The following is a 56735-nucleotide window of genomic DNA, read 5'->3' on the forward strand; positions in this document are numbered from 1 at the left end:
ACCGGGGCGATGCGCTCGGCCGCGATCCGCTCCGCCGCGCTGATCCCGTCCAGCTTCGGCATCTTCACGTCCATCACCACGAGGTCGGGCCGGAGCTCTGTTGCCAGCTCGACAGCCCGCTCGCCGTCGCCGGCCTCACCGACGACCTCGTATCCCTCTTCGGCGAGCATCTCAACCAGGTCGACGCGGATCAGCACCTCGTCCTCGGCCACGAGCACGCGGATGGGTCGTACGTCTGCTTCGTTATTCTCGTTCGTCACAAAGCCACTCTAACGGTGTTGTGTTACATCGAAAGTTCAATGCCCGGCCGACCTCAGGCATCGGCGCGGCAGTGACCAGACGAGCGGGGCGAAGGTCTCCGACCGTTGTGGCACAATGATCCGGACCCACCGCGCAGCACCCGGGCGCAGACGGTCGACAGCAGCCCCGGCCGGGGTGGCGGAATGGTATACGCGGACGGCTCAAACCCGTCTGTCCGAAAGGACATAGGGGTTCGACTCCCCTTCCCGGCACAGTAGCGACGCCGATGCTCCGCCTCGTGCGGTCGCCGTCCTCCCCCGACGACTCCACCGTCCTCAGCTCGCCGATCGGGCCAGCGGCAAATTAATTTGGACTCAGTCCATAATTCGAGACACGTCATCAACCGGACGCAGAACGGCCGGGCATCCCGAAGGGATACCCGGCCGTGGAGACTGCTGCTCAGAGAGGAGCACCGATCCGGCGGACACGAACCATGTTGGTGTGGCCGGCGATGCCGGGAGGGGAGCCCGCCACGATGACCACTCGGTCACCGGTCTCGATCCGGCCGGACTCCGACAGTGCCTTGTCGACCTGACGGATCATGTCGTCGGTGTGGTCGACCATCGGCACCAGGAAGGACTCGATGCCCCAGCTCAGCGTCAGGTGCGACCGCGTCTCCTCGACTGGCGTGAACGCCAGCACCGGGATCCGCGAGCGCAGCCGGGACAGCCGGCGCGCGGAGTCTCCCGAGTGCGTGAACGCGACCAGGAACTTCGCGTTGATGCGCTCGGCCACCTCGGCCGCGACCTTGGTGATGACACCACTGGTGGTGTGCGGGTCCCAGTCGATGTCGTGGACCTGTTCCAGGCCGTGCGACTCGGTGTTCTCGACGATCCGCGCCATGGTCTGGACGGTGACCACCGGATAGTCACCCACGCTGGTCTCACCCGACAGCATCACGGCGTCGGCACCGTCGAGGATCGCGTTCGCCACGTCGGACGCCTCGGCCCGGGTGGGCCGCGGGGACGAGATCATCGACTCGAGCATCTGGGTCGCCACGATGACGGGCTTGGCCCAGCGACGAGCGGCGGTGACGATCTTCTTCTGGACCAGCGGCACCTCCTCCAGCGGAAGCTCCACCCCTAGGTCGCCGCGGGCGACCATGAACGCGTCGAACGCGTCGATGATCTCGTCGAGGTTGTCGACGGCCTGCGGCTTCTCGATCTTGGCGATCACCGGGACCCGGCGACCCTCCTCGTCCATGATCTGGTGGACGATCTCGATGTCCGCGGCGCTTCGCACGAACGACAGGGCGACCATGTCGACCCCGTGCCGCAGCGCCCACCGCAGGTCATCGCTGTCCTTCTCGCTCATGGCCGGCACGCTGACCGCCACGCCGGGCAGGTTGATGCCCTTGTTGTTGCTGACCGGGCCGCCGACGACGACCTCGGTGACCACGTCGTTGTCGGTGACCGCGGTGGCCACCAGCGCGATCCGGCCGTCGTCGATCAGGATCGAGTCGCCCGGACGGACATCGCCGGGCAGCCCTTTGTAGGTGGTGGAGCACCGCGACGCGTCACCTTGGATGTCGTCGACGGTGATGGTGAACGTCGCACCGACCTCGAGCTGCTCCTTGCCGGCGGCGAAGCGGCCGAGCCGGATCTTGGGACCCTGCAGGTCGGCGAGAACGCCGACCGGGCGGCCGGCGGCCTCCGCGGCAGCTCGGACGCTGCGCAGGTTGGCTTCGTGGTCGGAATAATCTCCATGGCTCATGTTGAGGCGCGCGACATCCATGCCGGCGGCCACCAACTCTTTGAGACGTTCAGGCGCTGAGGACGCAGGCCCCAGCGTGCATACTATTTTCGCTCTTCGCACCCCTCGACAGTAGCGAACCCACGTGTGCCAGGTCGCTACCACTGGGCTACTGGTTTCCTGCAGCCGCCTCAGCTGGCGCGGATGACGTCGAGCGCGTGCTGCAGATCAGCAGGATAGGAGGAGGTGAAGCGGACGTTCTCCTGGGTGCGCGGGTGCACGAACCCCAGCTCGACGGCGTGCAGCCACTGCCTGGTGAGGCCCAGTCGAGCGGCGAGCACCGGATCCGCACCGTAGGTCAGGTCGCCGACACAGGGATGCTTGGTCGCCGACATGTGCACCCGGATCTGGTGCGTACGTCCCGTCTCGAGCTTGACCTCGAGCAGGGTGGTGGCGACGAACGCCTCGATGGTGTCGTAGTGGGTGACACTGTGCCGGCCGCCGGCGATCACGCCCATCTTGTAGTCGGCGTTGGGATGGCGCCCGATCGGAGCCTCGATGGTGCCGGTGAACGGGTCGGGATGGCCCTGCACGAGGGTGTGGTAGGTCTTGTCGACTGTTCTGGACTTGAACGCACGCTTAAGCACCGTGTAGGCGTGCTCGCTCTTGGCCACCACCATCAGGCCCGACGTACCGACATCGAGCCGCTGGACGATGCCGCGGCGCTCCGGGACGCCGGAGGTCGAGATCCGGTAACCCGCGGCGGCGAGGTGACCGAGCACCGACGGCCCGGACCAGCCGACCGACGGATGGGCTGCCACCCCGACCGGCTTGTCCACCACCACGATGTCGTCGTCGTCGTAGACGATCTCGAGCCCTTCCACCGGCTGCGGCGCCAGGTCGAGACCACGGGGCTCCTCGTCCATGGTGACCTCGAGCATCGCTCCGGCACTGACCCGGTCCGACTTCGCTGCGGTGGCTCCGTCCACGCTCACCAGGCCACGACCGATCAGGTCGGTGATCTTGGATCGGGACAGCCCCAGGATCCGGGCCACGGCGGCGTCGACTCGCTCGCCCTCCAGCCCGTCGGGGATGAAGAGCACCCGGGAGTCGCTCACTCGCCGACCACCTTCGGTGCGGGTGGTCCGGATTCGTCCAGTGGCTTCTCTGCGACGTTCTCGGTGTCCGCGTCCGGGGCGGCCTTGGCTGCCTCATAGCGGGTGCCGTCCAGCCCGACGTTGCGCACCACTGACAAGAACATGATCATCGCCGCCGCCGTGCAGATACACATGTCGGCGACGTTGAAGATCGGCCAGTGCGGAAGCTGCAGGAAGTCGACCACGTGGCCGTGCAGCACGCCCGGCCGCCGGAACAGCCGGTCGATCAGGTTGCCGCCGATGCCCGCACCGAGGAAGCCCAACGCCACCGCCCAGCCCGGATGAGCCAGGCGCGGGACCAGCCGGATCAGCACGAACAGCAGTACGCCGATCGACAGCACCGCGAACACCGGGGTGACCGACTCCCCCAGGCTGAATGCGGCACCGGGATTACGGATCAGCCGCAGCGTCAGCAGGCCGCCGAGCAGCGGCACCGGGTCGGCCGGGTCAAGCGAACGGACCGCGATCACCTTGGTCACTGCGTCGACGGCGACTCCGGCTGCCATGACGGCAGCGAACAGCCACCGGTACGCGACGCGTACCGGTGGCTTCTCGACCGTGCTCTTGGTTATCGACGTTCCTCGCGCTGCTTGCATGTCACACATAGTGTGGCACGCGGGAAAGCCTGCAGCCGACCCTTGCCGATCGGCTTGCCGCAGTTGTCGCAGGAGCCGTAGACCCCCAGCTCGATGTGCCGCAGAGCGAGCTTGGACTGGTCGAGCATCTCGCGGGCGTTGTTGGCCAACGACATCTCGGCGTCGCGTTCGAAGTTGGCCGAACCCACGTCGGCGGGATCACGGCCGGCACCGTCGCTGCCATCACGCAGCAGGCCGACCAGCTCAGCGGTCGAGATCTCGATCTGGCTCTCGAACCGGGCGATGTCGTCCTGCAGGATGACCTTGAGCTCGTCGAGGTCCGCAGCGGTCCATGGGTCTTCGCCCTCACGTACCGGCAGAGAAGCCGGGTCGATGGGAGTCAGCTTCTTCTCCGCCTTGGCGTCGGCGACGGCGGTGGCCGTATCACCGCCCGCTGTCGGGGCCGGATTGGTGGCGGACTTCTTTGCGGCGCTGGCCTTGGCGGTCGTCATCGCGGTTCCCCCTTATGGGTTATGTGTCGCAGAGCAGCGACAGTAGGGCCGATCTGACCCATCTTCAATGACTGGCGTCGATATTTCTGGAATTGATCCATATCGTCCGAAGCACGAAGACCCTCACCGGCGCGGTGAGGGTCTTCGTGCACGTTCGAGCCGGGGCGGGCCCCAGTCCGCTCAGGTCAGCGCTGGTCGCCCAGCAGCGCGTCGAGACGCGGGGTGTCGCTGGACGAGCCGCCGCCGAGCGTGGGGGCGTCGTCACGCTGGCCGTCCGCCGTATCAGGCGCGGCGGGCGACGGCTTGATGTCACGGGCCGCCTGCGGGACGTCGGTGGGCTCGGCCTTGCCGGTCTGCACGGCCTCGATCTGGCCGCGGAGCTCGTCGACCATGTTGGACCGATAGCTGGCTTCGAACCGACGCAGGTCGGCGACCGCGGTGGTGAGCTCGTCGCGCTGCTTCTCCAGCTCACCGAACATCTCCGACCGGCGGCTCTCGATCTCGCGGTCGAGCTGCTCGGCACGACTCAGGGCGTTGGCCTGCACGCGCTCGGCGTTCACCCGCGCCTCCGACTCCACCCGCTCAGCACGGGTCCGGGCGTCGGTGGTGACCTGGTGAGCGCCGCGGTTCGCCTCCTCGCGGATGCGGTTCGCGTCCTCGGTGGCTTCCTCGACGAGGCGTTCGGCCTGCTCGGTCGACATCTCGACCAGGCGGACGACAGCGGTGCTGGCCTCCTTGCCGGTGGTGACCACGATGCGGGTCGGCTCGTTCGCCGGGCTGGCCGCCGGAGCGGCCGGGGCCTGCGCCGGCTTGGCGGCCGGAGCGCTGGACTGCGTGGTCGCGGCCGGAGCGGACGACTTCAGCGAGTCGATCTGCTTCTTGAGGTTCTGGTTCTCCTCGAGCAGCTGAGCGAATGCCTCTTCGACCTCGTCGACGAACTCGTCGACCTCCAACACCTCGTAGCCGGACTTGCGGGCCATGCGGAACCGCTTGTTGCGCACGTCATCCAGCGACAGCGTCATCGTTCACCTCGAAATCAACTCGGAACATGGGCAGGGGCTACCCCCTCAGCGCGTCTACCGTACCGAACTTGGCGCGGGGACACACATCGCCGCGCTCGTCGCTCCCGGTTGGGATCGACTCAGAAGAAGATCGCCGCGTTCACCCGCATCAGCAGGCTGACCAGGAGGGCAAGGGCGATGAAGGCGAGGTCGAGCATCATGTTGCCGACCCGCACCGGTCGCAGCACCTTGCGCAGAGCCCGGAGCGGCGGATCGGTGACGGAGAAGATGACCTCGGCGACGACCAGCATCGGGCCGCGCGGCTGCCAGTCGCGCACCAGCACCGGCACCCAGGACAAGATCATCCGGCCGAAGAGCACGAGCAGGAAAACCCACAGCACCCAGCTGATGACGGTTCCGATGAGAAACATGGTGAACGGGTCCTGATCCTTGGAAGGGCGACGGTTGTGTCGTCCATGATGACGTACGCCACCTAATCGCCACAGCACGGCCGGACCCGGTGGGTTCCGACCGTGCCGACGGGTGGTGCTCAGCTCTGGTTGAAGAAGCCCCCGGCGACGATGCGCTCCTTCTCTTCCGCGGTGACGTTCACGTTCTGCGGCGAGAGCAGGAAGACCTTGCTGGTGATGCGTTCGATGGTCCCCCGCAGCCCGAAGATCAGGCCGGCGGCGAAGTCGACCAGACGCTTGGCGTCCACGTCCTCCATCTCCGACAGGTTCATGATGACCGGCACGCCCTCGCGGAAGTGCTCGCCGATGGTGCGCGCCTCGTTGTACGTGCGCGGGTGCACGGTGATGATGCGGGACAAGTCGGCCGCCCGGGGAGTAGTGGTCGGGATGGAGGAGGGCGCGGAGCTGGGTGCACGCCGCGTCTCAAGCGGAGTGACGCTGGCGGACTGACTGCCGCCGACACCGCCCATAGCGGCCGCGCCACCGGCGCCGGCGCCGACCAGCTCTTCGCGGCTGACGCCCTCGGTCAGCTCCACGTCGGGGTCGCGGTCGTCGTAGTCCGCGTACCGGTCATCGGTCACCAGACCCAACCATGCCGCTGCCCGCTTCAATTTCTCAGCCATCTGACTGCCCTCGCCGTCTCATTGCCCGTCAGTTCCTGCCCGTCGGACGCCTTGCCGCGACGCCGGGTGTCGGTGCGCCGGCGGCAGATCGTCTCCGGGGACGACACTACCGGTGCCACCCGGGATACCCGAGCAGCGTACGCACCGACACGCAGGCTGATCAGCCTGCTCACTTTCAGAAGTCGAGCCTGGTCACTTCAAGAAGTCAGGGATGTCCAGATCGTCGTCGTCGGCCACCGGCGGGCGTGCGGCCGGGCGCGGCTGCCCGCCTTGCTGGCCCCCGCCCTGCTGCGGCGCACCCTGCGACGGCATGGACTGCTGCAGCGGGTTGGCCGGCGACGGGCTCGGCTGCGCAGGTGCGGAGCCTGTCCCACCCTGGGACGAGAACGGTCCCGGCTGAGCGGGTCCGGTGGCCTGGGTGGGGCCGGAGCCCTGGCCCGGGCGCGCCTGTGACTGGTTGCGCAGGTCCGGCGCGCGGGTCACCCCGGGCTGACGACGCGGCGGCTGGCCGCCCTCGAAGCCGGCAGCGATCACCGTGACCCGCACCTCGTCGCCGAGGGCGTCGTCGATGACGGTGCCGAAGATGATGTTGGCGTCCTCATGCGCCGCCTGCTGGATCAGGTCGGCGGCCGCCGACACCTCGAACAGACCCAGGTCGGAGCCACCGGCGATCGACAGCAGCACGCCGTGAGCGCCGTCGATGCTGGCCTCCAGCAACGGCGACGACACCGCCATCTCGGCGGCGGCCCGGGCGCGCTCCTCGCCGCGAGCCGAGCCGATGCCCATCAACGCGGAGCCCGCGTTGGACATGACCGACTTCACGTCGGCGAAGTCCAGGTTGATCAGGCCGGGGGTGGTGATCAGGTCGGTGATGCCGGAGACACCTTGCATCAGCACCTGGTCGGCCTGCTTGAAGGCATCCAGGATGGCGATCTGGTGGTCGACCATCTGCAGCAGCTTGTCGTTCGGGATGACGATGAGGGTGTCGACCTCTTCACGCAGACCGGCGATGCCCTGCTCAGCCTGGGTGGAGCGCCGCTTGCCCTCGAACGAGAACGGGCGGGTCACCACACCGATGGTCAGCGCGCCGAGGGCGCGGGCGATCCGAGCCACCACGGGAGCACCACCGGTGCCGGTGCCACCGCCCTCGCCGGCGGTGACGAAGACCATGTCGGCGCCCTTGAGCGCGTCCTCGATGTCTTGGGCGTGGTCCTCAGCGGCCTGGCGACCCTTGTCCGGGTCCGCCCCGGCGCCGAGACCACGGGTCAGCTCGCGGCCGATGTCCAGCTTGACGTCTGCATCACTCATCAGCAGCGCCTGCGCATCGGTGTTCACCGCGATGAACTCGACACCCCGCAGACCCGCGTCGATCATCCGGTTGACAGCGTTCACGCCACCCCCGCCGACGCCGACAACCTTGATGATGGCTAGGTAATTCTGTGATGCAGAAACCACGGGTTCCGCCTCTTTCTCGAGTCTGTCGGCTGGGCTGGCGCGCCAAGTCTCAACCTCTGGTCAACGGGGGGAAGGGACTCGCAGGCGTTGCAGACGGGGCGTGGACCACAGGCTATGAGACCGTGCGCGAGAGTGTCCATCCCAGCCGACCAGACACGCCAATTGATCGCGTTTTGGCCCTGATACCTTGACCTCGACTTGACCTTGATGCTTCGCGGGTCCGTCAGCGGACGGCGGGACTGCCGGGAGCCGAGACGTCGTAGACCGAGCCCTTGCGCTCCAGCAGCACCAGCGCGACCTGGGCCTTCAGGTCCGACTGCTCCGCACTCCCCCAGATGATCAGATCGCCGTTGGCCAGGACGAGCGTGATGCTGTCCGCCGACTCGGCCCGTACGCTCTCCACCTTCGCGCCCAGCGATGCGGGCAGGGCCCGCACCACCTCACCGATCTTGACCAGCAGCGGTCCGTCACCGGCCGACACCGAGGTGACCGCCACCCCCTCCGGCACCGCGTCGACGGATCGGAACGCGACCCCGTATCGGTCGACCAGGGTGTAGCCGGACGATGCCTTGACGGCCAGCACCGGCTCGCGCTCCACGACGGCCACCCGCACGGTGTGCGGCCAGTCACGGGTGACCTGCACCGACTCGACGGGTCGCAGCTCGGCCACTCTGCGAGCGATCGCCGCTACGTCTTGGCGGGCCAGCGGAACGCCGATCGGCACCGCGGCTGCCGATGTCACCTCGGCTGTGCTCAGCTGGCGGGTGCCGGCGACGCTGACCTGCCGCGCGGCGAGCGCGGCGGAGAAGCCGAGCAGCCAGACTCCGGTGCCGACCAGTGCCAGCACGACGACCGCGACGAGCACCCGCAGCAGCAACCTGCGCCGCGCCTGCTTGCGCCGAAGCTGGAGCCGGACGCCGGCGTCGGAGACCGAGGGGCGGCGGGTCATCGTGGCCTGCGGACTCATCCGCGACCGGCCCGCTGCGCCAGCTCGTCCACGATCAGCGGCGCGACCTTGGTGACGTCACCGCAGCCGACGGTGATGACCAGGTCCCCGGGCCGGGCGATGGCGGCGACCGTCGGCGCCGCAGCGTCCCAGTCCGGCTGATAGGTGACCCGCGTCCGGCCCGGCCGGACGGCCGCGCTGACCATCGCTCCGGTGATGCCCTCGATCGGGTCCTCGCGGTCGCCGCAGACGTCCATCACGATCGCCTCGTCGGCCAACTCCAGCGCAGTAGCGAACTCACGCCAGAAATCCCGGGTTCGGCTGTACAGATGCGGTTGGAAGCAGACCACCACCCGGCCGTCCTCGCCCACGCCGGTGCGGGCGGCGGTGAGGGTGTTGGTGACCTCGGTCGGATGGTGGGCGTAGTCGTCGAAGACCCGGATGCCGTCAACGGTGCCGACCAGCTGGAACCGGCGGTAGGTGCCGCCGAAGCCGGAGAGCTCCTGGCGCGCCTGTTCGTCGTCCACCCCGAGCCAGCGGGCCACCGCGTACGCCGCTGCGGCGTTGAGCACGTTGTAGTGACCGGGCACCGACAAGGTGACGGGTCCGCCGACCGCGGAGTTCCCGCCCGAGTCGGTGCCGTGGGTGTCGGTCCTCGCGCGCAGTCGGAAGCTCGAGCCGGTGCCGTGGAAGGACGTGTCCTCGATCCGAATGTCGGCATCCGCAGCCTCGCCGAACGTCAGCACCGTGAGGTCGGTACGTCCATCCGCAGCGAGCCGGGCCCGGACCCGCTCGGTCAACGCGACGGCACCGGGGTCGTCGGCACTGACCACCAGCAGCCGTAGCGTCGGACCCGTCGCGAACCGCAGGAAGCCGTCGGCGTAGTTCTCGGCGGTGCCCCAGTTGGAGAGGTGGTCGGGGTCGACGTTGGTGACCACGGCGACTTCGGCGGGATACTGCAGGAAAGAGCCGTCACTCTCGTCGGCTTCGACCACCAGCAGGTCCCCGCCGCCCAGGTGACCGCCGGTCTGCGCGCCGGTCAGGGCGCCGCCGATCACATACGACGGGTCAAGTCCGCACCGGGTCAGCACCTGGGAGATCATCCCCGTGGTCGTGGTCTTGCCGTGGGTGCCGGCGACCGCGATGCCACGACGGTCGAGCATCAGCGAGCCCAGGGCGGCGCTGCGGTGCAGGATGCGCAGGCCGCGCCGTCTGGCCTCGGCCAGCTCGGGATTGTCCTCGCGGATGGCCGAGGAGGCGACCACCGTCCGGGCGTCACCCAGCTGCTCGGCGGCGTGTCCGACGTGCACCCGGGCGCCCAGCGCCTCCAGCGCCCGCAGGTACTTGGAGTCGTTGCGGTCGCTGCCGCTGACCTCGACGCCGAGCTGGACCAGCGCGGAGGCGATCCCGTTCATGCCCGAGCCGCCGATGGCGATGAAGTGCACGGGTCCCAGATCGCGGGGATCGGTCAGCTCGACCGGTTCGATCAGGCTCATGCGCGAGCCACCTCCAGAGTTCGTCGTGCCAGCGTGACCGCGGCCTCGGTGCTGCCAACGCCGCGGGAGGCGGCAGCCATTCCCGCCAACCGGGCACTGTCGTGGATGAGGGCGGGGATCTGGTCGGCGACCCAGGCCGGCGTGCAGTCGACGTCGAGGAGCAGCTGCGCGCCACCGGCAGCCACCACCGCGGCGGCGTTGCGCGCCTGCTCGCCGTTGCCGTGCGGGTATGGCACGAAGATGGCCGGCAGACCGACCGCAGATGTCTCCAGCACCGTGTTCGCGCCGCAGCGGCCCAGCATCAGGTCAGCGGCGGCGTACGCCTGCTCCATCGCGGACACGTAGGCCAGCGGGTTGTAGACGGCACCGTTCGGTCCGGTGACCGGAGCGGCGTCCGCGGGCAGGTTGCGCGGTCCCAGCACATGCAGCACCTGGATGCCGGCACTCAGCAGCGCGTCGCGGGACCCGGTGACGGCGTCGTTGATTCGCATCGCCCCCTGCGACCCACCACTGACCAGGAGGGTGGGCAGGTCGGGGTGCAAGCCGAACTCTGCGCGGGCTGCGCCCCGACTCGCGTCCCGGTCCAGGTCGGTGATGCTTCGCCGTAGCGGCAGGCCGATGCACTCGGCGTGCGGCAACGGCGTGTCCGGAAACGAGGTGAAGACCCGGTGGGCGAATCGGGCGGCGACCTTGTTGGCCAGGCCTGGCAGCGCGTTCTGCTCGTGCAGGACGACGGGGATCCCCAGCCGGCGGGCGGCCAGGTAGACCGGAGTCGAGACGTAGCCGCCGAAACCCAGCACCACGGACGCCTCGGTGCGGCGCAGCACCCGGACCGCGGCCGCGACGGAGGCGCCCAGCCGGACCGGCACCCGGGCCAGCTCGAGGGTCAGCCGGCGCGGCAGCGGGACCGGCGGGATCAGCTCCAGCGTCAGGCCCGCCGCGGGCACTACCGTGGTCTCCAGTCCACGGGCGGTGCCGACGGCGGTGATTCTCGCCGACGGGTCCAGCCGGGCGATCTCGGCTGCGGTGGCGATCAGCGGCGAGGTGTGACCGGCGGACCCCCCGCCGGCCAGGACAACACTGGTGCTCACGAGCGACCTCCAGCCGTACGGGATCCGACGACCGCGGTCATCCGCGGCCGAGTGCGGCGGGCCTTGCCCGACAGCAGGCGCCGGGCGTCCGGCTCGGCCCGGGCACAGGAGAGCAGCACCCCGACCCCGAGCAGGTTGGCGATCAGGGCGGACCCACCGTAGGAGACCAGCGGCAGCGGCACACCGGCGATCGGCAGCATCCGCAGCACGACGGCCAGGTTGATGATGGCCTGCAGGGTGAACCAGACGGTGACACCGCCGGCGGCGTAGCGCGCGAACGCCTGGTCGGAGCGCATGGCGATCCGGAAGCCGGCGTAGCCGAGCACCAGGAACAGCGCCAGCACGATCAGGCTGCCGAACAGGCCGAACTCCTCGCCGATGACGGCGAAGATGAAGTCGGTGTGGGCCTCGGGCAGGCTGCCCCACTTCTGCCGGCTGGCACCGAGGCCGACCCCCCACCAGCCGCCGGCCGCGATGGCGTACATGCCGGCGTTGGCCTGGTCATTGGCGCCGTTGAGGTCGGCGGCCGGGTCCAGGAACGCGGCGAGCCGGCGCATCCGGTTGGGGCTGGTGACGAACAGCGCGACGATGCCGACCGCGCCGGCCACCGTGAACGTGCCGAAGATCCGCATCGGTGCGCCGACGATCCACAGCACGCCGGCGACGATCCCGGCCATCACCACCGCGGTGCCGGCGTCGCCCTGGAAGACGACGAGCAGCACCAGCAGACCCGCCCCGGGCAGGTACGGGACGAGCAGGTGCACCGGCTGGTCGAGCAGCTTCTGCTTGCGGGCCAAGATGTCGGCTCCCCACAAGATCATCGCCAGTTTGGCGAACTCGGCCGGCTGGATGTTGAACAACGGCGAGCCGAAGTTGAGCCAGTTGCGGTTGCCGTTGATGGTGACGCCCATCGGGGTGTAGGTCAAGATCAACAAGACGGCGGCCAGCGCGATCCCGGCCCAGCTGAGCAGTCGCAGCCGGTCGTGCGGGATCAGCATGATCACCAGCGCGCCGACCAGACCGACCACCAGGAACACCGCTTGGCGCTTCACGTAGAAGTAGGAGTCGTCGTAGTTCAGATATGCGCTCACGCTGGAGGCGGACAGCACCATCATCAGGCCGAGCGCCACCAGCAGGGCGGCGGAGCCGAGGACCAGGTGATAGCTGGTCAGCGGCCGGTCCAGCACGCCGTGCAGCCAGGCGAACACGGCCTGGCGACCTCCGGGTGAGACCTCAGCTGCGGTGCCGGGCCGGTTGCTGCCCGAGCGGCTGGGGGTCAGTGTCGCCACCGTGTCACTCCTTCGGATCGCCGGCCCCCTGCCCGGTCCCGTAAGACGTGGGGTCGAGGTCGTTCACTGCCGCAACGAACGCGTGGCCGCGTGCGGCGTAGTCGGGATACATGTCCTTGCTGGCACAGCCCGGCGCCAGCACGATCGCGTCTCCGGGACTGGCCAGAGAAGCGGCCGCGGCGACAGCTTGTGCCATGGCACTAGTGTCCGTGGCGTCGATGCCAATCACGGGGATGTCCGGCGCGTGTCGGCTGAGCGCTTGGGCGATGACGTTCCGGTCCACGCCGAGCAGCACCGCACCGCGGATCCGGTCGCGGTGGGCGATGACCAGGTCGTCGAAGCTGGTGCCCTTGGCCTGTCCCCCGGCGATCCAGACCACCGAGTCGAACGTCCTCAACGCGGCATCGGCGGCGTGCGGGTTGGTGGCCTTGGAGTCGTCCACCCAGCGGATGCCGGAGCGTTGCGCGACAGTCTGGATCTTGTGCGAGCCGACCTGGACCCGCCGCAGCCCGTCGCGGACGGCGACCGCCGGCACGCCGAAGGAACGGGCCAACGCCGCCGCGGCCAACGCGTTGGCGACGTTGTGCGGTGCGAACGGGACGACGTCATCGACCTTGGCCAGCTCGAGCGCGGAGTCGCGGCGCTGCTCGACGAAGGCCCGGTCGACGATCAGGTCGTCCACCACGCCGAGCATGGACGGCCCGGGCACACCGAGGGTGAAGCCGATCGCCCGCGCGCCCTCCACCACGTCGGCCTCCTCGACCATCCGCATGGTCTCCTCGTCTTGGACGTTGTAGACGCAGCTGACCTGGACCCGCGAATAGATCTCCGCCTTGGCGTCGCGGTAGTTCTGGTGCGACCCGTGCCATTCCAGGTGGTCCGGCTGGAGGTTCAGCACCGCCGCGGAGTGCAGCGACAGCGAGTGCGACCAGTGCAGCTGGTGGCTCGACAGCTCGACGGCCAGCACGTCATAGGGCTCGGGATCGAGCACGATCTCCATGATCGGTCGGCCGATGTTGCCCACGGCCGCCGTCTTCAGACCGGCCGCGGTGAGCATCGCTGCCAGCATCTGGGTCGTTGTGGTCTTGCCGTTGGTGCCGGTGATGCCGAGCCACGGGATGACCTTGTTGGGCCGGCTGAGCCGCCAGGCCAGCTCGACCTCGCTCCAGATGGGTACGCCGCGGTCGGCGGCGGTCCGCAGCAGCGGTGTGCTGGGGCTCCAGCCGGTGGTGATGACCAGGTCGGCGTCGGCGGGCAGCTCGGCGGTCGACCCCGGGCCCAGGCGTACGGTTCCGCCGAGCACCTCGAGCAGCTTGGCCTTGTCCGAGTTCGACTCGGAGTCGCTGTCGTCCAGCACCGTGACCCGCGCCCCGAACTCCAGCAACCCGTCGGCCGCGGCGAACCCGGAGACCCCGATGCCGGCCACGACGACATGCGCCGACGACCAGTCGGAGCTGCCATCGGCAGTCGGCAGCCAGTCCTGCGTCCTCATGTTCCTGCCACCCATTCCGCGTAGAAGATTCCGAGGCCACCGGCGACGAAGAGCCCCGCGATGATCCAGAACCGCATGACGATCGTCACCTCCGCCCAGCCGAGCAGCTCGAAGTGGTGGTGCAGCGGTGACATCTTGAAGATACGTCGACCCTTGGTGGCCTTGAAGTAGCCGACCTGCAGAATGACCGAGGCCACCTCGATCACCAGCAGGCCACCCAGGATGACCAGCAGCAGCTCGGTCCGGGTGAAGATCGCGAGCCCGGCAAGCGCACCGCCCAGCGACAGCGACCCGGTGTCACCCATGAAGATCTTGGCCGGCTCGGCGTTCCACCACAAGAAACCGAAGCAGGCACCGGCCAGCGCGATCGCCACCACGGCAAGGTCGTAGGGGTCGCGAACCTCATAGCACTTGGGGCCGGCCGAAGCCGTGTAGGCGCAGGACTGGTTGTACTGCCAGATGTTCACCAGCGTGTACGCGCCGAAGATCATCACGCAGGCGCCTGCGGCCAGACCGTCCAGGCCATCTGTCAGGTTGACCCCGTTGCTGGCCGCGGCGATGAGGAACATCACCCAAAGGATGACCAGCACCACGTTGAGCTGCAGGAAGTCGATGTCGCGCAGGAACGAGATCGCCCGCGAGGCGGGCGTGACGCCGCGTTCATCGGGGAACTGCAGCGACAGCAGCGCAAAGGTGATGGCGACGATCGACTGACCGGCGATCTTGGCCTTGCTGCGCAGCCCCAGCGAGCGCTGGTTGCGGATCTTGATGAAGTCGTCGACGAAGCCCACCACGCCCAGTCCGGTGAACAAGAAGAGCACCAGCAGGGCAGACGCCGACGGAGCCGTCATGGTGAGGAGGTGGCTGGCGAAGTAGGCGAACAGCACGGACGCGATGATGACCAAGCCGCCCATGGTGGGCGTACCCCGCTTGGTGTGGTGCGAGGTCGGGCCGTCGTCGCGGATGAGCTGACCGTAGCCCTTCTTGACCAGCACCGTGATGGCGAGCCGGGTCCCGAACAGCGTCCCGAGCAGCGCCAGGCAGCCCGCGAAAACAATCGTCTTCACGGTCGTTCCTCGCTGTTCGTCGATTCGGTGCCCGTATGGGCAGGGCCGGCCGACGCCAGGATCGCGTCCGCCACGGTCTCCAAGGCTAAGCCACGCGACGCCTTGACCAGAACCGTATCGCCCGGTCGAAGCCCCGCCCGCAGAGCGGTCACGGCGTCGACCTTGTCCAGGCAGACCGCAGCCGCGTCGTCGCCCAGGCCCGCTTCAACGGCGCCGGCGACCACCTCCGCGGCGTGTGCGCCGAGCGCCAGCAGCCGGTCGATGCCCTGCTCAGCCAGCTCTCGTCCGAGGGCACGGTGCTCCGCCACGGCGGTATCGCCCAGCTCCAACATGTCGCCGACCACAGCCCAGGTCCGCGCCTGGGGGTGCCGCTGCCGGCGGGTGCGACCGAGCTCGGCCAGCGTCTGCACCGCGGCCCGCATCGAGTCGGGGTTGGCATTGTAGGCGTCGTTGACGACCAGCACCTGATCGTGGCGCTCGGTCAGCTCCATCCGCCAGCGCGACCGCAGCTCCGCACCGGTGAGCGCCACGGCCACGCCGTCCAGGGCGACGCCGAGTGCGACAGCGGCGGCCGCCGCAGCGGCCGCGTTGGCCACCTGGTGCCGGCCGGCGACGGCGAGTCGTACGTCGGCAACCTGCTCCGGCCCCGGTGCCAGCCGGGCGTGCAGCCGGAAGCCGAACCGGCCGAACTCATCGCTGTCCAGCCCGTCGGCCCACACGGCACGGGGGTGGCCGGGATCGGCACCCACGGCGAACGCCAGCACCGGGGCCGCGGTCCGCGACCGCATCGCCCACACGAGCGGGTCATCGGCGTTCAGCACCGCCGTGCCGTCGGCGGGCAGCGACTCGACCAGCTCGCCCTTGGTCTGGGCGATGGCCTCACGGCTGCCGAACTCGCCGAGGTGGGCGTGGCCGACGTTGAGGACCACCCCGACCGAGGGCGGGGTCAGCCGGCACAGGTAGGCGATGTGGCCGACTCCGCGGGCACCCATCTCGGAGACCAGGTAGCGCGTCTCTTCGGTGATCCGGCTGACCGTCAGCGGGACACCGATCTCGTTGTTGAGGTTGCCGATGGGTGCCACCGTGGGCCCGGCGGCCTCCAGCACCTGGGCGAGCAGATCCTTGGTCGAGGTCTTGCCCTGCGACCCGGTGATGCCGACCACCCTCATGCCGTCGGCGGTGCCGAGGTCGACGAGATGCCGGGCCAACCGCCCCATGGCCACCAGCGGGTCGTCGACGACCAGCTGCGCCGCATCCACGGGCTGAGCGTCGACGGGCCGGGCGACCAGCACGGCCACCGCACCCGAGGCCCACGCCTGCCCGACGAAGTGGTGGCCGTCCACTCGATCGCCGGGCAGGGCGACGAAGACCGCGCCCGGACCCACCCGGCGGGTGTCCACCACGAGGTCGGTGACCAGCGCTCCACCGGGGCCCACCAGATCGGCGCCGACGACCGCGGCCAGCTCGCCCACCGTCAGTCTTCTCATCGCGCTGCCTCCGTGTCTGGCCGGTCGGGCTCGTCCGCCCCGGGCGTGTCTGGCCGGTCGGGCTCGTCCCCGGGCGTGCCTGGTCGGGTGACCACGCCGGCGCTGAGCGCTGCCCACTCCTCGCGGATCACCGCCACGTCGTCGAACGGAAGCCGGTGTCCGGCGACCTCCTGGCCCGTCTCGTGTCCCTTACCCAGAACGGCGACCACGTCAGCAGGTCCGGCGGTGGCCAGGGCGTACCGGATGGCAGCCCGGCGCTCCCCTGCGTCCACGACCTCGGTGGGCAGTCCGTCGTCGGCGATGGCCTGCTCCGCGCCGGCCACGACCTGGGTACGGATGGTCGCCGGGTCCTCGGTCCGCGAGTTGTCGTCGGTGACCACCACGAGGTCGGCACCATGGGCTGCTGCCGACCCCACCGGTCCACGCTTGGCCTTGTCCCGGTCCCCGCCGCAACCGAGCACGACCACCCGTCGCTGACCACGCAGGGCGGCCAGGGCGGCGGCGACCGCCTGGGGCGTGTGTGCGAAGTCGACGAACACGCTCGGCGCGCCCTCGCCGAGCTCCACCCGCTGCATCCGGCCCGGCACCTCTGCGGCGGCCAGGCCGGACGCGGCCCGGACCAGGTCGACGCCGACGACGTCAAGCATGGCCAGCGCCGTGACGGCGTTGCGTACGTTGAACTCTCCCGGCAGGCCGAGGGTCAGCGTCAGCGACCCACCCGGGTGCGCCACCACCAGCTCGCTGGAGCCGTCCGGCCGGGTGCTGCGGACCTCGGCGGTGTAGTCGGCGGCTCCGGGGACCAGGCTGGTGGTGGACAGCCCGATGGCGCCCTCGGCCCGGATCCGTTCGACCAGCTGGCGCCCGCGCGGATCGTCGACGTTGACCACGGCGTGCCGGCAACGCTCTGCGGTGAACAAGGTCGCCTTGGCCTCGAAGTAGGACTCCTCGTCACCGTGGAAGTCGAGGTGGTCGCGACCGAAGTTGGTGAAGGCGGCGACGTCGAAGTCGATCGCGTCGGCCCGGCCCAGCACCAAGGCGTGCGAGGACACCTCCATCACGCAGGCGTCCGCGCCGCCCTCGGCCATGACGGCGAGCAGCGCCTGCAGCTCCGGCGACTCCGGGGTGGTCACCGTGGTGCGGACCGTGTCCAGCGGCACCCCGTCGAGGCTGAACCCGATCGTGCCGATCACCCCGACGTGGCGCCCCGCTGCCCGAAGGGCGGCGCTGAGCAGATAGCTGGTGGTCGTCTTGCCGTTGGTGCCGGTGATGCCGAACATGGCCAGCCGCTCGCTGGGTCGACCGTAGATCCGCGCCGCGAGCGCCGCCATAGCCCGCCGCGGGTCCGGCACGGCCAGCACCGGGCACTTCGCCCCAGCGGCGATCTCGGCGCCCGGTGGATCGGTCAGGACGGCCACCGCGCCGGCACGGACGGCATCGGCGGTGAACTCGGCCCCGTGATGCGCCTCACCCGGCAGCGCCACGTAGAGGTCACCGGGGCGGACCAGCCGGGAGTCCAGGGTGATCCCGTACACCAGTACGTCCGCGGCGGGAGGCGGAGCAGCCGCTGCCGCGGCGGGAAGAGAGCCGGCGGTCGCCACCACGGCAGGCGGCAGGAGCGCGTCGAGACGCAGACCAGCCCCCCGCCGGGGCCGCAGCGCCGACGTCGGTTGAGCACAAGACATGCCTCGACGCTACCGAGTCCGGGCGGACAGTACCCGTCCGCGATCGATCGGGATCACCATTCCGTCCTCTTCGGCTTGGTGGCCTTCGGGTTCGGCTCCACCGCATAGCGCGGCAGCACGAACTCCATGATGTCGCGGTAGACCGGGGCGGCCACGCCGGTCCCGGTGTCGCCACGGCGGGGGTTGTTCACCACGACGTAGGTGACGAACTCCGGGTCGTCCAGCGGCGCGAAACCGAGGTAGGAGGTGACGTAGCCGCGGTAGCAACCGCAGCTGGCCTCATACCGTTGAGCGGTGCCGGTCTTGCCGCCGCTCTGGTAGTTCTCCAGCTTCAGGTTCTGCTGACCATTGGGCGAGTCGACGACCGACTGCATCAGGTCGCGCACCGCGGCGGAGGTCTGCTCCGAGACGACGCGGCGCGGTGCCGGGCGGTCCACCGCCACAGGCTGGCCGTCGGCACCGGTGGCGCCCTTCACCACGGTGGGCGCGTGGTAGATGCCGCCGTTCAGCAGGGCGGCCACCGCGGCCACCTCCTGGACACCGGTCACCGACAGCCCCTGGCCGAAGGCGATCTGGTCCCGGGTGTAGTCGGGCATGTCGTGATCGGGCAGCTCGCCGGTGGCCTCGCCCGGTCCCTCGATGCCGGTCTTGGCGCCGAGACCGAACGAGACGAGATAGTCGCGGATGGTGCTCTTCGGCACCTGCCGGGCGAGCAGCGCCATCCCGATGTTGGACGAGTCCTTGATCACGCCGCGCATCAGGTACTGCAGCTCACCGTGGCTGAAGTGGTCCTTGATCCGGCCCCCGCCGGAAGCCAGCAGGGACGGGATCCGTACCCGCGTCTCGGGGGTGATCTTGTTGGGGCTGTTCTCGGTGGCGTCGATCAGCGCAGCGGCGGTCAGCACCTTCTGCACGCTGCCGGGTTCGTACGCAGCCGTGATCGCCCGGTTGCCCCGGTCGGCGGGCTTGGCCGCACCGGGCTGCTGCGAGTCGACGGTCGGCGCGTTGGCCATGGCCACGATCTCGCCGGTCTTCACGTTCATGACGATGGCGAAGCCGTAGTCGGCGTTCGACTTCTTGACCTGCGCGGCCAGTCGCTGCTCGGCCGCCCACTGCGCCTCGGAGTCGATGCTCAGCTGATAGCTGACGCCGTTCACGGCCGGGGTGGTCTGGCTGGCGCCGAGCGGGATCTTGCTGCCGTTGGGAGCACTCTCGTACGTCTCCGTGCCCTCGACACCGGCGAGGGCGGAGTCGAAGGTGTACTCGACACCGGCCTGGCCCTTGCCGTCGGCGCCGACGAAGCCGACGATGCCACCGGCTACGGAGCCACCCGGGTAGGTCCGGATCGGGTCGCTCTCCCGGAACACACCGTAGATGTCGCGCTCGCTCAGATCGGTGGCGATCCGGGTGTACGTCGCCGCCGGCACCTGCTTGGCGAGATAGACGAACCGGGTGTCCGCCTTGGTCAGCTGAGCCATGATCTTGGCCCGGTCGATGGACAGATACGTGTCCAGCACGTCAGTGATCTCGGCGGCGTTCTCCGTCGTCAGCTTCGGGTCGGCCGTGATCGCCACCGCTGCTTCGGTCGAGGCCAGCACCAAGCCGTTGCGGTCGGTGATGTCACCACGCGACGGCAGCAACGGAAGCGTGGTGGTCAGCTTGCTGACCGACTCGCCGGCGTAGGCGGAGGAGTCGAAGCCCTGCAGCTGCAGCAGCCTGCCGGCGCAGAGCGACAGCGCGATGGCCATCGCGAGGACGACGAACCGCAGCCGGCGCGGGGCGCTGCCCAGGGGCACCCGGAGCGGCGCCTTGTAGACCTTCTTCCGCGGACCGCGCGGCGGCGCGCCGCCGGGCCGCAGGCGACCGGCCTGCGGCCGGGTGGTGCTGGCCGGCGTGCGCGCCACGGCAGGCTTGCGCGCGGCAGGCTTCCGGGCGGCGGCAGGCTTGCGCGGGGCGGCAGGCTTGCCGGCGGCGGCAGGCTTGCGGGCGCCGGTGGTGGCCGAGGACGACGACCGCGCAGCGGCGCTCTTCGCCGGCTTGGCCGCGCGGGAGGGGTGCGGGCGTCGCTCGGTGGCCATCAGCGACCGCCTTCGCTCTGGGCGCCGGTCTGGGTGGACGCCAGCTGCTGTTGGGCCCGCTTCTCCTCGGCTTTGGTCTTCTCCTCGGCTGCCTTCTTCTCCGCGGCTGCCTTGGCCTCGTTGGCCTTGGCGTCGGCCTTGGCCTTGGCCTTGGCCGCCTCCGCCTGCTTGCGCGCCTCGGCGGCGGCCTTCTCGGCCGCCAGCTCCTGCGGGGTCTTCACGACCAGACTGGGTACCTCGTTGCCGGTGACCTTCTTCGGCTTGCCCAGGACCTTGCCGCTGGGCGCCACCAAGAAGGCGGGCTCCGGGTTCGGCCGCATCCCGAGCGCGGAGGCGCGCCGGGCGAGTTCCTGCGGGGCCGCCAGTTGGTCGATCTGGCTTTCCAGCTCACCCTGGGCGTACGCCAGCTGGGTGGCCTGGCGGTCCAGCGCCCGTGACTCGAAAGCCTGGTTCTGCAGCGTGGTGTTGAGCAGCAGCAGTCCCGTCATCCCGAGGCCGAACAGGACCATCAAGACGATCAGGAACGGCACCCGGGCCAGCTTCTCCTGCTGCCGCGGCACGGCCCGCAGCCGACGCGACGTGCTCGCCGCCGTCTGCTCCTTCCACGTCGGGATCCGACCGGGGACGGGTGCCCACAGTGCGCTCACGCTGCCTCCTCAATGCGTACCGCGGCCCGGAGCCGGGCCGATGCTGCTCGCGGGTTGTTCTCTGCTTCGGTCTCGGTCGGTCGTTGCGCGCCCCGGGTCAGCAGCCGCAGCTCGGCCCCGAAGCCGGGCGGCACCACCGGCATGTTGCGTGGCGCCCGATCGTGCGACATCACCGTGAAGATCTGCTTGACCAGCCGGTCCTCCAGCGAGTGGTACGCCAAGACCGCGATCCGGCCTCCCACCGCAAGCGCGCCGATCGCGCTCGGCAGCACGGCGGCGAGCGAGTCGAGCTCGGCGTTGACCTCGATCCGCAGCGCTTGGAAGGTCCGCTTCGCCGGGTGTCCGCCGCTCTTGCGCGACGCCATCGGGATCGCGTCGTAGAGCAGTTGCACCAGTCGGCCCGAGGTGGAAAACGGCTCGACCTCGCGCGCAGCGATCACCCGGCGGGCAATCCGGTCGGCGAACCGCTCCTCGCCGTATTGGCGCAGGATCCGGACCAGCTGAGGATGGGTGTAGGTGTTCAAGATGTCGGCCGCGGTCAGCTCGTCGCGGGTATCCATCCGCATGTCCAGCGGCGCATCCACCGCGTAGGCGAAGCCGCGCTCGGTCCGGTCGATCTGCAACGACGACAGGCCGAGGTCGGCCAGCACCGCCTGCACCTTGGGGCGTCCCAGCCGGGCAAGCACCTCGGGCAGCTCGTCGTAGACCGCCTGGACCAGCGTGATCCGGTCGGCGAACGGCTGCAGCCGCTCCCCCGCCAGCTCCAAGGCGTCGGCGTCGCGATCGAGCCCGATCAGCTGCGCCTGGGGGCAGGCTCGCAGCAGTGCCTCGGCATGCCCACCCATGCCGAGGGTGCAGTCCACCAGCACCGGCGTCGGCACGTCAGCGCTGGGCTGCAGCGCCGGGCTCAACAGCTCCACGATCTCGGTCAGCATCACCGGCAGATGGGACTGGGCAGCGGTGCTCATGCCAGCCACCGCAGGACGAGCCAGAGGGCAGCGGCCAGACCGACTGAGGCGCCGAGGGAGAATCCGGCGGCAGCCATGGTGTCGGCCACCTGGTGCCGGATCCGCGAGCGGGAGAGGTCGGGAGCGGTCGACGGCCGGCGCACCCGGCGGACGAACTCCTCCAACGACATCTCGACCCCTTCACGCACCCGAGGGTGCAGTCACTACCTGGACCGAGAGCGGGTGCGACTCGTGTCCTGGGGTTTCAACCCGAGGTCTGCGGGAAGTGTTACCTGGCACCGGGGAAGGTGTGTCAGGGAACCAGACCTACGGGTTGAAGCCTCACGACACGAGTCGCGGCCAGCTCTCAGCTGTTCACTTGTTCGTGCTGTTCTTCCCGGTTGCGAGTCGCGGACTCACAAGCCGGGAAAGACCTCGTCATTCATGTCGGCGAACGCCGACTCCTGCTGCGCGGAGTACTGCTCCCACGCGGTGTTGTCCCAGACCTCGACCCGGTTGATCGCACCCACAACGACACAGTCCTTGTCCAGTCCCGCATACGACCTCAGATGAGGTGGGATCGTGATGCGGCCCTGCTTGTCCGGGACCTCGTCCGAGGCCCCCGATGCCAGCATGCGCTGGTAGTCGCGGACCTGCTTGTTGCTCGATGGTGCGTTCCTCAGAGTCTGGGTCTGCTCGATGAAAGCTGCGATCGGCCAGATGGCGAGGCATCTGTCCTGGCCACGGGTGATGACCAGACCGTCCGCGAGCTCCTCTCGAAACTTCGCCGGCAGGATCAGTCGTCCCTTCTCGTCGAGCTTGGGGGTGTGGGTACCGAGAAACACGTACCGCACCTCCTTGCTCCACCATCGGTCCGATCTGCTCCACTTCGCGCCACTGTACTCCACTTCCCCCCACCAAGCATCCTTTTCCTCTACTCCTCCCTCCGCTCGGCGTGTTGGTGCGATCTGACCCGCAGTTGTCCGGCCGCGTAGGGTTTTGTTGTCGTCGCCTCCACGCCGGAGGTGGCGACATACGATGTAGCGGGCGCGGTCACGTGCTCGCACCGCAGTCGCGGCACGTCCGGCCAGCCAGCGAGGTCGTCGGGTCGGGACCATTCGTCCGTACACGGAGGACCAGTGAGTCTGAGTTACGACAAGCCGGCAGGTTCCACCACGACAGGCGCCGAGACCAATGGCGCGACCGGATCGGCGTATTCCCTCGCCGACGTCGTCGAGGTCATGGGGCGGGTCCGGACCGGCATCGAGAGCGTCATCGAGGGCAAGCGCAGCTCGGTCGACCTCGCCCTCGTGGTCCTGCTGGCCGAAGGCCACCTGCTGGTGGAGGACGTGCCCGGGGTGGGCAAGACGATGCTGGCCAAGGCACTCGGCCGCTCGATCGACTGCTCGGTCCGGCGGGTGCAGTTCACTCCCGACCTGCTGCCCTCCGACATCACCGGCGTCTCGATCTTCAACCAGCACACGCGCGACTTCGAGTTCAAGCCCGGTGGCATCTTCGCCAACATCGTGGTCGGCGACGAGATCAACCGCGCATCGCCCAAGACGCAGTCCGCGCTGCTGGAGTCGATGGAGGAGCGCCAGGTCAGCGTCGACGGGACGACCTACGAGCTCGAGGCGCCCTTCATGGTGGTCGCCACCCAGAACCCGATCGAGATGGAGGGCACCTACCCGCTGCCCGAAGCCCAGCGGGACCGGTTCATGGTGCGGATCGAGATGGGCTACCCCACGCCGAACGCCGAGCTCGACATGCTCGACGCACACGGCTCCTCCGACCCGCTGACCGAGCTGACCCCTGTCACCGACGCCGCCACCATCCGAGGGCTGATCGCGGCGGTCCGAACCGTGTACGTCTCGCCGGCGGTCAAGCACTACATCGTCCAGCTGGTCAACGCGACCCGCAACTCCCGCGACCTGCGCCTCGGGGCCTCGCCCCGGGCCACGCTGCAGCTGCTGCGAGCGAGTCGGGCGCTGGCGGCCATGGCCGGTCGCGACTACGTCTCACCCGACGACGTCGCGGGCCTGGCCGGAGCCGTGTTCGCCCATCGGGTGCTCCCGTCCACCGACGCGCAGCTGGCGCGACGGACTGTCGTCGACATCGTCAACCATGCGGTCAGCTCCGTGACCGTGCCCGACCGGCGGTAGTGGCCGGTGAGCCGGGCGTGGGGGCTGCTGACCGCTCGAGGCCGCGGGTTCCTGCTCGTTGGCGTGGTCGTTGTGGTGGTCGCGATGGTCAGCGGCCAGCGCGACGTGATGCGGGTGGGGTTCTTGTTCTTGGCCCTGCCAGTGGTCGCCGGAGTCCTGGTCGCCCGGGCGCGGTTGCGGATGTCGTGCGAGCGCTCGGTCGAGCCGTCGCAGGTGCCGCTCGGGACGCCGATGCACGGGCGGATCGTGCTGGGCCAGGACGGCCGGCTTCCGGCCGGCATCTTGATGCTCGAGGATGCCGTCCCGAAGGAGCTGGGCAACCGGCCGCGCTTCCTGGTCGACAAGGCGGACCTCAGCTGGCGGCGCGAAGTGGACTACCCGCTGCTGGGCCGGGTGCGCGGACGCTTCGCCACCGGCCCGCTGAGAGTACGGACCACCGACCCGTTCGGCCTGGTCCGACTCGACCGCCAGTTCCAGGCCACCACCGACGTAATGGTCACCCCACGGGTCGAACCACTCTCCGCCCTCCGGACGGCCGGCGGCGCCGGCAGCACCGGTGAGGCCCGCCCGCACCGCATCGGCGTGGTCGGCCAGGACGACGCACTCGTTCGCGAGTATCGCCAAGGTGACGACGTCCGCCGGATCCACTGGCGCTCGACCGCCCGGTGGGGCGACCTGATGGTCCGCCGCGAGGAGCAGGCCTGGGATCCCAGCGCCAGCATCCTGCTCGACAACCGCGAACACTCGCACGCAGGTCGGGGCATGAACAGCTCGATCGAGTGGGCGATCTCCGCCGCCGCCTCGATCGCCGTGCACTTCTTGGACGACGGGTTCAGTGTTGAGATCTACGAGGCTGACGGCGGACTGCACATCAGCAACGCGATGGGTCAGCACAACCTGGTCAGCCGGGAGCTGGTGATGAGCCGCCTCACCGATCTTCGTGCCCGCCAGACCACCACCATGCACTATGCGGTCGAGGCCGCCACCGTCGACCGGCCGGGTCAGCTGATGATCGCGATCATGGGCCGACTCACGGTGGATGACGCCAACACCCTGCTGCGATCTCGGCGCAACCGGGCCCAGGGCCTGGCCATCCTGCTCGACGTGGACAGCTTCGCCGACAGCCCCGGCACGCCGCGGATGGCCGAGCAGGCCACCCTCGGTGCCCAGATCCTCCGCGACAACCAGTGGCGCGTCATCACGGCCACCCAGGGCAACTCGGTCGCCGAGGTCTGGGCCGGTCTCGAACAGCTCGGACAGGTGGCCTGATGCGTACCACGGACCGCAGCACAGTGGCCGTGGTGGTGGCTGTCCTGCTGGCCACCTTCACCGTCACCCCACTCACCCGCGACCTCAGCTTCCTCGGCGTCAGCTGGCTGCTGGTGCTGCTCCTCGGCGGTCTCAGCGCCGCCTTGCGCCGGGCCCGGGTCGGCAATGTCGCCGTGATCGGCGTGCAGCTGATCGCCTGGGCGCTGTTCACCACGGCCCTGGCGGCCACCATGCCCGGCCGCGGTGGACCCTCCTACGGCCAGGTCACCGACCTGTGGTCCTCGGGCATCGCTCACATGCAGACCCAAGCCAGCCCGATGGCGGCGAACAACGGCGTACGGCTGATCTTCGTCACGGTGATCGGGCTCATCTTGATCATGACTGACCTGCTGGTGCTGGGCCTCGGGCGGCCGGCGTGGGCGATCGCTCCCCCGGCCGCGCTGTTCCTGGTCCCCGCGATCGGGCTGGGCACCGACACCGGGGTGCTGAGCTTCTTGTGTATCGCGGTCGGCTATCTGGCCATCCTGGTCGCCGAAGGACTCAACACCACGGCGCGGTGGACCCGGGGGTTGTCCCGGGACTCCGCCGACGGGTTCGGCACGGCGACCCCCATGGTCTGGCGCGCGGCCACCCTGATCGGCGTCCCGGCCGTGGTCCTCACCCTGGTGCTCGGCGCGATGATGCCCACCCTCGCCCTGTCGGGTTGGGGCTTCGGCAACGGTCCCGGCGGGAACGGACCGCTCCAGCTGTCCGACCCGAGTCTGGACCTGCGGCGCAACCTGAACCAGCCCAGCGACCGGACGGTCATCACCTACAAGACCGACCAGCCGGGCGGGGTCTATCTGCGGATGGCCTCGCTGTCGCAGTTCAACGGCGCCGGCTTCGGCCTGGTCCCGATGAGCCTGGACGCCGGCACCGACCTGCCCCAGATCCCCGGCATCAGTTCCGAGCCCAAGCAGCGACGCACCACCACCATCACCATCGGCGACTTCGGCTCGGAGTATCTGCCGCTGCCGTACGCTCCCCGCCGATTCCAGGCGGGTGGCAACTGGGCCGCCGACGCCTCCTCGCTGATCGTCGTCGCCCGCGGCCGCGGTGACCGCGGCAACTCGATCCGCGATCTCAGCTACACCGTCGAGAGCGTCGACATCGCTCCGGAAGGGGAGAGCCTGGCCGCGTCGCTGGCCGGCAGCCCGGCCGACGCGAACTTCACCACCGCAGTCCCCAGTGATCTGCCGCAGTCGCTGAAAGATCTCACCCAGGACGTCACCCGCGACGCCGACAGCCCCGCAGCCAAGGCCGCCGCCATCCAGAGCTTCCTGCGCAGCGGGCGCTTCACCTACGACACCGACCAGCGACCTGGATCGGGCTATCAGGCGCTGGAGAATTTCCTGCTCCGCGACCGCCGCGGCTACTGCGAGCAGTTCGCCACCTCGATGGCGATGATGGCGCGGCTGGTGGGCATCCCCTCGCGGGTGGCCGTCGGCTTCCTGCCGGGGAAGAAGAACGGCGACACCTACTCGGTGTCGATCCGCGACATGCATGCCTGGCCGGAGCTGTATTTCTCCGGCTACGGCTGGGTCCGGTTCGAACCGACGCCGTCCTCGGTCACCGGCCAAGCACCGGAGTGGACGCTGGAAAGCCAGGCCGACGACAGCGGCGAGCCCACCGCCACACCCGGGGCCGAGACGTCCGCCGACGTACCGAGCAGCGGACCGGTCCCCCAGGAAGGTCCGACCGAAGCGCCCGTCCTGCTCGACGAGACCGGCTCCGGATTCGCGTGGCGACCTACCTTGATCACCGTCGGGGGCGGGTTGCTCGGCCTGCTGATCCTCGCAGCGCCCGCGACCGTCCGGGTCCGTCGGCGCGCCGGCCGGCTGGACGAGGCCCAGCCCGCCGAGGAAAGGGTGGAGTCCGCCTGGGCCGAGGTCCGTGACAGCGTGGTGGACTACGGCGGCTCATGGCCGACGGGCTCGCCGCAGACGATCGGCACCAAGATCGGTCACCGCCTCGACGGCGGCGACACCGACACGATGACCAGGCTCGCCTCGATCGTCGAACGGTCGCGCTACGCCCGGACCTTCACCGACGAGTCAGCGCTGTCCGAGCTGCCGAAGATGACCGAGGACATCCGGCGCGGCCTGGCCCCGCAGGACTTCTGGCGCCGGGTGGGCGCAGTCGTGCTGCCCCGGTCGATCTTCCGCCGGCGGCCCTGAGTCCGCTCGCCGCCCGGGACAGCGAAAACGCGCCCCGGTGCTCGGGGCGCGTCTCGTGTCTAGCAGGTGGGGAGAGGGTCAGAACCCCGACTCGTCGCGGCGGCGACGCCAGCGTTCTTCCATCTTGTCCATGAAACCCTGGGAGTCGCTCGATCCGGACGGCTGTGGCGCCTTCGGCCGATCGGCCGACCTGCCGGTGTCCGGACCTGCCGTGACGTGCTGCCAGGAGTAGATCGCGGTCACGGCGGCGGCCACCATCACCACGAAACCGATCACGCTGAGGAAGAGGTACGTCGACATCCCGGCGATCAGCAGCGCAAGACCCGCGAAGAACCCCACCCCGGCGAGGGCGGCCCGTCGTCGATGGACCCGCCTCATGCCGGTCCCGCGCAGGGCGTTCACCAGCTTCGGGTCCTCGGCCGCCAGAGCAGCCTCCATCTGGTCGAGAAGCCGCTGCTCTTCTTCTGAGAGGGCCACTGGCCACCTCCCACTGTCTCGTCGTGCGCCGCGAGTCGCCGTCCGCGCCGAACTCCTGAACAATCTCGTCGAGACGAGAGTCGAACTGGCGAACGCGGTGGTCTCTCGTCCGCTCTGCTGAGCGGAGTTGATATGAGTTTAGGTGGCGAACCGGGTTCGCGAAACCCAATGCCTCAATCAGTCCCCAGTTGTGACGTCGGCGTCGACCCGCTGTAGAGATCCGTCGCCGGCCTGACGGTGTGACCGGGTCAGCGCGGCGCGTTGGACCGCCGCCGGACCGAACCTGCCGACGGCAGCGTCGACGGCCTGTTCCGCCTCGCGCCACCCTCGGTCCGGTGCCAACAGGGTCGGTTGGCGAGCCGTCGACCGCGCCTCCACCACGTTCTCCACCCGCACCCCCACCCGGCGGATGCGGGCCCCCGAGGCCCCCAGTCGTGCATAGAGCGCGAGCGCCTGCGCATAGATCTCATCGGTGACGTCGGTCGGAGTCGGCAGCGTCGCCGATCGGGTCACTGTGGTGAAGTCGGCGAACCGGATCGACACCGCGACGGTACGCGCAGCAAGGCCGGCCTTGCGCATCCGCGACGCGGTCCGCGCTGCCATCCGCAGCAGCTCTCGCTTCACCACCTCGGGATCGTCGGTGTCTTCGGCGAAGGTCTCCTGAGATCCGACACTGCGCTCACGCTGGGACACCACCACCGGGCGGAAGTCACGCCCCCAGGCCAGGTCGGCCAGCAAGGCCCCGAGATGCCGGCCGAAGGCCTGCTGCAGAACAGGTCGCGGTGTCGTCGCAAGATCAGCCACCCGACGGATGCCGAGTCGGTGCAGCTTGGTCGCCGTGGCATCCCCGATCCCCCACATCGCCTCCACCGGCTGCGGGTGCAGGAAGTCAACGACCCGGCTGGGCGGAACCTCGCACAGCCCGTCGGGTTTGGCCGCCCGCGACGCGACCTTGGCGATGAACTTGGTCGGCCCGATGCCGACCGAGCAGGTGATCTGCTGCTCGTCGGCCACGACGGCACGGACGTACTCCCCGATCATGGTCGGCGCCCCCAGCTGGCGCACCGAACCGGTGATGTCCAGGTAGGCCTCGTCGATCGATGCCGACTCCACGACGGCGGTGACGGACTCGAAGACGGCCACGATGGCACGCGAGACGTCGGTGTAGTCGTCGAAGTGGGGCTGCAGGAAGGTGGCCGCGGGACAGATCCGTCGGGCGCGGGACGACGCCATTCCAGAGCGGACGCCAACCGCGCGGGCCTCGTAGGTCGCGGACAGCACCACGCCACGGGGGAACCCGCCGACGATCACCGGGGTGCCGCGCAGGTCGGGCCGGCGGCGCAGCTCAACGGAGGCGTAGAACGCGTCCATGTCGACGTGCATGATGATGCTCATCGCCGGTCCGCCTCAGTGCGTCGGTCCGCCGACTTCTCCGGCCGGGGGTGGCGGTGGGCCGCTCACCCGGGCCAGCACGTGCATCTGCGGGGCCAGGGCGCGGAAGGCCGGGTCCTGGCTGATCGACGTCTCCAGCGCGTAGAGCTCGTCGTAGGCGCGCGGATCACTCTCGATCGCGGCCTCGGCGACGTGGTCGGCCACCGCGCCGATGCCGTCGGTGGCGAGCACCTCGAATCCAGCCCGCCGGACCAGGTCGACGACCTGGTCGTGGTCGAACCGGGTGGGGTCTGACAGGGCACGCCGGGCGAGCTCGATATGGCCGGCCAGCGCCTGGGCCAGCACGACGGCCTGGCGCTGCGGCACCAGCAGGCTCAGCACACCGCCCGGGCGCAGCACCGCAGCCATGGCAGCCAGCGCCTCGGCGGGCGAGTCCACCACCTCGAGCACGCGATGGCAGACGACCACGTCGGCACCGCCGGCGCCGACCAGATCGAGCAGGTCACTGGCGTCGCCCTGGATTCCGCTCACCCTTCCACCGAGCCCTGCCTCGGCGGTACGTCGTTCGAGCGAGGCGAGGGCGTCCGGGCTGGGGTCGATCACCCGGACGTAGTGCCCCAGCCGACCAAGAGAGATGGCCAGGCCCCCGGTGCCGCCACCGATGTCGACCACCTCGACCGACTGAGCGGTTGCCGGCCGTTGCTCGGCCCACCGAGCCAGCTGGGTCGACAGCAGCTCGAACAGGAACGCCGACGAGACGGACCGGCGCCGCCGCTTGTCCGACATCGGTCCCTCCGTCCTTCGCGATCGGGTGGGCCTGCGCTGGGCAGCGCGGGCCAGGGTGAACTGTGGCTGAAAGCCTAGTGCCTGCGACGTCATGGCCTCGACCTTCTCTCGGCTGGCGCGGTGGAGCGGCTGACGGCGTGCTCGACCAGGCCGAGGAACATCTGTGCGTCCCTGACCAGGTCGTCGGCTTCGCGGGCGCTGACGATCCGGGTGGCGCCGGCGCGGACCGCGTCCCGCTTGCCCTCGCTGGCGGCGAAGAACGCAGCCCATTCGCCGAGCTCCGGTGCCAGCTCCGCCAGCAGCTGCCAAGCATTGCGGGGCCGGTTGGTCTGAGCGCGACGGCCGGCAGCGCCAGGGTGTGGGCGTGCCCGCCAGGCCAGCACGATCGCCGCCACCTGCAGCGCGGCGAGGTGTCCGGCGAGGAACCGTTCGCCCGGTGCCAGCGTGAGCTCGGCGGCGGCCAGCGACGCACGGGCCCGCTGGAGCTCGGCATGGACATCCGGCACAGCGATGAGGCGGTCGAGGTCGGTGGCCGAGGGATGTGGCACGGCGGGCACCTCCTGGGTGTGACGGTTCGGGTGAACAACGGGCCCGACTAACGCCGGTGGCCACCCGGGTGCTCGGAGTCGAAAGTGGCGGCCCTGGCGCGGACGGGGGTCGAGGTCCGTCCGCGCCAGGGTCAGCCGAGAGCGCGTGCCGCGAACATCGCGCCGGCGTCCGTTCGGCGTCGACCCGGCCCTTCCCCAAGTGCCTTATCGAACGCCTGTTCGAACATTGAACAATCTACACCGCCCCACTGACAGTTCGTCAAGAACCGCCCCGGTGACGGTTCGTCAGAACAGTTCTTCAGAACACGCGGGGACGACGCCACGCGACGATCACTCGCCCCAGCCCATCGAGAAGACCTCGAAGGTCGTGGCGAACCGCACGCCCAGACGCGTGCCGGCGGGGCGGGCCGCCCCCTCGAGGAACTCCTCCGGGTCGAAGTGCTCCCAGCCGAGACCGTCGATGTAGGCGCGGTGCGCCGCCAGTGAGGCCACACCGCGGTCGAACGTCGCTGTGGTGTCGGCGCCGTGCCCGGCCTCCGGCGAACCCGCGGCCCAGACCTGCCGGACGCCGCCCCAGGGCTCCACGCCGTCGACCAGCTGCTCGGCGAACACCCACCGGTTGCCGGCGTCGCGGGCGGCGTCCAGCACCGCTCGGCCGGTCGCGATGTGGTCTGCCTGGTTCAGCGAGCGGCCGCCCCAGGTGTCGCGGAAGTTGCCGGTGATCACGATCTCGGGGCGGTGCTTGCGAATCGAGGCACAGATCACCCGGCGCAGCGCGACGCCGTACTCCAGCACCCCGTCGGGCTGGCCGAGAAAGTCCACCACGTCGACACCGACGATGCGGGCCGACTCCACCTGCTCAGCCTCGCGGACCCGACGGCACTCGCCCGGCTCGAGACCGTCGATTCCGGCTTCGCCGCTGGTGACCATGGCGTAGACCACGGTCTTGCCCTGGTCGGTCCACCGGGCCACCGCCGCGGCCGCGCCGAACTCCAGATCGTCGGGGTGGGCCACCACGCACAGCGCTGTGTCCCAGGACTCGTCCACCAGCTCCAGATCAGTCATGGCCACAGCCTAAGGACGGCGCGGCTCCGACGCTCCCGGTTCCACCGCTGACGGCGCCCGGTTGGCCGCCCGGTCGCTGTGACCCAGATCCCGGTGAGGCGCCACCCGGTCCCGGACCAGCCGCTTCAGCGGGCCGATCTCGGGGAAACCGCCGTCGACCTTGCGGTCCCAGACCGTCACCTCGTCGATGGCAATGGTGAAGACGCCGCCGGTGCCCGGTCGCAACGACAGCTCACCGATGTCGGTGGTGAACGTGGTCAGCAGCTCCGAGGCGAGCCAGGAGGCGCGCAACAGCCACCGGCACTGGGTGCAGTAGGTGATCACCACCCGTGGGCCGATGGGCGGGTCGGCGATCGGCGTAGGCGGTTGCTGCGGATCGCTCATCGGGTCCTCCTGGCTGCGGGTCAGAGCCGTACGCCGGCGAGGTACGGCTCGATCTCGGCCGCGGCCTCGGCACCGTAGGTACGCTCGAATCGCGGCAGGAAGGTGCCGCCGAACCGGTACTCCTGGGTGCCGACCACAGCCACCACATAGCTCGAGAGCAGTGAGCCGAGCTGCGCGCAGCGCTCCGGCGCGAGCCCCCAGGACAGGCCGGCGATGAAGCCGGCCCGGAAGGCGTCACCGACACCGGTGGGATCCAGCCGGGCCACCTCGGGGACGATCCCGACGTCGATCCGCGGCTGACCGGCCACCTCGATGCTCGCGCCGTCCTTGCCCCGGGTGATGACGCGGGTACCGACCCGGCTGAGGATCTCCTCATGGCTCCAGCCGGTCTTCTGGCTGATCAGCGAGTCCTCGTAGTCGTTGGAGAACAGATAGGTGGCTCCGTCGATCAGCCGCTTGATCGCCGTCCCGTCCATCCACGCCAGCTGTTGCGACGGGTCGGCGACGAAGGAGTAGCCCCGGGCGCGGCACTCGTCGGTGTGCCGCTGCATGGCCTCCGGGTCGTTCGGTGAGATGACGACCAGGTCAAGACCGCCCACCTTGTCGGCGATCGGCTTGAGCTCGATTTGCCGCGCTTCCGCCATGGCGCCGGTGTAGAAGGAGCCGATCTGGGCGTTGTCCACGTCGGTGGTGCAGACGAACCGCGCGGTGTGCTTGGTCTCCGACACGTGCACCGGCCAGGTGATGACGCCGTGCCGGTCCAGCCAGGCGCGGTATTCCTCGAAGTCCTCCCCCACGGCGCCGACCAGCAGCGGGTCGAGGCCCAGGGCTGCGAGTCCGAAGGAGATGTTGGGCGCGATGCCACCCCGCTTGATCTGCAGGTCCTCCACCAGGAAGGACAAGGAGATCCGCTCCAGTCGTTCCGCCACCAGCGATTCGGCGAAGCGGCCAGGGAAGGTCATCAGGTGGTCCATGGCGATGGATCCGGTCACGGCAATCTGCACGCAGCGCAGCCTAGCGGTCACGCCGACCCTGCGGGACCGACGTTGCGGCCCCATCACCTACCGTTGCCCCGTGACGACCTCCAGCCCACCCGGGCGCCGCAACCGCGAGGGTCCGCCGGTGGTGGTGGTCGGGGGTGGGATGGCGGGGATCGCCGCCGCGGCCAGGCTGGCCAAGGCCGGCGTCTCGGTTGTCCTGTTCGAGGCCGACGACCGGCTCGGCGGCCGCTGGGCGTCTCGGCTGGTGGACGGCGTCCGGGTCGACGCCGCGCCGAGCGTGCTGAGCTTCCCCGCCCCGTGGCGGGACCTGCTGCGCAAGAGCGGCCGGCCCTTCGACGTCGAGCTGCAGCGCCACGACTACACCCTGCAGCCGGCGGTGCCGGCCCGGCACGTCTTCGCCGACGGTACCGAGCTGGAGCTGCCGACCGACCGCGGCGAGCAGTACGCGGCCATGGTCGCCGCGTACGGGACGCAGCTGGCGCAGCGCTGGCGGACGCTGCTGGACTCCTTCGACGACGTCTGGCAGACAGTACGCCCGCTCGGGCTTGAGGCGGAGCTGCGCGACCGCAGCCAGCTGACCCGGGGGGTCCGCCGTCGCCTGCGCTCGCGACAGAGCCTGGAGCAGCTGGCCCAGGAGGTCGCCCACCCGCACCTGGGGGCGCTGCTCCGGCTGGTCGCGTACCGGCTGGGCTCGGTGCCGAGCCGGACGCCCGCCTGGTGCGCCATCGACCTGGCGACGGAGCGTACGTTCGGCAGGTGGGTGCTCGAGGGCGCCGAATCCGGGCGCAGCTCGGTCCTGGTCGACGTGCTGACCGACCGGCTGCGACAGCGTCGGGTGGACGTCCGGCTGGGCACGACGGTGACGCAGATCGGTCTGGCGGGGTCCCGCGCCACCTCGGTCCGCACCGCCGATGGCCAGCAGGTGGACGCGGCGGCGGTGATCTGCACCACAGACCCGTGGCAGACCTACGACGAGCTGCTGCCGCGCGGCGCTGCCCGGCCCGAGCGCCGCGGCCTGCACCGGTTGAGCCCGGCGCTGGCGCCGACCGTGCAGCACCGGTTCGACGACCTGCACAGCACCGAGGTCACCGAGACGGTGCTGCATGGTCGCTTCGGACCCGTGGTGACGTACCGACGACCGCTGGGGACGCGCACCCTGGTGACCACGCACGACTTCGGCGCCACCGTGCCGACCCGCTCCGCCGGGGTCGCCTGGCGTGGCTGGTCGAGCTGGCTCCGACGGCCGCCGACCAGCAGCGCGGTGACCGGACTGTTCCTGGCCGGGCCCTTCTCCCGGGGTGGCGCGCAGCCGTCGCACGTGGTGCTGTCCGGCGCCTTGGCCTCCTACGCCTGTTACGACTACCTCGGGTGAGTTCTGGCCTGTAGAGTGAACTGTCCATTTTCTCGGATTAGGGATGACTTCTTGACGTACGCGGATTCGTCGTCGCCCGACGAGTCGGCCCAGCCGGATCATTCCGGCTCCCCGACCCCGGCCGACGGCGCGGACAGTGCCCTGCAGCGCGAGATCGCCGTGGAGCAAGCCCACGTCGACCTCGTCTACGCCCGGCTCGACGAAGCGACCCGCTCGGCCCGGCAGGTGGCGGCCGAGGGCAAGTCGCTCTACCAGTCGGATCGGGCCAACTTCGTCCGGGAGGAGGACGGCACCGGACTCTACGAGCGCGACGTCTTCGCCTTCCAGTCCGCGAAACGGCTGGCTGTGCTGGACGCCGAACACGAGGGCCTGGTCTTCGGCCGGCTCGACCGCACCGACGGCGAGGTCCGCTACGTGGGCCGGATCGGCGTCCGCGACGCCGACTACGAGCCCCTGGTGATCGACTGGCGGGCGCCGGCGGCTGAGCCGTTCTACCGCGCCACCCCGTCCAACCCGATGCAGGTCACCCGCCGCCGGGTGCTGCGCTCCTCGGGCATGAGGGTGATCGGGATCGAGGACGACCTGCTCGACGGGGACTCCGCCGACCACGAGCTGGTGGTGATCGGCGAGGGCGCCCTGATGGCGGCCCTGTCGCGGGCCCGCGGACACCAGATGAAGGACATCGTCGCCACCATCCAGGCCGAGCAGGACGAGGCCATCCGGGCGCCGTACCAGGGCGTCACCATGATCAGCGGCGGCCCGGGCACCGGCAAGACCGTGGTCGCGCTGCATCGGGCGGCCTATCTGCTCTACTCCAACCGGCGCCGGTTCGAGTCCGGCGGTGTCCTGGTGGTCGGTCCGAGCCGGGTGTTCATGAACTACATCGAGCGGGTGCTCCCCTCGCTCGGCGAGGACTCGGTCACCCTCCGCTCGATCGGCACCGTCGCCTCCGACGTCGTCCGGCTGCGTGGCGAGCGGCTGGACAGCGCCGAGGCGCTGGCGGTCAAGGGCAGCCTCCGGATGGCCACCGTGCTCAAGCGCCTGGTCGGCGAGCCGCCGCAGCGGATGCCGCTGGAGCTGCGGGTGATGGTCCGGGGCGAGGTGCTGGTGGTCAGCACCGCCGTTCTGGCCCGGATCCGGGCCGAGGTGCTGGCCCATCACAAGCTCAACCAGGGCCGTGACGCTGCCGAGTCCGCCCTGCTGAACGCGCTGTGGCGGGTGAAGCCGCGCGAGATCGATCTCGAGCGGGACGAGTTCGACGACCTGGTCACCGACCTGGCCGCCTTCAAGATGTTCTGCAACGCCTGGTGGCCCGCCCTCAGCGCCACCACCGCGCTGGCTCGGCTGGCCGACCCGCAGATGGTCGCCACGGTCGCCGGCTCGGTGCTGTCCGCGGCCGAGCAGGAGGCTCTCGCCGGGTCGTACGCCGACCTCGGTCGACGCGAGCCGGGCGACTGGACCGCCGCCGACGGCGCCCTGCTGGACGAGCTGGTGCACCTGCTCGGGCCCGTGCCGGACGCGGAGAGCACCGAGGTGTCGCTGTTCATCGACGCCGACGAGGACGTGACCGAGGTGGTGACCACCATGGACCGGCTGACACCGGTCAAGGAGATCGACCCGTTCGCGTCGCCGCACCAGACGTACACCCATATCTTGGTCGACGAGGCGCAGGACATCACCCCGATGCAGTGGCGGATGCTGCGCCGCCGTGGCTCCCAGGCCAGCTGGACCATCGTCGGCGACCCCGCCCAGAGCTCCTGGCCCGACACCGCCGAGTCGGCCAAGGCGTTGCAGGACCTGGTCGGCAGCGCGCCGACCCGCCGGTTCCGGATGAGCACCAACTACCGCAGCCCGGCCGAGGTCTTCGACCTGGCATCACGGGTGGTGGTCGAGGCCTACCCGGACGCCGACCTGCCGACGGCGGTGCGCTCGACCGGGATCGACCCGCTGCTGCTGGTCGCGCCCGAGGGCGAGCTGGTTTCCGCTGTCCCGGCCGCGGTCAGCGACCTGTTGGCAGCGGTCGAGGGCACCGTCGGCGTCATCGCGGCACCGTCGCAGCTGGCCGATGTCTCGGCCGCGCTGCAGGACGCCGGGAACCGGGTGGTGGTGGTGACCCCGCTGGAGTCCAAGGGTCTGGAGTACGACGGCGTGCTGGTGGTGAGCCCGGACGACATCGTGGCCGAGTCGCCCGGCGGGGTCCGGGTGCTCTACGTCGCCCTGACCCGACCGACCCAGCGCCTGGTCACGCTGGACGCGGCTCCCGGTGCAGTCTGGAGAAAATCTCTCGGGTGACCTTGGACCGGTTCTGGGTGTAGAAGTGCAGGCCCGGAGCGCCGACCTCCAGCAGCTGGTGGCACATGTCGGTCGCGATCTCCAGCCCGACCCGGCGCACCGCCTCCGGATCATTGGCCACGGTCTCGACCCGGTCCACCACGGCGGCCGGCAGCTCGGCGCCGGACAGCTCGGCGAACCGGGTCAGCTGGGACACGTTGGTGATGGGCATGATGCCCGGGATGATCGGCAGGTCGCAGCCGAGCGAGCGGACCCGGTCTACCAGCTCGGTGTAGCGCGACACCGTGAAGAAGAGCTGGGTGATGGCGAACGAGGCGCCGGCGTTGGCCTTGTCCACCAGCAGCTGCGCGTCCAGCGCGGCGTCGGAGCGCTCTGGGTGGACGTCGGGAAACGCCCCGACCCCGACGCAGAAGTCCCCGAGCTCGCGCACCAGCGCGACCAGCTCGGTGGCGTTGGCCAGTCCCTCCGGGTGGCGCTGCCACGGCACGGTGGGCCCGCCGGGCATGTCGCCGCGGATGGCCAGCACGTGCCGTACGCCGGCTCCCGCGTAGGAGCCGATGACCCGGCGGAGCTGGTCGACTGACTGGCTGGCGCAGGTCAGGTGCGCCATCGACCGCAGCGTGGTGTGCTCCGCGATGGCCGCGGTGGCGGCGATCGTCCGGTCGCGGGTGGACCCGCTGGCCCCGTACGTGACCGAGACGAAGTCGGGGCCGAGTGCCTCGAGCTCACGAACGGTCTGCCACAGCTGGCGCGACTGGACGTCGTCCTTGGGCGGGAAGAACTCGAACGAGTAGAGCGGGCGCTCACCGGCCGCGAGCAGCTCGGCGATCGTGGGGGCCCGCAGCGGACCCCGGGCCGGCTGGGTGGGCCGCAGCATCCCGGAGCCCGACGAGGGCGTGGACACGGGGGCACTGGCACTGACCGACATGGGTCCCACCCTAAGACAACGCGGCAACGCCCGTCCGTAGGCTCAGCATGTGACTGACCCACGCGCCGATCCTCGATCGTCGGCTGATCCGCGCACCATCGCGCTCGACCCGACGGCACCACTGGCGCAGCCGTTCCTGGCCGCGGTGACCACGCAGATCGACGCCTTCGTTGACCGGCAGGCAGCCGTCCTCGCGGCGATGGGCCCCCAGCTCGACACGGTACGGCGGATGGCCGGCGAGCTGCTGCGTGGCGGCAAGCGGCTGCGACCGGCCTTCGCCGTCTGGGGGCATGTTGCCGCGGCGGGGTTGCCGGCCACCACCTCGGCCGTGGTGACCGCGGCGGCCAGCCTGGACCTGCTGCACGTCAGCGCCCTGGTGCACGACGACGTGATGGACGCCTCGGACCTGCGCCGTGGCCGGCCCGCTGCCCACCGCCAGTTCGAGGCCCTGCACCGTGATTCGCAACGGTTGGGCGATCCCGAGCCCTTCGGTCGGGCCGGCGCCATCCTGCTGGGTGACCTGCTGGTGATGTGGTCGGTGCAGATGCTGTCCGAGGCCGGGCTGGCGCCGGCAGACCTGGCTCGCGGACTGCCGCTGGTGGAGACCATGCGGACCGAGGTCACCTGCGGGCAGTATCTCGACGTGCTGGCCCAGTCGCGGCCCTGGCCTCGGGACGAGAACGATGCCGGCGCGCTGGACGAGGCCAGCCGGGTGGTGGAGTTCAAGTCCGCGCGCTACACCGTGCAGCGGCCGTGCCAGTTCGGGGCGGCCGTCGGCGGTGCCGATCCCGCCCTGCTCAGCGCTCTGGCGGCGTACGGGTCCCCGCTGGGACGGGCCTTCCAATACCGCGATGATCTGCTCGGCGTGTTCGGCGACCCGGCCGTGACGGGCAAACCTGCCGGCGATGACCTTCGTGAGGGCAAGCGGACTGTGCTGGTGGCGCACGCGTTCGGTCGCACCGGACCTGCCGGGCGTCGGCTGCTCCGCGAGCGGCTGGGCGATCCGTCGCTGGATCCGGCCGGGATCGCGGCGCTGCAGACGGTGATCGCGGACTCCGGCGCGGCCGAGGCAGTGGAGACCATGATCGAGGCCGGCCTGGACGCGGCGATGACAGCCCTGGCCGGGGCCGAGATGGCTCCGGAAGGCCGCGCCGGCCTCACCGCCCTGGCCGAGGCGGCCGTCCACCGCGCGTCCTGAGTCGGTTCAGCAGAGCAGCACGGCGAACGGCGGGTCCTCGTCGGCCCGCTCCTCCAGCAGCCCGCTGATCTCGGGCCACCAGGCCGGGTCGTCGGCGATCCGCTGCCAGCCCACCCAGACCAGCGCAGTCGGCTGGTCGAGGTCGGTCAGGCAGTCCCACAGCGCGTCCAGGTTCTGGCCGAAATGCGGCGGGAAGTGCAGCGCGGCGGCGACGGCGTCGTAGAACTCGGCCGGGCCGCTCACCGGCCCGATCCGCGCGGCGTGCCAACCGGCCCGGCGCAGCGCCTCCACCGCGTTCTCCGGCGGGGTCTCGCTGTGATGCACGCCGCCGCGCAGCGGCTGCTCCAGCAGCACGGCAGGGTCGAAGCTCATCGGCTCACCCGGCTGAAGGACTGGTAGTGGTCGCTGGTCCAGTACAGCTCGCGGCCACCGTCGCCGGCGATGATCCGCCGCGCGCCGCGATCCGCCGACTTCGGGGTCACCACGGTGTACTCCCGGTAGTAGCCGCGGGCCTTCTTCGGCAGGCGTTGCTCACGGTTGGCGAACACCGCCCCGTCCTTGTCATACGGGTACGGTCCCCCGCTGTCGATCAGCCGCACGGTCTCCCGCGCCTGGGTCGGCAGCGAGGTCAGCCGGACGACCGGGAGCTCGCTGGCCGGCTTCGACGGCGTGGCCTGGCGCGCCTCGGTGAGAGTGCCGCAGTCGCAGGGGGTGACGGCGCCCGCCATCGTCCGAACGCTGGCCGGCGCGGCCGGCTCGGCGTTGAGCGTCTGGAGTCCCCACCGCCCGCCCAGCAACAGCAGCGCCGCCACCACGACTGCGGCGACGATCAGGGTCGCGGACCGCAGCGAGACACCGCTGCGGCCGTCGGGGGTCGAGTCGCTCATCGGCTCGTTCCCCCGCCGAACACCGCAAGGGTGTAGTCCGCCATCGCCGGGTCGTCGGCCCAGGCTTCGCGGAGCCGTTGCTTCAGCCGGCGGGCGGCCTCGCGGGGGTCGGCTGCCTCGGTGATCGGGCGGACGACGCAGATCCGGCGGGCGCCGGCGGCCAGCACGTCGTCGAGGTTGTCGATGGTGATGCCGCCGATCGCGAACCAGGGCTTGGCGGCGGGGGCGGACGGCGGGGCGACCCGGGCGGCGTAGCGGACCAGGTCGAGCCCCACCGCGGCGTAGTCCGGCTTGGTCGCGGTCGGGTACACCGGGCCGACGCAGAAGTAGTCCACGTCCGGGTCGGCGACGGCGGCGTCGGTCTGGTCCGCCGCGTGGGTGGAGCGACCGAGCTGGGCCCACTCGTGCAGGTGCCGTCGCCCGTCAGCGGCGGGTCCGTCGGTCTGCCCCAGGTGCAGGACGTCGGCGCCGAACCGCCCGGCCAGCTCCGGCGAGTCGTTGACGCAGACCAGGCCGGAGTGGCGCCGGGCCACCTCTCGCACCGTCTCCAGCGCGGCCAGCTCGGCCTCGGGATCCATGTTCTTCTGCCGCAGCTGCACGATGTCGACCCCGCCGGCGAACGCTTCGTCGACGAAGTCGGCGAGGTCACCCTGCGCGAGGCGGGCATCGGTGCACAGATAGAGGCGGGCCAGTCGCATCCGGGTGTCGAGGCCCATCAAGGCGGTCACGGCGCAACAGTAGCTCCCGCGCTCGGCTCTGAGAAGGTACGCCCGCGGGGGTGGACCCGCTCGCCGGACCGGCATCGGTGCCGGCCTGCCTAGGATGGGGACATGTCTCGATTCGCGCCGGCCGACGTCGTGGTGGTCGGCGGTGGCCTGATCGGTACGGCCATCGCCTGGCGCCTGGCGCTGGCCGGGCTGCAGGTCAGCGTGGTCACCGGAGAGCGTGCTGCCGCCGCCTCCGGGGTGGCTGCCGGCATGCTGGCGCCGGTCACCGAGACCACCTTCACCGAACGGGGACTGCTCGAGCTGAACCGTGCCTCGCTGGCGGCGTACCCCGACTTCGTGGCCGAGCTGGAGGACGCCTCCGGGCTGCCCGGCGGGCTGAGCCGCCGCCCGACCCTCTCGGTGGCTGCCACCGCCGACGACGCCCGGCGCCTCGGTGTCCTGGGCGACTTCCTCCACCGCTGCGGATTGGCCGGGCAGCGGCTGACCAGCCGCGAATGCCGCCAGCTGGAGCCGCTGCTGTCGCCGGCGGTCCGGGGCGGGCTGCTGGTCCCTGGCGACTGGAGCTGCGACAACCGGCTGCTCTGGCGGGCGCTGGTGGCGGCTGCGGCTCGCGCCGGCGTGGTCGAGGTCGACGGCTTCGTGCACGAGGTCAGCGCCACCGCGGGTCGGGCCACCGGCGTGGTGCTGGCCGACGGGACGTCCCTCAGCGCCGACCGGGTGGTGCTGGCCAACGGTGCCTGGGCGGCCCAGGTCCGCGGTGTGCCGCCGCTGCCCGTACGCCCGGTCAAGGGGCAGATCCTCCGCCTCGACCCGGGCCGGCTGCCGTCGCCGTCGCTCACCGTCCGCGCGTTCACCGACGGCAGCGAGGTCTATCTGGTGCCCCGAGAAAGCGGCCGCGAGGTGGTCGTCGGGGCCACCGTCGAGGAGCTCGGCTTCGAGCCGCGGGTCACGGCCGGGGGGACGTACGAGCTGCTGCGCGATGCGCGGCAGGTGGTCCCGATGACCAGTGAGTACGCCTTGGCCGAGACCTCCGTCGGCTTCCGGCCAGGCACGCCCGACAACGCCCCCGTGCTGGGCGGGTGTGCTGTCGAAGGGCTGCTGCTGGCGACCGGGCACTACCGCAACGGGGTGCTGTTGACACCGATCACCGCGTTGGCGCTGGCCGAGCTGGTCGATACGGGCGCCCTGCCCGCGGTGGCGGCGGGCTACACGCTGGACCGGTTCCGCGCTGCCGACCTCCCGGACTCCTTCCTCCCGGACGGCCCTCTCCCGAACGGCACTCTCCCGACTGGAGGTCGGTGGTGAACATCCTTGTCAACGGCGTGCCGCAGCAGGTGGCCGCCCGGACCACCGTGGCGGAGCTGGTCGCCGACCGGGCCGACGCCGGCGGCGCCCTGCCACGCGGGTTCGCCGTCGCCCTCGACGGCGCCGTGGTGCCTCGGACCCAGCACGCCGCCACCGCTCTGTATGAGGGTGCCCGGATCGAGATCGTCACGGCCGTCCAGGGCGGCTGAACAGGAGTGAGACCATGACCGTTCCGATCAGCACCGACCCGATCAAGCCCGACTCGATCACCCCAGGGCCGATCAGCACCGGGGCGCCCGCCGACCTGCTCCGGATCGCTGACCGGACCTTCAGCTCCCGACTGATCATGGGCACCGGTGGCGCCCCCAGCCTGGAGGTGATGGAGCAGGCGCTGCTGGCCAGCGGCACCGAGCTGACCACGGTTGCCATGCGCCGGGTGGACCCGAGCGCGCCGGGCTCGGTGCTGGACGTGCTGGACCGCCACCACATCGCCGTGCTGCCGAACACCGCCGGCTGCTACACCAGCGCCGAGGCGGTGCTCACCGCCCAGCTGGCCCGCGAGGCACTCGGCACACCGTGGGTGAAGCTCGAGGTGATCGCCGACGAGACCACGCTGCTGCCCGACCCGATCGAGCTGCTGGACGCGGCCGAGCGCCTGGTCGCCGACGGCTTCGTGGTGCTGCCCTACACCAACGACGACCCGGTGCTGGCCCGTCGGCTGGAGGACGCCGGCTGTGCCGCGGTGATGCCGCTGGGCGCGCCGATCGGTTCCGGGCTGGGCATCCGCAACCCGCACAACATCGAGCTGATTGTGGCGGCGGCGGGGGTGCCGGTGATCCTGGACGCCGGGCTGGGGACGGCGTCCGAGGCGGCGCAGGCGATGGAGCTCGGCTGTGACGCGGTGCTGCTGGCCTCGGCCGTCACCCGCGCCGAGCATCCGGTCGCGATGGCGGAGGCGATGAAGCTCGCGGTCCGCGCCGGTCGGCTGGCCCGCGGCGCCGGGCGGATCCCGGTACGCCGCTTCGCGGTGGCCTCGTCCAGCCCCGAGCGGCGGATCGACTGACCAGCGACGCGGCAGATCGAGCAGGGAGATGAGGATGCAGCCGGCACAAACAGCGACCGGGACCGCGGCGCGCCGTACGCCCGGATCCGGTGACCCGCTCCTAGACTCTGGCCCTAGGCCAGCACGGCCTCCTTCCCCACCGTGTTTGGAGCGAGCGTGTCCATGACGAGCATCGGCGACCCCCTGGTGGGTCATGTGCTCGACGGGCGCTACCAGATCATCTCGCGGCTGGCCCGCGGCGGCATGGCGACCGTCTACCAGGCGGTGGACAACCGGCTGACCCGCACCGTCGCGGTCAAGGTGATGCACATCGGTCTCGGTGACGACGCCGAGTTCGCCCGCAAGTTCGACCGGGAGGCCCGCGCCGCCGCCCGGCTCTCCCACCCCAACGTGGTCTCGGTCTTCGACCAGGGTCACGACAACGGCCGGCCCTACATCGTGATGGAGTACGTCGAGGGTCAGACGCTGCGCGACGTGTTGAGCCGTGAGGCGCCGCTGACGCCGATCCGTGCCCTGGAGATGATCGAGCCGGTGCTCAGCGCTCTCGCCGCCGCCCACGACGCCGGCCTGGTGCACCGTGACGTGAAGCCCGAGAACGTCCTCATCTCCGACCGCGGTCAGCTCAAGGTGGCTGACTTCGGACTGGCCAAGGCGATCAGCGCCCAGACCTCCACCGCGACGGCCGGACTGCTGATCGGCACGGTGTCCTATCTGCCGCCCGAGCTCGTCGTGTCCGGCAAGTCCGACGCCCGCTCCGACGTCTACAGCACCGGGGTGGTGCTGTTCGAGATGCTCACCGGCCGCAAGCCGCACACCGGCGACACCCCGATCCAGGTGGCGTACGCCCACGTGCACAAGGACGTCCCGGCCCCGTCCGGCTACGCCACCGCAGGACCGGTGCCGCCCTACCTGGACGCGTTGATCGCCCGGGCCACCGCCCGCGACCCCGACCTGCGCCCGCACGACGCGAAAGTGCTGCTGACCCACGTCCGCCGGGTCCGTGCCGCCCTGCGGGACGGGCTGCTGGACGACCCCGAGCTGACCCAGGACCTGACCTTGCCGGTGCGGGCGCTGCGGGTCGACGGCCCGGACGTGGCCGCCTACTCCTCCGACTACGAGCCGACCCAGCTGGTCTCGCCCCCGCCGCCCCGCAGCCAGCGCCCACCGCACGTCAGCACCGAGCGCAGCGTCACCCTCGGTACGGCCGACCTCCGTCCGGCGCCCCGCCCCGGTTCGCCGGCGCCCGGCGGTGCCCGGCCGGAGCCGCTGCGGTACGCGCCGCCGCATGTGCGCGACGCCCCACCGCCTGCGGTCCCCCGTGAGCTGCACCAGGTCTCGGCGTCGCGGCTCGCCGAGCGCCGCGAACGGCAGATCCGCCGACGTCGTCGTGGCTGGCTGGCGCTGTTGCTCGTCCTGCTGCTCACCACCGCCGCGGCCGTCACCGGGTGGTATCTGGTCGACGGCCGCTACACCAGCGCACCGGCGCTGACGTCGCTGAGCGCCGAGCAGGCGGAGCAGCTGGCCAGCGGAGCCGGGCTGAGCGTGGTGTTCGAGTCCGCCTTCAGCGAGACGGTTCCCAAGGGGAAGGTCATCGCCACCCAGCCCGATCCGGGCGCCAAGGTGCTCGACGGCAGCGAGATCGCCGCCATCGTGTCCAAGGGCCCGGAGCGCTACGCGATGCCGACGGTGGTCGGCCTTCGTCAGGGCCGCGCCGAGGCAGCCCTCGCCGAGGCGAACCTCGCGCTGGGCGAGGTGAAGCAGACGTACTCGGAGCGCGTCGCCAAGGGCGTGGTGCTGTCCGCGTCAGCCAAGCCGGGCAGCCGGCTGAAGAAGCAGACCGAGATCGACCTCGAGGTGTCCCGCGGACCCCGACCGATCGCGATTCCCGACCTGACGGGTCGCCGCGCCGGTGACGCCGAGGCGACCCTGAAGAAGGCCGGCTTCCGGGTCACGGTGACCACGGCGCACTCCGCCACGGTCGCCGTCGGCGCGGTGATCAGCCAGACGCCGCGGTCCGGCAACGGCAAGGCCGGCGACACCATCACCGTGCAGCGCTCGCTCGGGCCGGTGATGGTCACCGTGCCGAACGTCACCGCCATGGGGGTCGACGCCGCCACCAAGGTGATGCAGGAGGCGGGCTTCCGGGTCACCACCAAGCGCGCCCCGGTGAACTTCCTCGGGCTGGGTTACGTGGCCTACACCGGCCCGAAGGCCAAGGACAAGGCGCCCCAAGGCGCCACCATCACGCTGTACCTCGTCTGAGGCAGCCCCGTTGAGCGCGCCGTCGGACCGGGTATCTCCGCTCGCTTTCGCTGCCCTGCTCGCTATGACCGCCGCCTGGGGCTCCACCTTCTTTCTGATCAAGGACCTGATCACCCGGATCGGCGTCGTCGACATGCTGGCGCTGCGGTTCGGCATCGCCACCGTCGCGATGGTGCTGCTGGCCGGTCGGCAGCTCAAGATGTCAGCCACCACGCTGCGTTCCGGGGTGCTGCTCGGCCTGCTCTACGGTGTCGCCCAGATCCTGCAGACGTACGGCCTGGCGGCCACCTCGGCCAGTGTCTCCGGGTTCGTCACCGGCCTCTACGTCGTGGCCACTCCGGTGCTGGCCGCGCTGCTGCTGCGGACCCGGGTGGCGGCCACCACGTGGTGGGCGGTGGGACTGGCCACCCTCGGCCTCGGCCTCTTGTCGCTGAACGGGTTCTCCGTCGGCTACGGCGAGCTGCTCACGCTGGCCTCGGCCATCGTCTACGCCGGTCACATCATCGCCCTGGGCCGCCTCAGTGGGCCGGGCGAGGCGATCAGCCTGACCGTGGTGCAGATGGGAGTGATCACCGTGGTCTGCACGGTGGCGGCGCTCCCCGGCGGAATCGCCCTGCCCACCTCCGGGGTGGACTGGGCCGCGCTGGTGTATCTCGCCGTGGTCGCCGGCGCGCTGACCATGTTTCTGCAGACGTGGGCCCAGGCGCGGGTCGATGCGACCCGCGCGGCTGTGATCATGTCCATGGAACCGGTATGGGCCGCGGCCTTCGCGGTGGTCCTAGGTGGTGAGTCGGTGACCGTACGCATGATCGTCGGTGGGCTGAGCATCCTGGCCGCCATGTATCTGGTCGAGCTCGCCCCACGGTTCCGGCGTGCCCGACCGCAATCCGCCGACTCCACCCAGGAGACCTCGTGAACGACCTCACCACAGTCATCGTGGTCCTCGCCATCGTGCTGATCGTGGCCGTGCTGGTGCTGCTCATCGTGCGTCGCCACCTCTACAAGAAGAAGCTGGCCGAGTTCGGCTGGCAGCACGACCCGTCGCCCACGCTGGAGCGGGTGGCTCGGCTCGGCAATCCGCCCTTCGACGTCGGGTTCGACCGCGGCATCGACGAGTCCATCCAGGGCCGTACCTCCACCGGGCGGGGCTTCCAGGTGTTCGAGTACACCTACCGGCGGGGCGGCGGCTCGTTCGACGAGCGGGTGGCGATGGTCGATCTCGGCGTCAGCCTGCCCGAGCTCTACGTCGAGTCGCGGGGTTCGCTCGTCCGCCGGGCCGTGCCGCTGGTGCCGCCGCTGAACCTGGACCCGATGTTCTCCTCGGCCTTGCTGACCCGGGCCAAGGACCCGGCGTACGCGCAGGCGGTGCTGACCGGACCCGTCCGCCAGCAGCTGCTGGCGTGGGCCCAGACCGAGACGCTCGACCTCAGCATCGACCACACGTCACTGGTCGCGGTCGGTGCGCCCAAGGACCCCGAGGAGCTGCAGGCCTACCTGCACCGGCTGGACGCCGTCGCCGCGTCGCTCGACCTGGCCCGCCTGCAGCCCTACGCCATCGCGCCCAAGACCCCCGGAATGGGGTTCTACGGCCAGGACTGGGTGCTGGTGGGTCGCGACGACTCGGTGCTGCCCGAGTTCTCCGGCCTGACCCCGTTCGACCAGGGCCACGGCCGCAAGACCGACGACCTGCTGGTCGGCACCGTTCGCGGGGTGCCGATGACCGCCTTCCTCTACCGGTGGCAGACCACCGAGACGCGGACCGTCTCGGACGGCAGGGGCGGCACCCGGACCCAGACGTACACCCAGAACCACAGCCAGCCGATCTTCTCGCTCCGGCTGCCGGCCACGGTGCCGCACCTCAGCATCGCCGCCGACTCGGTGCTGCGGCGGATGTTCGGCGGCGGCACCATCGACTTCGAGAGCGAAGTCTTCAACACGACCTTCGACGTGCAGTGCACGAGCCCTCGGTTCGCCCACGACGTGGTCCATCCGCGGATGATGGAGTTCCTGCTCGCCACCCGGCCGCCGAACCTGACCCTCCGGGGTACGCAGCTGGTCCTCTATCCCCCGGCCCACGACACGATGGTGCTGACCCAGTACGGCGACCTGGCCACCGCGTTCCTGGCCAGGATCCCGGAGTTCGTCTGGAAGGACCTCGGCGGCGCCGCCCCCCCGGTCCCCGTGCTCACCTGACGCGGCGCCGCGCCGGCTAGGCGGGAAGCGCCTCGTCGATCGGCGTGTCGCCGGACACCACCTCGAACTGTCGGTGCACCGCACGGCCGCTGACCAGCGCCGATGCCACCACGGCCGCCACGTCGGCTCGACTGATCGTGCCATCGGCGTCCTCGGCCACCCGGACCCGGCCGGTCGGTGGCTCGTTCGTCAGCCCGCCCGGACGGATCACCGTCCAGTCGAGGTCGCGGGAGCGTACGTCGGCGTCGGCCTCGCTCTTGGCCCGCAGATAGATCTGGAAGATGTCGTCGGAGTCGGGATCGAAGCTGTCGGCGCCTCGCGACGAGATCAGCACGTAGCGGCGGACCCCGGCCAGCTCGGCGGCGTCGGCCAGCAGGATCGCTCCGTCGCGGTCCACGGTGAGCTTGCGCTCCGCCGTGCTGCCCGGACCGGCGCCCGCGGCGAACACCACGGCGTCGGCCCCGCTGAGGTGCCCGGCCAGGGTGGCCGCGTCGGTCTGCTCCAGGTCGATCACCAACGGCTCAGCGCCGGCTCGGCGCAGGTCGTCGGCCTGGGCGGGGTCGCGGATCAGCCCGACCGCCTCGGATCCGGCTGCGGCGAGCAGCGACGAGAGCAGCAGGGCGATCTGGCCGTGTCCACCGGCGATGACAACACGCATGGTCAGCTCCTAGAAAGAATGCGGCGTCCCGCCGCGGCTAGAACTTATGCGGCGTCCCGCCGCGGGCTAGAACTTATGCGGCGTCCCGCCGCGGAGGTCGACCGACTCCGTGTCGGTCATGGCGTTGACCCGGCCGAAGACCAGCCCGCGGCCGCGATCATTCAACAGCTCGTCGTGGATCGGAAAGCCGTGCGGCGCCCCCACGGCGCGGACGAAGTCGATGGTCTCCTTCATCGCCGCCCACGGACCGTACGCCGGGATGGCCAGCACGTCGATGCCGTCCGGAATCGCGGCGTAGGAGTCGCCCGGGTGGAACAGGGTCGGCTCCCCCTCGCTGCGCAGCACCAGGCCGACGTTGCCGATCCGCGGGAGATCGCGGTGGATCTCCGCGTGCACCCCGCCGACAGCCTCGATGGTGAGGGCGCCGAGGGTGACGGTGTCGTCGGCAGCCAGCGGGGTGGCCGCGCTGAGGATCGAGTCCTCGGCGGTCACGATGGACTGCTCGGCGTAGACCGCGGCCGCGGGGTTCGCGGCCAGCAGCGCCGGCACGTGCTCGGGGTCGAGGTGGTCCGGATGGACGTGGGTCACCAGGACGGCGTCCAGGTCGGTCAGACCGTGCCAGCCGGTGGAGAAGTTGCCGGGGTCGACCAGCACGCGAACGGTGTCGGTCTCGACGAGCACGGCGGAATGGCCCAGGTGTGTGATGCGCATGGGGACACGCTACGACACGGCGGCGACGCCCCGTGCGCGAGGACGTACCCGGTCAGAGCCGCCGGTAGCCGAGCGCTCGGACCCGGTCGTCACCGATCTCCACCTCGACGCCGAGCGCCTCGCACAGCTCGCCGAGGTCGGCCAGGTCGAGCTCGCGTCCCGGCCGGGGTGCCAGCTCGCACCACTCGAGGTACTTGTACGTCTCCAACCGGAAGCGGCGGACCCAGTCGGCGTCCCAGCCCTCAGCGGGATAGACGCCACCCTGGGTGCTGCAGGCCCGCCAGTACGGCGCGGCGGGACCGAGCTGCTCCATCACCATCTGCAGGTCCGACCAGTGCTGCGCGTCCGCCAGGGTGACGAACTGCGCCGGCGCCTCGGGGGGTCCGTCGCTCGACACCGTCGCCTCGCTGTCTGCCGACGCCGTCACGCGGCGCGGATCACGTCGGCGACGATCCGACCTGCGGCGGCGCAGGCGTCGACGTCGACGTCGAGATGGGTCACGGCGCGCAGCAGCCGCGGACCGACCACCGACATCCCGACGCCACGGGCGGCGATCGAAGGAATCAGGTCGACGGCGCGCCGGTCCCCGGTGTGCACCACGACGATGTTGGTCTCGACGGTGTCGACCGCCACCGAGCCGGGCAGCCGTTCGGCCACCGTCTCGGCGAACACCCGCGCCGCGTCGTGGTCATCGGCCAGCCGGGCCACGTGGTGGTCGAGGGCGTACGCCGCCCCGGCCGCCAGCAGACCCGCCTGACGCCAGCCGCCGCCGAACCGCTTGCGCAGCACCCGGGCCCGCGCGATGTTCTCGGCGCTGCTGACCAGCACCGACCCGACCGGGGCGCCCAGGCCCTTGGAGAAGCAGACGCTGACGGTATCGAACAACGAGCCGTAGTCGGCCAGCGGCACCCCGGTGGCCACGTGGGCGTTGAACAGCCGCGCCCCGTCGAGGTGATAGCCGATGCCGTGCTCGCGGGCCAGCGCACCGACCGCGGCCAGCTGCTCGAACGGCTGGATTGTGCCGCCGCCGAAGTTGTGGGTGTTCTCCACCGCTACGGCTGCGGTCGAGACCAGGTACGGTCCGGCGTCGGGTGAGATGATCGCCTCGACCTGGTCCAGCTCGAGCCGGCCGCGGGTGGATCCGAAGGTCCGCATGGTCAACCCGTTCAAGGCGGCGTGGGCACCCATCTCGGCTCGGGCGATGTGCGCACCGACGTCACAGATGACCTCCTGGCCGGGCTCGACCAGCAGCCGGACGCCGATCACGTTGGCCAGCGACCCGGTGGCGCAGAACAGACCGGCCTCGTGGCCGAGGGTGGCGGCCACCCGCGCCTCGAAGGCGTTGACGGTGGGGTCCTCGCCGTAGACGTCGTCGCCGACCGGAGCGGCGAGCATCGCCGCCCGCATCCCCTCGGTCGGGCGGGTCAGCGTGTCGGAGCGCAAGTCGACGTAGGACTCCGTCACAAGGACACCGGGGAGTACGCCTGAACGGGGTTGGCGCGACGGATCCGCCCGTCGGTCAGCCGCTCCGCGACCAGGAACGCCAGCTCGAGCGACTGGTTGCGGTTGAGCCGCGGGTCGCACAAGGTCTCGTAGCGGTTCACCAGGTCGGCCTCGACCAGCTCCTGGCTGCCGCCGACGCACTCGGTGACGTCGTCGCCGGTCAGCTCGACATGCACGCCGCCGGGCCAGGTGCCCAGCTCCTCATGAACGTCGAAGAACCCGTTGAGCTCGTCCATCACGTCGGCGAAGGCACGAGTCTTGTAGCCGTTGGCCGCCTCGAACGTGTTGCCGTGCATGGGGTCGCAGACCCAGGCCACCTGCCGGCCGCTGGCGGTGACCTTCGACACCACCTCGGGCAGGATGTCGCGGATCTTGCCGGCGCCCATCCGGGTGATGAAGGTGATCCGGCCGGGCTCGTGGTCGGGATCGAGCCGGTCGGCCAGCTCGAGCGCGGTGTCGGCGGTGGTCGTCGGGCCGAGCTTCACGCCGAGCGGGTTGCGGACGTGGCGCAGCAGCTCCACGTGAGCGCCGTCGAGCTGGCGGGTCCGCTCCCCGATCCACAGGAAGTGCCCCGACGTCCCGTACGGGTTGGCGGTGCGAGAGTCGATCCGCGTCATCGCGTGCTCGTACTCCATGATCAGCGCCTCGTGGCTGCTGTAGAAGTCGACGGTGGCGAACTCGCGCTCATCGATGCCGCAGGCGACCATGAAGGCCAGCGCACGGTCGATCTCGTTGGCCAGGTTCTGGTATTGCACCCCGGCCGCGGAGTTCTTGACGAAGTCGGCGTTCCAGGAGTGGACGCTGCGCAGGTGGGCGAAGCCACCGGTCAGGAACGCCCGGCTCAGGTTGAGGGTGGCAGCGGAGGCGTTGTAGACGCCGAGGAGCCGCTGCGGGTCGGGCTCGCGCGACTCGGGCGTGAAGGCGAAGCCGTTGACCGCGTCACCGCGGTAGGCGGGCAGCGTCACGTCGCCCCGGGTCTCGCTGTCCGAGGAGCGCGGCTTGGCGTACTGACCCGCCATCCGCCCGACCTTGACGATCGGCACCTGGGCGGCGTAGGTCAGCACGACGGCCATCGACAGCAGTGTGCGGAGCTTGTTGGAGATGTTGTCGGCCGTGACCCCATCGAAGGTCTCGGCACAGTCGCCGCCCTGGAGCAGGAAGGCCTCGCCGGCGGCGACGCTGGCCATCTTGGTGCGCAGCTCGTCGCACTCACCGGCGAACACCAGGGGCGGCAGCTTGCGCAGCTTGGTGATCACCTCGTCGACGGCGGTGGCGTCGGCGTAGGTCGGCTGCTGCAGGGGGTTCAGGGCGTGCAGAGCATCCAGCGACGGGACCTCGGGCTTTACAGACACCCCGATACTGTAGACGTTTTCGCCGCAGCCCTCCGCCGGTCGCCAGCCAGCGGACGGTCCGGTAGACCGAATGTTTGCGTTATTACGGAAATCCGGAATACTTGCGCGTATGACCGACTCCTCCACCTCTGTGCCGCGGCCGCGCGGATTTCTCCGTAGTCGTCGGGCCGAGCGCGCCGTGATCTCGGTGCTGGCCGCGCTGGTTGCGCTCACCGTGCTGGTCACGGTGCTCACCTGGCCGTCGCGGCCACGGCTGGCGAACCCTCGCACCGGCGACCCCGCACTGCTGGAGCGGCTGGCCGGCCTCGAGGGGTACGGGGACCTGAGCGTCGCCGTGGTGGAGCCGGACGGCTCGGTCCGCCACGCCGACTTCGGCCGCACCGCCGACTCGACCTACGAGGCCGGCTCGATCACCAAGGCGGTCACCGGCCTCGCGCTGGCCGACGCGGTGCGGCGGGGCGAGCTGTCCCTCGACGACCCCGTGAGCGCCCACCTGGACCTGGCTGGCTCCCCGATCGGCGCCGTGTCGCTGCGTGAGCTGACCACCCACCGGGCAGGGCTGCCGACAGTCGGCGGCTCCACCCGGCTGCGCGGGCTGGCGTCGGTTCTTCCCGGAGTGGAGCCCTACAGCACCTCCCCGGAGGCGATGCTGGGCGAGCTCCGCGACGCCGGGCTGGAGTCCCGCGGCAGCTTCGCCTATTCCAACCTCGGCGCGGCCGCCGCCGGTCAGGCGCTCGCCGCGGCCACCGGCACCGACTACCCCACCCTGATGCGGCAGCGGGTGTTCGAACCGCTGGGGATGACCAGCACCGCGCTGCAGCTCACCGACCGACCGGCGCTGGTCGCGTCAGGTCGCACCGCCCTGGGCCAGCCGACCGAGCCCTGGCGCTTCGACGCCTACGCTCCGGCCGGCGCGATGGTCACCACCTCCAGCGACCTGGCCCGACTGGCCACCGCCGTGCTGCGCGGCCGGGCGCCGGGAATGGCGGCGCTGGAGCCGATCGCCGACACCGACACCGACAGCACCCGGATCGGCACCTTCTGGCTGACCACCACCACCGCGGACGGTCAGCGGATCACCTGGCACAACGGTGGCACCGGCGGCTACACGGCCTTCCTGGGCTTCGACCAGCAGGCGGGCCGGGCGGTGGTGGTGCTGTCGGCCGTGCAGAAGTCCGTCGACGAGGTGGGGGTCGCGCTCCTCACCGATCCGATCTGACCGATCCGATCCGATCCGACCGCACCGATCCGATCTGAGGGGCCCGGGCTCGGTCGCGATCAGGCCTGCGGGAAGGTCTCGGCCTCGTCATCGGCCGCGGCCTCCTTGGCGGCGAGCTCCTTGGCCGTGGAGGCGTACAGGTCGACGTACTCCTGGCCGGACAGCTCCATGATCGCGTACATCACCTCGTCGGTGATGGAGCGCAGGATGAAGCGGTCCTCGCTCATCCCGGCGTAGCGGGAGAAGTCCAACGGTTTGCCGAACCGAACCGTGGGGCTGACGATCTTGCGCACGATCTTGCCGGGCGGGGCGATCACGTCAGTGCCGATCACCGCCGACGGGATCACCGGTACGCCGGCGAGCAGGGCCAACCGGGCCACACCGGTCCGGCCCTTGTACAGCCGTCCGTCGTGGCTGCGGGTGCCCTCGGGGTAGATGCCGAACAGCTCACCGCGCTGCAGCACCTTGAGCCCGGCCCGCAGCGCTCCCTCGCTGGCCCGACCGCCGGTCCGGTCGATCGGGACCTGGCCGGTGCCGGCGAAGAAGCGCTTCTGCGCCCAGCCCTTCAGGCCGACGCCGTTGAAGTAGTCGGACTTGGCCACGAAGGTGACGCGCCGATCGAGGGCCAACGGCATGAACAGCCAGTCGGTGAAGGACAGGTGGTTGCTGGCCACGATCGCCGCGCCGGAGCGGGGGACGTTCTCCACTCCCTCCTCGATCGGGCGGAAGACCTTGCGCACCCCGGGGCCCAGGATCACGTTCTTGAGCATCCAGTAGATGCCCTTGCCGCCGCCGGCATCCGGCTCGAGGTGGTCGCCCTCGCCGCCGAGCGAGACGATCCGGTCGTTCACGCGGTCAGCTCCGTGGGGTCCGGCGGCACGACCTCGGCGGAGTCGACTCGCACCGGCACCGGCGGCACGGGTCGGCCCTCACCCGGGCGGGACAGCTCCTTGACGTCGAAGTCGCGACCTTCCTCCAGGGCGGACTTGACTGACGCACCGTACGCATCGGCGTAGGTCTGGCCGGACAGCTCCATCACCGCGGCCATGATCTCGTCAGTGACCCAGCGCAGCACGTCACGGTCATTGCCCGCACTGGCGTATCGGCTGAAGTCCATCGGTGCTCCGATCCGCACACCGGGGCGGCGCATCAGCGGCAGGCCGAACAGCTTCGACTTCACGAACTGGGTGTTGACCATCCCGACCGGCACCACCATCACGTTGGCCGACAGCACCAGCCTGGCCACCCCGGTCTTGCCCTTGTACAGCCGGCCGTCGGGTGACCGCGTGCCCTCGGGGAAGATGCCGAGCAGCTGACCGCGTCGAAGGACCTCCAGCACCGGGTCCATGCTCGAGGCGCTGGCCCGGCCACCGGATCTGTCCATCGGCAGCATGCCGACATTGCGCAGGAACCAGCTGACCACCCCGGCGCGCAGGCCGCCACCGCCTTGGAACAGCTCCGCCTTGGCCGGGAAGGTGACCCTGCGCTTGACCATGGCCGGCAGCAGGAAGGTGTCACCGGCTGAGATGTGGTTGGCGACCAGAATCGCCGGGCCGGTCGCCGGCACGTTCTCCTGGCCCTCCACCCACGGACGGCAGAACAGGCGCAGAGCGGGCAGGAACAGCACCCACTTGAACAGCCAGTACAACAACGGATCCTCCTGACCTTGCCTACTGCCACCGGGGCCCACCGACGTGGGACCTCGGGCCAAACCCTAGGGGGTGACCCGAGTCGCGCGACTTGGCGGCCCCACCACACGAAGCTGCCGAAGCGGCCTACGATGCCCAGATGAAGTCTGTCACCCGGATGTTCTCGTCCTTCGCCCCGGCCCGTGGCACGACGATCGACGCGGCTCCGGCGCCGGCGTCAGTGGCGGCTGACGCAGAGCCGTACTACGGCGGCAGCGGCCCGGCCGGCGTGCTGTTGTGCCACGGCTTCACCGGCTCGCCGCGGTCGATGCGAGCGTGGGCCGAGCACCTCGAGGCGAATGGCTTCCGGGTGGCCCTCCCCAGGCTGCCCGGTCACGGCACCACCTGGCAGGAGCTCAACACCACGACCTGGAACGACTGGTACGCGGTGGTGGAGCGCGAGCTCCGGGTGCTGCTGGCCGAGTGTGACTCGGTCTTCCTCTGCGGGCTGTCGATGGGTGGCTCGTTGTCGCTGCGGCTGGCCGAGCAGTACGGCGACCGGATCGCCGGCATCACCTTGGTCAACCCGGCCGTACGCTCCGCGGACCTGCGGCTCGCTGGCCTGCCGGTGCTGCGGCATCTGGTCGGCTCGCTGGCAGGCATCAGCAGTGATATCGCCCGCCCCGACATGGCCGAGAGTGGCTACGACCGGACTCCCCTGCATGCGCTGCACTCGTTGACCCGGATGTGGTCGCTGATCCGCGCCGATCTGGCCGCCGTGGATCAGCCGATGCTGCTCTACCGCTCCCGGGTGGACCATGTGGTCGACCCCAGCTCGGCAGCCATGATCTTGGACCGGATCCGTTCTCCGGAGCGCACCGAGGTGGTGCTGGAACGCAGCTACCATGTAGCGACCATGGACTACGACGCCGAAGAGATCTTCGCCGGCAGCAGCGCCTTCTTTTCGCGGCTGCGGACGAACTGAGGTGACCCGCCCGAGCGAGGACGACCGGGAGGCTGTCGACCGCGCCTTCGCCGACCTGGTAGCGGGCTATCACCTGACCTCGGACCGTCCCGACCCGCTCGCCGGGCAGCGACCGGTCCCGACCGAGGCCGAGTCGACCGCGGAGTCGTGGGCGCCCCCGCCGCCGGACGGCAGCTGGGCCGACCAGCACCCGCTGTTTCACGACGACCCGGTCGCCGACGATCCGGGCGCCGAGGTGGACGACCCGTTCGTCCCCGAGGATCCCGCGCCGCTGCCCCGGCCGGCCTGGCCCGTGCTCATCGCCTGGCTGGGTCTGGGCTATTCGATCCTGGTCATGCTCGCGGCCGTGGTCGGCACCTCGCTGCCCGACTGGGCCGGCTGGCTGGCCCTGGTCGGCTTCGTCGCCGGCATGGGGCTGTTGTTCAGCCGGCTGCCCCGATCACGGCCGCCCGGTTCGGGCGACGGCGCCGTCCTGTGAGCCGAACGCCCGCCGACTAGACCCGGGGGGACCGGCGGCCGGCGGCGCCGCGGGTGCTGAGCACGCCGTCGCGCCGCTCCCGCAGACGCTTGCGGGCGCCGCTCTTGCGGCGTCGCGGCCAGAACCCGAACTGACCCGACTGCGGCGGTTCGATCATGGCGTGCCGGGCCAGGTCCGCCGCCCCGATCAGGCCGGCGTCGTTGCGGAAGTGCGCCAACACCAGCTTGGCCTCGGGCCGATAGCCGCGGCCGGTGAGCGTGCGGGCGAAAGTCGCCTGGGCCGGCGCGCGCAGCAGCTCCCCGGCTGCGCTCACGCCGCCGCCGATGACGAACAGATCCGGGTCCAAGGCGGCGGTGAGGTTGGCGATCCCCTGACCCAGCCAGTGACCGACATCGGCCAGCAGCTCGATCGCCACCTGCTCGCCCTGCAGCGCCGCCTCGGTGACGAGCGGGCCGGTGATCTTGTCCGGATCGCCGCCGACCAGCTTCAGCAGGCGGTACGCCAGTGGCGAACCGCTACGCGCCAGCTCGCGGGCCTCGCGGACCAGGGCATTGCCGGAGGCGTACTGCTCCCAGCAGCCGCGGTTGCCGCACTCGCAGCGCTGGCCGCCCGGCACGCTGATCATGTGGCCCCATTCGCCGGCCATCCCGTACGTCCCCCGGAACA

General features: G+C 70.5%; 56 protein-coding genes and 1 tRNA gene (2 of these 57 only partly in view). 16 read left to right on the forward strand and 41 right to left on the reverse strand.

Annotated elements, in window-relative coordinates:
- Positions 1-260 carry the 5' end (the start) of an ANTAR domain-containing response regulator gene (locus AC1XX3_RS06725; protein WP_483320318.1) on the reverse strand. 355 nt of this gene lie to the left of the window's left edge, so only the first 260 of its 615 coding nucleotides appear in the window; the start codon lies at positions 258-260; its stop codon lies off the left edge, out of view.
- A 169-nt stretch (positions 261-429) separates the two neighbouring features.
- On the opposite strand from AC1XX3_RS06725, the gene AC1XX3_RS06730 reads away from it, so the two are divergent.
- Positions 430-512, forward strand: a tRNA-Leu gene (locus AC1XX3_RS06730).
- Between the two features lie 187 nt (positions 513-699).
- On the opposite strand, the gene pyk is transcribed toward AC1XX3_RS06730, so the two are convergent.
- The 21 genes from pyk to mraZ all read right to left on the reverse strand — a co-directional run bounded on the left by pyk (position 700) and on the right by mraZ (position 22852).
- On the reverse strand, positions 700-2115 hold the full coding sequence (pyk, locus tag AC1XX3_RS06735) for a pyruvate kinase (protein WP_483320319.1): 1416 nt from the start codon (positions 2113-2115) through the stop codon (positions 700-702).
- A gap of 68 nt (positions 2116-2183) precedes the next feature.
- Entirely contained in the window at positions 2184-3110 is a 927-nt protein-coding gene (locus AC1XX3_RS06740) for an RluA family pseudouridine synthase (RefSeq protein ID WP_483320320.1), read from the reverse strand.
- Positions 3107-3655: a signal peptidase II gene (locus AC1XX3_RS06745; protein ID WP_483320321.1), complete on the reverse strand. Its 549-nt coding sequence runs from the start codon at positions 3653-3655 to the stop codon at positions 3107-3109. Before AC1XX3_RS06745 ends, AC1XX3_RS06740 begins: the two co-directional genes overlap by 4 nt.
- A 62-nt stretch (positions 3656-3717) precedes the next feature.
- Positions 3718-4236: a TraR/DksA family transcriptional regulator gene (locus tag AC1XX3_RS06750; RefSeq protein ID WP_483320322.1), complete on the reverse strand. Its 519-nt coding sequence runs from the start codon at positions 4234-4236 to the stop codon at positions 3718-3720.
- Between the two features lie 185 nt (positions 4237-4421).
- Positions 4422-5258: a DivIVA domain-containing protein gene (locus tag AC1XX3_RS06755; protein WP_483320323.1), complete on the reverse strand. Its 837-nt coding sequence runs from the start codon at positions 5256-5258 to the stop codon at positions 4422-4424.
- Between the two features lie 119 nt (positions 5259-5377).
- Positions 5378-5668 carry a YggT family protein gene (locus tag AC1XX3_RS06760; RefSeq protein WP_483320324.1) on the reverse strand — a complete coding sequence of 97 codons (291 nt, stop codon included), beginning with the start codon at positions 5666-5668 and terminating at the stop codon, positions 5378-5380.
- Positions 5669-5787: 119 nt separating this feature from the next.
- On the reverse strand, positions 5788-6330 hold the full coding sequence (locus AC1XX3_RS06765; RefSeq protein WP_483320325.1) for a cell division protein SepF: 543 nt from the start codon (positions 6328-6330) through the stop codon (positions 5788-5790).
- A 192-nt stretch (positions 6331-6522) separates the two neighbouring features.
- A complete protein-coding gene (gene ftsZ, locus AC1XX3_RS06770) occupies positions 6523-7785 on the reverse strand; it encodes a cell division protein FtsZ (RefSeq protein WP_483320326.1) in 1263 nt (420 codons plus the stop codon).
- A 223-nt stretch (positions 7786-8008) separates the two neighbouring features.
- Positions 8009-8734 (reverse strand): cell division protein FtsQ/DivIB, encoded by a 726-nt coding sequence (locus tag AC1XX3_RS06775; protein ID WP_483320327.1) that lies wholly within the window; start codon positions 8732-8734, stop codon positions 8009-8011.
- 14 nt (positions 8735-8748) lie between these two features.
- Positions 8749-10227 carry a UDP-N-acetylmuramate--L-alanine ligase gene (murC, locus tag AC1XX3_RS06780; RefSeq protein ID WP_483320328.1) on the reverse strand — a complete coding sequence of 493 codons (1479 nt, stop codon included), beginning with the start codon at positions 10225-10227 and terminating at the stop codon, positions 8749-8751.
- Positions 10224-11318, reverse strand: coding sequence for an undecaprenyldiphospho-muramoylpentapeptide beta-N-acetylglucosaminyltransferase (gene murG, locus AC1XX3_RS06785; RefSeq protein ID WP_483320329.1), 1095 nt, complete (start codon positions 11316-11318; stop codon positions 10224-10226). Before murG ends, murC begins: the two co-directional genes overlap by 4 nt.
- Complete coding sequence (gene ftsW, locus AC1XX3_RS06790; protein WP_483320330.1) at positions 11315-12607, reverse strand: putative lipid II flippase FtsW; 1293 nt, start codon at positions 12605-12607, stop codon at positions 11315-11317. The genes murG and ftsW overlap by 4 nt, the downstream gene beginning before the upstream one ends.
- A 4-nt stretch (positions 12608-12611) precedes the next feature.
- A complete protein-coding gene (gene murD, locus AC1XX3_RS06795) occupies positions 12612-14114 on the reverse strand; it encodes a UDP-N-acetylmuramoyl-L-alanine--D-glutamate ligase (RefSeq protein ID WP_483320331.1) in 1503 nt (500 codons plus the stop codon).
- Positions 14096-15166: a phospho-N-acetylmuramoyl-pentapeptide-transferase gene (mraY, locus tag AC1XX3_RS06800; protein ID WP_483320332.1), complete on the reverse strand. Its 1071-nt coding sequence runs from the start codon at positions 15164-15166 to the stop codon at positions 14096-14098. Before mraY ends, murD begins: the two co-directional genes overlap by 19 nt.
- Entirely contained in the window at positions 15163-16653 is a 1491-nt protein-coding gene (locus tag AC1XX3_RS06805; protein ID WP_483320333.1) for a UDP-N-acetylmuramoyl-tripeptide--D-alanyl-D-alanine ligase, read from the reverse strand. The genes mraY and AC1XX3_RS06805 overlap by 4 nt, the downstream gene beginning before the upstream one ends.
- Complete coding sequence (locus tag AC1XX3_RS06810; RefSeq protein WP_483320334.1) at positions 16650-18335, reverse strand: UDP-N-acetylmuramoyl-L-alanyl-D-glutamate--2,6-diaminopimelate ligase; 1686 nt, start codon at positions 18333-18335, stop codon at positions 16650-16652. Before AC1XX3_RS06810 ends, AC1XX3_RS06805 begins: the two co-directional genes overlap by 4 nt.
- A gap of 53 nt (positions 18336-18388) precedes the next feature.
- Positions 18389-20413, reverse strand: coding sequence for a peptidoglycan D,D-transpeptidase FtsI family protein (locus AC1XX3_RS06815; RefSeq protein ID WP_483320335.1), 2025 nt, complete (start codon positions 20411-20413; stop codon positions 18389-18391).
- Positions 20413-21060, reverse strand: coding sequence for a cell division protein FtsL (gene ftsL, locus AC1XX3_RS06820; RefSeq protein ID WP_483320336.1), 648 nt, complete (start codon positions 21058-21060; stop codon positions 20413-20415). Before ftsL ends, AC1XX3_RS06815 begins: the two co-directional genes overlap by 1 nt.
- Positions 21057-22028: a 16S rRNA (cytosine(1402)-N(4))-methyltransferase RsmH gene (gene rsmH / locus AC1XX3_RS06825; RefSeq protein WP_483320337.1), complete on the reverse strand. Its 972-nt coding sequence runs from the start codon at positions 22026-22028 to the stop codon at positions 21057-21059. The genes ftsL and rsmH overlap by 4 nt, the downstream gene beginning before the upstream one ends.
- On the reverse strand, positions 22025-22198 hold the full coding sequence (locus AC1XX3_RS06830) for a hypothetical protein (protein WP_483320338.1): 174 nt from the start codon (positions 22196-22198) through the stop codon (positions 22025-22027). Before AC1XX3_RS06830 ends, rsmH begins: the two co-directional genes overlap by 4 nt.
- A 225-nt stretch (positions 22199-22423) precedes the next feature.
- Complete coding sequence (mraZ, locus tag AC1XX3_RS06835; protein WP_483320339.1) at positions 22424-22852, reverse strand: division/cell wall cluster transcriptional repressor MraZ; 429 nt, start codon at positions 22850-22852, stop codon at positions 22424-22426.
- A 396-nt stretch (positions 22853-23248) separates the two neighbouring features.
- Between mraZ and AC1XX3_RS06840 the strand changes: the two genes are divergently transcribed.
- From AC1XX3_RS06840 to AC1XX3_RS06850, 3 genes are read left to right on the forward strand one after another with little or no spacing between them, the layout of a single operon-like run.
- Entirely contained in the window at positions 23249-24169 is a 921-nt protein-coding gene (locus AC1XX3_RS06840; RefSeq protein ID WP_483321155.1) for an AAA family ATPase, read from the forward strand.
- A gap of 6 nt (positions 24170-24175) precedes the next feature.
- Positions 24176-25438 carry a DUF58 domain-containing protein gene (locus tag AC1XX3_RS06845; RefSeq protein WP_483320340.1) on the forward strand — a complete coding sequence of 421 codons (1263 nt, stop codon included), beginning with the start codon at positions 24176-24178 and terminating at the stop codon, positions 25436-25438.
- A complete protein-coding gene (locus AC1XX3_RS06850) occupies positions 25438-27654 on the forward strand; it encodes a transglutaminase TgpA family protein (RefSeq protein WP_483320341.1) in 2217 nt (738 codons plus the stop codon). The genes AC1XX3_RS06845 and AC1XX3_RS06850 overlap by 1 nt, the downstream gene beginning before the upstream one ends.
- Before the next feature lie 78 nt (positions 27655-27732).
- On the opposite strand, the gene AC1XX3_RS06855 is transcribed toward AC1XX3_RS06850, so the two are convergent.
- The 7 genes from AC1XX3_RS06855 to AC1XX3_RS06885 form a co-directional block, all read right to left on the reverse strand.
- The gene (locus AC1XX3_RS06855) at positions 27733-28131 is read right to left on the reverse strand and encodes a DUF3040 domain-containing protein (protein WP_483320342.1); all 399 of its coding nucleotides are present in this window, start codon (positions 28129-28131) and stop codon (positions 27733-27735) included.
- A gap of 177 nt (positions 28132-28308) precedes the next feature.
- Positions 28309-29526, reverse strand: coding sequence for a DNA polymerase IV (gene dinB / locus AC1XX3_RS06860; protein WP_483320343.1), 1218 nt, complete (start codon positions 29524-29526; stop codon positions 28309-28311).
- Between the two features lie 12 nt (positions 29527-29538).
- Positions 29539-30309: a methyltransferase domain-containing protein gene (locus AC1XX3_RS06865; RefSeq protein WP_483320344.1), complete on the reverse strand. Its 771-nt coding sequence runs from the start codon at positions 30307-30309 to the stop codon at positions 29539-29541.
- Positions 30310-30398: 89 nt separating this feature from the next.
- Entirely contained in the window at positions 30399-30857 is a 459-nt protein-coding gene (locus AC1XX3_RS06870) for an SAV_6107 family HEPN domain-containing protein (RefSeq protein ID WP_483320345.1), read from the reverse strand.
- A 330-nt stretch (positions 30858-31187) separates the two neighbouring features.
- A complete protein-coding gene (locus AC1XX3_RS06875; RefSeq protein ID WP_483320346.1) occupies positions 31188-31922 on the reverse strand; it encodes a PIG-L deacetylase family protein in 735 nt (244 codons plus the stop codon).
- A gap of 9 nt (positions 31923-31931) precedes the next feature.
- Positions 31932-32306: an Rdx family protein gene (locus AC1XX3_RS06880; RefSeq protein ID WP_483320347.1), complete on the reverse strand. Its 375-nt coding sequence runs from the start codon at positions 32304-32306 to the stop codon at positions 31932-31934.
- 20 nt (positions 32307-32326) lie between these two features.
- Entirely contained in the window at positions 32327-33310 is a 984-nt protein-coding gene (locus AC1XX3_RS06885; protein ID WP_483320348.1) for a carbohydrate kinase family protein, read from the reverse strand.
- Between the two features lie 70 nt (positions 33311-33380).
- On the opposite strand from AC1XX3_RS06885, the gene AC1XX3_RS06890 reads away from it, so the two are divergent.
- Together AC1XX3_RS06890 and AC1XX3_RS06895 are read left to right on the forward strand one after the other, a co-directional pair.
- Positions 33381-34679, forward strand: a complete 1299-nt coding sequence (locus AC1XX3_RS06890) for a phytoene desaturase family protein (protein ID WP_483320349.1) — start codon at positions 33381-33383, stop codon at positions 34677-34679.
- A gap of 51 nt (positions 34680-34730) precedes the next feature.
- Positions 34731-36971 (forward strand): HelD family protein, encoded by a 2241-nt coding sequence (locus AC1XX3_RS06895; RefSeq protein WP_483320350.1) that lies wholly within the window; start codon positions 34731-34733, stop codon positions 36969-36971.
- Here AC1XX3_RS06895 and metF read toward each other — a convergent pair.
- The gene (metF, locus tag AC1XX3_RS06900; RefSeq protein WP_483321156.1) at positions 36922-37848 is read right to left on the reverse strand and encodes a methylenetetrahydrofolate reductase [NAD(P)H]; all 927 of its coding nucleotides are present in this window, start codon (positions 37846-37848) and stop codon (positions 36922-36924) included. The two genes, AC1XX3_RS06895 and metF, sit on opposite strands and share 50 nt — an antisense overlap.
- A 100-nt stretch (positions 37849-37948) precedes the next feature.
- Between metF and AC1XX3_RS06905 the strand changes: the two genes are divergently transcribed.
- Complete coding sequence (locus tag AC1XX3_RS06905; protein WP_483320351.1) at positions 37949-39097, forward strand: polyprenyl synthetase family protein; 1149 nt, start codon at positions 37949-37951, stop codon at positions 39095-39097.
- Positions 39098-39103: 6 nt separating this feature from the next.
- Here AC1XX3_RS06905 and AC1XX3_RS06910 read toward each other — a convergent pair whose 3' ends face one another.
- From AC1XX3_RS06910 to thiE, 3 genes are read right to left on the reverse strand one after another with little or no spacing between them, the layout of a single operon-like run.
- Positions 39104-39469 (reverse strand): barstar family protein, encoded by a 366-nt coding sequence (locus tag AC1XX3_RS06910; protein WP_483320352.1) that lies wholly within the window; start codon positions 39467-39469, stop codon positions 39104-39106.
- Positions 39466-39984, reverse strand: a complete 519-nt coding sequence (locus AC1XX3_RS06915) for a guanyl-specific ribonuclease (RefSeq protein WP_483320353.1) — start codon at positions 39982-39984, stop codon at positions 39466-39468. Before AC1XX3_RS06915 ends, AC1XX3_RS06910 begins: the two co-directional genes overlap by 4 nt.
- The gene (gene thiE, locus AC1XX3_RS06920; RefSeq protein ID WP_483320354.1) at positions 39981-40712 is read right to left on the reverse strand and encodes a thiamine phosphate synthase; all 732 of its coding nucleotides are present in this window, start codon (positions 40710-40712) and stop codon (positions 39981-39983) included. The genes AC1XX3_RS06915 and thiE overlap by 4 nt, the downstream gene beginning before the upstream one ends.
- A 102-nt stretch (positions 40713-40814) precedes the next feature.
- On the opposite strand from thiE, the gene thiO reads away from it, so the two are divergent.
- The 6 genes from thiO to AC1XX3_RS06950 all read left to right on the forward strand — a co-directional run bounded on the left by thiO (position 40815) and on the right by AC1XX3_RS06950 (position 47535).
- Positions 40815-42017 carry a glycine oxidase ThiO gene (gene thiO / locus AC1XX3_RS06925; protein WP_483320355.1) on the forward strand — a complete coding sequence of 401 codons (1203 nt, stop codon included), beginning with the start codon at positions 40815-40817 and terminating at the stop codon, positions 42015-42017.
- Entirely contained in the window at positions 42014-42226 is a 213-nt protein-coding gene (thiS, locus tag AC1XX3_RS06930) for a sulfur carrier protein ThiS (protein WP_483320356.1), read from the forward strand. The genes thiO and thiS overlap by 4 nt, the downstream gene beginning before the upstream one ends.
- Positions 42227-42363: 137 nt before the next feature.
- On the forward strand, positions 42364-43080 hold the full coding sequence (locus AC1XX3_RS06935; RefSeq protein WP_483321157.1) for a thiazole synthase: 717 nt from the start codon (positions 42364-42366) through the stop codon (positions 43078-43080).
- A 162-nt stretch (positions 43081-43242) separates the two neighbouring features.
- A complete protein-coding gene (pknB, locus tag AC1XX3_RS06940) occupies positions 43243-45342 on the forward strand; it encodes a Stk1 family PASTA domain-containing Ser/Thr kinase (protein ID WP_483321158.1) in 2100 nt (699 codons plus the stop codon).
- 64 nt (positions 45343-45406) lie between these two features.
- Positions 45407-46258, forward strand: coding sequence for a DMT family transporter (locus AC1XX3_RS06945; RefSeq protein ID WP_483320357.1), 852 nt, complete (start codon positions 45407-45409; stop codon positions 46256-46258).
- On the forward strand, positions 46255-47535 hold the full coding sequence (locus tag AC1XX3_RS06950; RefSeq protein ID WP_483320358.1) for a hypothetical protein: 1281 nt from the start codon (positions 46255-46257) through the stop codon (positions 47533-47535). Before AC1XX3_RS06945 ends, AC1XX3_RS06950 begins: the two co-directional genes overlap by 4 nt.
- A 16-nt stretch (positions 47536-47551) precedes the next feature.
- On the opposite strand, the gene AC1XX3_RS06955 is transcribed toward AC1XX3_RS06950, so the two are convergent.
- The 5 genes from AC1XX3_RS06955 to AC1XX3_RS06975 form a co-directional block, all read right to left on the reverse strand.
- Positions 47552-48193, reverse strand: a complete 642-nt coding sequence (locus tag AC1XX3_RS06955) for an SDR family oxidoreductase (protein ID WP_483320359.1) — start codon at positions 48191-48193, stop codon at positions 47552-47554.
- Positions 48194-48259: 66 nt separating this feature from the next.
- Complete coding sequence (locus AC1XX3_RS06960) at positions 48260-48904, reverse strand: MBL fold metallo-hydrolase (RefSeq protein WP_483320360.1); 645 nt, start codon at positions 48902-48904, stop codon at positions 48260-48262.
- Between the two features lie 52 nt (positions 48905-48956).
- Entirely contained in the window at positions 48957-49331 is a 375-nt protein-coding gene (locus tag AC1XX3_RS06965) for a DUF6678 family protein (RefSeq protein WP_483320361.1), read from the reverse strand.
- Positions 49328-50368, reverse strand: a complete 1041-nt coding sequence (locus tag AC1XX3_RS06970) for a threonine aldolase family protein (RefSeq protein ID WP_483320362.1) — start codon at positions 50366-50368, stop codon at positions 49328-49330. Before AC1XX3_RS06970 ends, AC1XX3_RS06965 begins: the two co-directional genes overlap by 4 nt.
- Positions 50365-51759: a class II 3-deoxy-7-phosphoheptulonate synthase gene (locus AC1XX3_RS06975; protein WP_483320363.1), complete on the reverse strand. Its 1395-nt coding sequence runs from the start codon at positions 51757-51759 to the stop codon at positions 50365-50367. The genes AC1XX3_RS06970 and AC1XX3_RS06975 overlap by 4 nt, the downstream gene beginning before the upstream one ends.
- Before the next feature lie 109 nt (positions 51760-51868).
- Between AC1XX3_RS06975 and AC1XX3_RS06980 the strand changes: the two genes are divergently transcribed.
- Positions 51869-52978: a serine hydrolase domain-containing protein gene (locus AC1XX3_RS06980; protein WP_483320364.1), complete on the forward strand. Its 1110-nt coding sequence runs from the start codon at positions 51869-51871 to the stop codon at positions 52976-52978.
- 59 nt (positions 52979-53037) lie between these two features.
- On the opposite strand, the gene AC1XX3_RS06985 is transcribed toward AC1XX3_RS06980, so the two are convergent.
- Both AC1XX3_RS06985 and AC1XX3_RS06990 read right to left on the reverse strand, forming a co-directional pair.
- On the reverse strand, positions 53038-53748 hold the full coding sequence (locus AC1XX3_RS06985) for a lysophospholipid acyltransferase family protein (RefSeq protein WP_483321159.1): 711 nt from the start codon (positions 53746-53748) through the stop codon (positions 53038-53040).
- Positions 53749-53825: 77 nt separating this feature from the next.
- Positions 53826-54629: a lysophospholipid acyltransferase family protein gene (locus tag AC1XX3_RS06990; protein ID WP_483320365.1), complete on the reverse strand. Its 804-nt coding sequence runs from the start codon at positions 54627-54629 to the stop codon at positions 53826-53828.
- 137 nt (positions 54630-54766) lie between these two features.
- Here AC1XX3_RS06990 and AC1XX3_RS06995 point away from each other — a divergent pair, with 137 nt between their 5' ends.
- Positions 54767-55591 (forward strand): alpha/beta hydrolase, encoded by an 825-nt coding sequence (locus tag AC1XX3_RS06995; RefSeq protein ID WP_483320366.1) that lies wholly within the window; start codon positions 54767-54769, stop codon positions 55589-55591.
- A gap of 1 nt (position 55592) precedes the next feature.
- Positions 55593-56069, forward strand: a complete 477-nt coding sequence (locus tag AC1XX3_RS07000) for a hypothetical protein (protein ID WP_483320367.1) — start codon at positions 55593-55595, stop codon at positions 56067-56069.
- Positions 56070-56085: 16 nt separating this feature from the next.
- Here AC1XX3_RS07000 and AC1XX3_RS07005 read toward each other — a convergent pair whose 3' ends face one another.
- Positions 56086-56735: the 3' portion of an ROK family glucokinase gene (locus AC1XX3_RS07005; RefSeq protein ID WP_483320368.1), read on the reverse strand. 508 nt of this gene lie beyond the right edge of the window; 650 of the gene's 1158 nt are visible here — the last part of the coding sequence; its start codon lies beyond the right edge, outside the window; its stop codon occupies positions 56086-56088.

Source organism: Microlunatus sp. M237 (assembly GCF_056896895.1).

Coding starts and splice junctions, on each gene's coding strand:
- AC1XX3_RS06745 (WP_483320321.1), bottom strand. CDS start 3,655: ATGGCAGCCGGAGTCGCCGTCGACGCAGTGACCAAGGTGATCGCGGTC.
- AC1XX3_RS06750 (WP_483320322.1), bottom strand. CDS start 4,236: ATGACGACCGCCAAGGCCAGCGCCGCAAAGAAGTCCGCCACCAATCCG.
- AC1XX3_RS06755 (WP_483320323.1), bottom strand. CDS start 5,258: ATGACGCTGTCGCTGGATGACGTGCGCAACAAGCGGTTCCGCATGGCC.
- AC1XX3_RS06760 (WP_483320324.1), bottom strand. CDS start 5,668: ATGTTTCTCATCGGAACCGTCATCAGCTGGGTGCTGTGGGTTTTCCTG.
- AC1XX3_RS06765 (WP_483320325.1), bottom strand. CDS start 6,330: ATGGCTGAGAAATTGAAGCGGGCAGCGGCATGGTTGGGTCTGGTGACC.
- AC1XX3_RS06775 (WP_483320327.1), bottom strand. CDS start 8,734: ATGACCCGCCGCCCCTCGGTCTCCGACGCCGGCGTCCGGCTCCAGCTT.
- murC (WP_483320328.1), bottom strand. CDS start 10,227: ATGAGCCTGATCGAACCGGTCGAGCTGACCGATCCCCGCGATCTGGGA.
- murD (WP_483320331.1), bottom strand. CDS start 14,114: ATGGGTGGCAGGAACATGAGGACGCAGGACTGGCTGCCGACTGCCGAT.
- AC1XX3_RS06805 (WP_483320333.1), bottom strand. CDS start 16,653: ATGAGAAGACTGACGGTGGGCGAGCTGGCCGCGGTCGTCGGCGCCGAT.
- AC1XX3_RS06810 (WP_483320334.1), bottom strand. CDS start 18,335: ATGTCTTGTGCTCAACCGACGTCGGCGCTGCGGCCCCGGCGGGGGGCT.
- AC1XX3_RS06815 (WP_483320335.1), bottom strand. CDS start 20,413: ATGGCCACCGAGCGACGCCCGCACCCCTCCCGCGCGGCCAAGCCGGCG.
- rsmH (WP_483320337.1), bottom strand. CDS start 22,028: ATGAGCACCGCTGCCCAGTCCCATCTGCCGGTGATGCTGACCGAGATC.
- AC1XX3_RS06830 (WP_483320338.1), bottom strand. CDS start 22,198: ATGTCGTTGGAGGAGTTCGTCCGCCGGGTGCGCCGGCCGTCGACCGCT.
- AC1XX3_RS06840 (WP_483321155.1), top strand. CDS start 23,249: ATGGGGCGGGTCCGGACCGGCATCGAGAGCGTCATCGAGGGCAAGCGC.
- AC1XX3_RS06850 (WP_483320341.1), top strand. CDS start 25,438: ATGCGTACCACGGACCGCAGCACAGTGGCCGTGGTGGTGGCTGTCCTG.
- dinB (WP_483320343.1), bottom strand. CDS start 29,526: ATGAGCATCATCATGCACGTCGACATGGACGCGTTCTACGCCTCCGTT.
- AC1XX3_RS06865 (WP_483320344.1), bottom strand. CDS start 30,309: ATGTCGGACAAGCGGCGGCGCCGGTCCGTCTCGTCGGCGTTCCTGTTC.
- AC1XX3_RS06875 (WP_483320346.1), bottom strand. CDS start 31,922: ATGACTGATCTGGAGCTGGTGGACGAGTCCTGGGACACAGCGCTGTGC.
- AC1XX3_RS06880 (WP_483320347.1), bottom strand. CDS start 32,306: ATGAGCGATCCGCAGCAACCGCCTACGCCGATCGCCGACCCGCCCATC.
- metF (WP_483321156.1), bottom strand. CDS start 37,848: ATGCTGCGGCCCACCCAGCCGGCCCGGGGTCCGCTGCGGGCCCCCACG.
- AC1XX3_RS06910 (WP_483320352.1), bottom strand. CDS start 39,469: ATGAGCTTCGACCCTGCCGTGCTGCTGGAGCAGCCGCTGCGCGGCGGC.
- AC1XX3_RS06915 (WP_483320353.1), bottom strand. CDS start 39,984: ATGAGCGACTCGACCCCCGACGGCCGCAGCGGTGTCTCGCTGCGGTCC.
- thiO (WP_483320355.1), top strand. CDS start 40,815: ATGTCTCGATTCGCGCCGGCCGACGTCGTGGTGGTCGGCGGTGGCCTG.
- AC1XX3_RS06935 (WP_483321157.1), top strand. CDS start 42,364: ATGGGCACCGGTGGCGCCCCCAGCCTGGAGGTGATGGAGCAGGCGCTG.
- pknB (WP_483321158.1), top strand. CDS start 43,243: ATGACGAGCATCGGCGACCCCCTGGTGGGTCATGTGCTCGACGGGCGC.
- AC1XX3_RS06945 (WP_483320357.1), top strand. CDS start 45,407: ATGACCGCCGCCTGGGGCTCCACCTTCTTTCTGATCAAGGACCTGATC.
- AC1XX3_RS06955 (WP_483320359.1), bottom strand. CDS start 48,193: ATGCGTGTTGTCATCGCCGGTGGACACGGCCAGATCGCCCTGCTGCTC.
- AC1XX3_RS06960 (WP_483320360.1), bottom strand. CDS start 48,904: ATGCGCATCACACACCTGGGCCATTCCGCCGTGCTCGTCGAGACCGAC.
- AC1XX3_RS06980 (WP_483320364.1), top strand. CDS start 51,869: ATGACCGACTCCTCCACCTCTGTGCCGCGGCCGCGCGGATTTCTCCGT.
- AC1XX3_RS06985 (WP_483321159.1), bottom strand. CDS start 53,748: ATGCTCAAGAACGTGATCCTGGGCCCCGGGGTGCGCAAGGTCTTCCGC.
- AC1XX3_RS06995 (WP_483320366.1), top strand. CDS start 54,767: ATGAAGTCTGTCACCCGGATGTTCTCGTCCTTCGCCCCGGCCCGTGGC.